Origin of the sequence: Bradyrhizobium sp. 45, assembly GCF_023073155.1 — a bacterium.
Classification (GTDB): domain Bacteria; phylum Pseudomonadota; class Alphaproteobacteria; order Rhizobiales; family Xanthobacteraceae; genus Bradyrhizobium; species Bradyrhizobium canariense_D.
Genome location: NZ_JADPIX010000103.1, coordinates 1 through 56,507, shown reverse-complemented (window position 1 = coordinate 56,507; position 56,507 = coordinate 1). Strand labels below are relative to the sequence as shown.

52 protein-coding genes (1 of these 52 running past the window's edge) are annotated in these 56,507 nt (G+C 64.5%); 33 read left to right on the top strand and 19 right to left on the bottom strand.

Annotated elements, in window-relative coordinates; translation table 11 throughout:
- The 6 genes from IVB42_RS16965 to IVB42_RS16940 form a co-directional block, all read left to right on the top strand.
- On the top strand, positions 1–430 hold the 3' portion of the coding sequence (locus IVB42_RS16965) for a flavin reductase family protein (RefSeq protein WP_247398106.1). Its footprint begins 194 nt before the window's first position; only the last 430 of its 624 coding nucleotides appear in the window; its start codon lies off the left edge, out of view; it ends in the stop codon at positions 428–430.
- 176 nt (positions 431–606) lie between these two features.
- The gene (locus IVB42_RS16960) at positions 607–2,874 is read left to right on the top strand and encodes an acyl-CoA dehydrogenase (RefSeq protein WP_247398109.1); all 2,268 of its coding nucleotides are present in this window, start codon (positions 607–609) and stop codon (positions 2,872–2,874) included.
- Complete coding sequence (locus IVB42_RS16955) at positions 2,874–4,157, top strand: acetyl-CoA C-acetyltransferase (RefSeq protein WP_247398112.1); 1,284 nt, start codon at positions 2,874–2,876, stop codon at positions 4,155–4,157. The genes IVB42_RS16960 and IVB42_RS16955 overlap by 1 nt, the downstream gene beginning before the upstream one ends.
- 2 nt (positions 4,158–4,159) lie before the next feature.
- The gene (locus tag IVB42_RS16950) at positions 4,160–6,256 is read left to right on the top strand and encodes a 3-hydroxyacyl-CoA dehydrogenase NAD-binding domain-containing protein (protein ID WP_247398115.1); all 2,097 of its coding nucleotides are present in this window, start codon (positions 4,160–4,162) and stop codon (positions 6,254–6,256) included.
- Positions 6,257–6,306: 50 nt separating this feature from the next.
- Positions 6,307–6,717, top strand: a complete 411-nt coding sequence (locus IVB42_RS16945) for an acyl-CoA thioesterase (protein ID WP_247372636.1) — start codon at positions 6,307–6,309, stop codon at positions 6,715–6,717.
- 222 nt (positions 6,718–6,939) lie between these two features.
- Positions 6,940–7,131, top strand: a complete 192-nt coding sequence (locus tag IVB42_RS16940; protein WP_018454989.1) for a hypothetical protein — start codon at positions 6,940–6,942, stop codon at positions 7,129–7,131.
- 230 nt (positions 7,132–7,361) lie between these two features.
- On the opposite strand, the gene IVB42_RS16935 is transcribed toward IVB42_RS16940, so the two are convergent.
- Positions 7,362–7,838, bottom strand: a complete 477-nt coding sequence (locus IVB42_RS16935) for a nuclear transport factor 2 family protein (RefSeq protein WP_026232853.1) — start codon at positions 7,836–7,838, stop codon at positions 7,362–7,364.
- 154 nt (positions 7,839–7,992) lie between these two features.
- Between IVB42_RS16935 and IVB42_RS16930 the strand changes: the two genes are divergently transcribed.
- Both IVB42_RS16930 and IVB42_RS16925 read left to right on the top strand, forming a co-directional pair.
- Positions 7,993–8,667, top strand: a complete 675-nt coding sequence (locus tag IVB42_RS16930) for an HAD-IA family hydrolase (RefSeq protein ID WP_018454987.1) — start codon at positions 7,993–7,995, stop codon at positions 8,665–8,667.
- 91 nt (positions 8,668–8,758) lie between these two features.
- Positions 8,759–9,601 carry a DeoR/GlpR family DNA-binding transcription regulator gene (locus IVB42_RS16925; protein ID WP_018454986.1) on the top strand — a complete coding sequence of 281 codons (843 nt, stop codon included), beginning with the start codon at positions 8,759–8,761 and terminating at the stop codon, positions 9,599–9,601.
- 2 nt (positions 9,602–9,603) lie between these two features.
- Here the strand turns inward: IVB42_RS16925 and IVB42_RS16920 are convergent, their stop codons facing one another.
- Positions 9,604–10,029, bottom strand: a complete 426-nt coding sequence (locus IVB42_RS16920; protein ID WP_247372640.1) for a type II toxin-antitoxin system VapC family toxin — start codon at positions 10,027–10,029, stop codon at positions 9,604–9,606.
- Positions 10,026–10,304 (bottom strand): type II toxin-antitoxin system Phd/YefM family antitoxin, encoded by a 279-nt coding sequence (locus tag IVB42_RS16915; protein WP_085361304.1) that lies wholly within the window; start codon positions 10,302–10,304, stop codon positions 10,026–10,028. Before IVB42_RS16915 ends, IVB42_RS16920 begins: the two co-directional genes overlap by 4 nt.
- 230 nt (positions 10,305–10,534) lie before the next feature.
- Here IVB42_RS16915 and glpD point away from each other — a divergent pair, with 230 nt between their 5' ends.
- The 7 genes from glpD (at position 10,535) to IVB42_RS16880 (ending at position 18,238) form a co-directional block, all read left to right on the top strand.
- Positions 10,535–12,085: a glycerol-3-phosphate dehydrogenase gene (gene glpD, locus IVB42_RS16910; protein WP_247398117.1), complete on the top strand. Its 1,551-nt coding sequence runs from the start codon at positions 10,535–10,537 to the stop codon at positions 12,083–12,085.
- Complete coding sequence (locus IVB42_RS16905; RefSeq protein WP_018454982.1) at positions 12,082–13,221, top strand: ABC transporter ATP-binding protein; 1,140 nt, start codon at positions 12,082–12,084, stop codon at positions 13,219–13,221. Before glpD ends, IVB42_RS16905 begins: the two co-directional genes overlap by 4 nt.
- Before the next feature lie 12 nt (positions 13,222–13,233).
- Positions 13,234–14,319, top strand: a complete 1,086-nt coding sequence (locus IVB42_RS16900; RefSeq protein WP_018454981.1) for an ABC transporter ATP-binding protein — start codon at positions 13,234–13,236, stop codon at positions 14,317–14,319.
- On the top strand, positions 14,319–15,221 hold the full coding sequence (locus tag IVB42_RS16895; RefSeq protein ID WP_018454980.1) for a sugar ABC transporter permease: 903 nt from the start codon (positions 14,319–14,321) through the stop codon (positions 15,219–15,221). The genes IVB42_RS16900 and IVB42_RS16895 overlap by 1 nt, the downstream gene beginning before the upstream one ends.
- Complete coding sequence (locus IVB42_RS16890; RefSeq protein WP_018454979.1) at positions 15,221–16,027, top strand: carbohydrate ABC transporter permease; 807 nt, start codon at positions 15,221–15,223, stop codon at positions 16,025–16,027. Before IVB42_RS16895 ends, IVB42_RS16890 begins: the two co-directional genes overlap by 1 nt.
- An 11-nt stretch (positions 16,028–16,038) precedes the next feature.
- The gene (locus IVB42_RS16885; protein ID WP_018454978.1) at positions 16,039–16,368 is read left to right on the top strand and encodes a DUF2160 domain-containing protein; all 330 of its coding nucleotides are present in this window, start codon (positions 16,039–16,041) and stop codon (positions 16,366–16,368) included.
- A gap of 127 nt (positions 16,369–16,495) precedes the next feature.
- On the top strand, positions 16,496–18,238 hold the full coding sequence (locus IVB42_RS16880; RefSeq protein WP_039799251.1) for an ABC transporter substrate-binding protein: 1,743 nt from the start codon (positions 16,496–16,498) through the stop codon (positions 18,236–18,238).
- Positions 18,239–18,426: 188 nt separating this feature from the next.
- Here IVB42_RS16880 and IVB42_RS16875 read toward each other — a convergent pair whose 3' ends face one another.
- From IVB42_RS16875 to IVB42_RS16865, 3 genes are all read right to left on the bottom strand, one after another.
- Entirely contained in the window at positions 18,427–19,527 is a 1,101-nt protein-coding gene (locus IVB42_RS16875) for an alkene reductase (RefSeq protein WP_018454976.1), read from the bottom strand.
- A gap of 183 nt (positions 19,528–19,710) precedes the next feature.
- Positions 19,711–20,214 carry a DUF1993 domain-containing protein gene (locus IVB42_RS16870; RefSeq protein WP_018454975.1) on the bottom strand — a complete coding sequence of 168 codons (504 nt, stop codon included), beginning with the start codon at positions 20,212–20,214 and terminating at the stop codon, positions 19,711–19,713.
- 256 nt (positions 20,215–20,470) lie between these two features.
- Positions 20,471–21,772 carry a lytic murein transglycosylase gene (locus tag IVB42_RS16865; protein WP_247398120.1) on the bottom strand — a complete coding sequence of 434 codons (1,302 nt, stop codon included), beginning with the start codon at positions 21,770–21,772 and terminating at the stop codon, positions 20,471–20,473.
- 186 nt (positions 21,773–21,958) lie between these two features.
- Between IVB42_RS16865 and htpX the strand changes: the two genes are divergently transcribed.
- Together htpX and IVB42_RS16855 are read left to right on the top strand one after the other, a co-directional pair.
- Entirely contained in the window at positions 21,959–22,891 is a 933-nt protein-coding gene (htpX, locus tag IVB42_RS16860; RefSeq protein ID WP_026232852.1) for a zinc metalloprotease HtpX, read from the top strand.
- Between the two features lie 134 nt (positions 22,892–23,025).
- Complete coding sequence (locus IVB42_RS16855) at positions 23,026–23,667, top strand: tetratricopeptide repeat protein (RefSeq protein WP_026232851.1); 642 nt, start codon at positions 23,026–23,028, stop codon at positions 23,665–23,667.
- Between the two features lie 194 nt (positions 23,668–23,861).
- Here IVB42_RS16855 and IVB42_RS16850 read toward each other — a convergent pair whose 3' ends face one another.
- A complete protein-coding gene (locus IVB42_RS16850; protein ID WP_018454971.1) occupies positions 23,862–24,203 on the bottom strand; it encodes a hypothetical protein in 342 nt (113 codons plus the stop codon).
- A gap of 164 nt (positions 24,204–24,367) precedes the next feature.
- On the bottom strand, positions 24,368–25,174 hold the full coding sequence (locus IVB42_RS16845; protein ID WP_018454970.1) for a hypothetical protein: 807 nt from the start codon (positions 25,172–25,174) through the stop codon (positions 24,368–24,370).
- Between the two features lie 229 nt (positions 25,175–25,403).
- Between IVB42_RS16845 and IVB42_RS16840 the strand changes: the two genes are divergently transcribed.
- Complete coding sequence (locus IVB42_RS16840) at positions 25,404–25,697, top strand: antibiotic biosynthesis monooxygenase (RefSeq protein WP_007607017.1); 294 nt, start codon at positions 25,404–25,406, stop codon at positions 25,695–25,697.
- 138 nt (positions 25,698–25,835) lie between these two features.
- On the opposite strand, the gene IVB42_RS16835 is transcribed toward IVB42_RS16840, so the two are convergent.
- Positions 25,836–27,281: a short-chain fatty acyl-CoA regulator family protein gene (locus tag IVB42_RS16835; RefSeq protein WP_018454969.1), complete on the bottom strand. Its 1,446-nt coding sequence runs from the start codon at positions 27,279–27,281 to the stop codon at positions 25,836–25,838.
- A 221-nt stretch (positions 27,282–27,502) separates the two neighbouring features.
- Here IVB42_RS16835 and IVB42_RS16830 point away from each other — a divergent pair, with 221 nt between their 5' ends.
- From IVB42_RS16830 to IVB42_RS16820, 3 genes are all read left to right on the top strand, one after another.
- A complete protein-coding gene (locus IVB42_RS16830; protein WP_247372646.1) occupies positions 27,503–29,134 on the top strand; it encodes an isocitrate lyase in 1,632 nt (543 codons plus the stop codon).
- Positions 29,135–29,164: 30 nt separating this feature from the next.
- The gene (locus tag IVB42_RS16825; protein ID WP_007595122.1) at positions 29,165–29,371 is read left to right on the top strand and encodes a hypothetical protein; all 207 of its coding nucleotides are present in this window, start codon (positions 29,165–29,167) and stop codon (positions 29,369–29,371) included.
- A 199-nt stretch (positions 29,372–29,570) separates the two neighbouring features.
- A complete protein-coding gene (locus tag IVB42_RS16820) occupies positions 29,571–30,125 on the top strand; it encodes a hypothetical protein (RefSeq protein ID WP_018454967.1) in 555 nt (184 codons plus the stop codon).
- A 39-nt stretch (positions 30,126–30,164) separates the two neighbouring features.
- Here IVB42_RS16820 and IVB42_RS16815 read toward each other — a convergent pair whose 3' ends face one another.
- On the bottom strand, positions 30,165–31,046 hold the full coding sequence (locus tag IVB42_RS16815) for a metallophosphoesterase (protein WP_247372648.1): 882 nt from the start codon (positions 31,044–31,046) through the stop codon (positions 30,165–30,167).
- 80 nt (positions 31,047–31,126) lie between these two features.
- Here IVB42_RS16815 and IVB42_RS16810 point away from each other — a divergent pair, with 80 nt between their 5' ends.
- The 5 genes from IVB42_RS16810 (at position 31,127) to IVB42_RS16790 (ending at position 35,138) form a co-directional block, all read left to right on the top strand.
- On the top strand, positions 31,127–31,618 hold the full coding sequence (locus IVB42_RS16810; RefSeq protein WP_085352656.1) for an NUDIX domain-containing protein: 492 nt from the start codon (positions 31,127–31,129) through the stop codon (positions 31,616–31,618).
- 62 nt (positions 31,619–31,680) lie between these two features.
- Positions 31,681–32,628 (top strand): glycosyltransferase family 2 protein, encoded by a 948-nt coding sequence (locus IVB42_RS16805; RefSeq protein ID WP_247372650.1) that lies wholly within the window; start codon positions 31,681–31,683, stop codon positions 32,626–32,628.
- A gap of 66 nt (positions 32,629–32,694) precedes the next feature.
- Positions 32,695–33,210, top strand: coding sequence for an N-acetyltransferase (locus IVB42_RS16800; protein ID WP_018454963.1), 516 nt, complete (start codon positions 32,695–32,697; stop codon positions 33,208–33,210).
- A gap of 37 nt (positions 33,211–33,247) precedes the next feature.
- Positions 33,248–33,949, top strand: coding sequence for a methyltransferase domain-containing protein (locus tag IVB42_RS16795; protein WP_247398123.1), 702 nt, complete (start codon positions 33,248–33,250; stop codon positions 33,947–33,949).
- Between the two features lie 31 nt (positions 33,950–33,980).
- Entirely contained in the window at positions 33,981–35,138 is a 1,158-nt protein-coding gene (locus IVB42_RS16790) for a hypothetical protein (protein ID WP_247391660.1), read from the top strand.
- A gap of 22 nt (positions 35,139–35,160) precedes the next feature.
- Here IVB42_RS16790 and IVB42_RS16785 read toward each other — a convergent pair whose 3' ends face one another.
- The 7 genes from IVB42_RS16785 to IVB42_RS16755 all read right to left on the bottom strand — a co-directional run bounded on the left by IVB42_RS16785 (position 35,161) and on the right by IVB42_RS16755 (position 46,424).
- Positions 35,161–37,518: a TonB-dependent receptor gene (locus IVB42_RS16785; RefSeq protein WP_247372659.1), complete on the bottom strand. Its 2,358-nt coding sequence runs from the start codon at positions 37,516–37,518 to the stop codon at positions 35,161–35,163.
- A 147-nt stretch (positions 37,519–37,665) separates the two neighbouring features.
- Positions 37,666–38,070, bottom strand: coding sequence for a DUF2946 family protein (locus IVB42_RS16780; RefSeq protein WP_018454959.1), 405 nt, complete (start codon positions 38,068–38,070; stop codon positions 37,666–37,668).
- Between the two features lie 221 nt (positions 38,071–38,291).
- Positions 38,292–39,338, bottom strand: coding sequence for an alpha/beta hydrolase (locus IVB42_RS16775; protein WP_085352652.1), 1,047 nt, complete (start codon positions 39,336–39,338; stop codon positions 38,292–38,294).
- Between the two features lie 262 nt (positions 39,339–39,600).
- Positions 39,601–41,664: a hypothetical protein gene (locus IVB42_RS16770; protein ID WP_085361318.1), complete on the bottom strand. Its 2,064-nt coding sequence runs from the start codon at positions 41,662–41,664 to the stop codon at positions 39,601–39,603.
- A gap of 7 nt (positions 41,665–41,671) precedes the next feature.
- Positions 41,672–44,485, bottom strand: a complete 2,814-nt coding sequence (locus tag IVB42_RS16765) for a DUF4159 domain-containing protein (RefSeq protein ID WP_085352650.1) — start codon at positions 44,483–44,485, stop codon at positions 41,672–41,674.
- Complete coding sequence (locus IVB42_RS16760) at positions 44,482–45,426, bottom strand: DUF58 domain-containing protein (protein ID WP_018454955.1); 945 nt, start codon at positions 45,424–45,426, stop codon at positions 44,482–44,484. Before IVB42_RS16760 ends, IVB42_RS16765 begins: the two co-directional genes overlap by 4 nt.
- Positions 45,426–46,424: a MoxR family ATPase gene (locus tag IVB42_RS16755; protein WP_018454954.1), complete on the bottom strand. Its 999-nt coding sequence runs from the start codon at positions 46,422–46,424 to the stop codon at positions 45,426–45,428. The genes IVB42_RS16760 and IVB42_RS16755 overlap by 1 nt, the downstream gene beginning before the upstream one ends.
- A gap of 280 nt (positions 46,425–46,704) precedes the next feature.
- Between IVB42_RS16755 and IVB42_RS16750 the strand changes: the two genes are divergently transcribed.
- From IVB42_RS16750 to IVB42_RS16730, 5 genes are read left to right on the top strand one after another with little or no spacing between them, the layout of a single operon-like run.
- Positions 46,705–47,316, top strand: a complete 612-nt coding sequence (locus IVB42_RS16750) for a DUF1285 domain-containing protein (RefSeq protein ID WP_247372662.1) — start codon at positions 46,705–46,707, stop codon at positions 47,314–47,316.
- A complete protein-coding gene (locus tag IVB42_RS16745; RefSeq protein ID WP_027568565.1) occupies positions 47,313–47,984 on the top strand; it encodes a CoA pyrophosphatase in 672 nt (223 codons plus the stop codon). The genes IVB42_RS16750 and IVB42_RS16745 overlap by 4 nt, the downstream gene beginning before the upstream one ends.
- Positions 47,981–48,244, top strand: a complete 264-nt coding sequence (locus IVB42_RS16740) for a DUF6111 family protein (RefSeq protein WP_018454951.1) — start codon at positions 47,981–47,983, stop codon at positions 48,242–48,244. Before IVB42_RS16745 ends, IVB42_RS16740 begins: the two co-directional genes overlap by 4 nt.
- Positions 48,245–48,253: 9 nt before the next feature.
- Positions 48,254–49,510: a CCA tRNA nucleotidyltransferase gene (locus IVB42_RS16735; RefSeq protein WP_247372665.1), complete on the top strand. Its 1,257-nt coding sequence runs from the start codon at positions 48,254–48,256 to the stop codon at positions 49,508–49,510.
- A complete protein-coding gene (locus IVB42_RS16730; protein ID WP_247372668.1) occupies positions 49,507–50,274 on the top strand; it encodes a sulfite exporter TauE/SafE family protein in 768 nt (255 codons plus the stop codon). Before IVB42_RS16735 ends, IVB42_RS16730 begins: the two co-directional genes overlap by 4 nt.
- A 50-nt stretch (positions 50,275–50,324) precedes the next feature.
- Here the strand turns inward: IVB42_RS16730 and IVB42_RS16725 are convergent, their stop codons facing one another.
- A complete protein-coding gene (locus tag IVB42_RS16725; RefSeq protein WP_231188813.1) occupies positions 50,325–50,744 on the bottom strand; it encodes a nuclear transport factor 2 family protein in 420 nt (139 codons plus the stop codon).
- A gap of 41 nt (positions 50,745–50,785) precedes the next feature.
- Between IVB42_RS16725 and IVB42_RS16720 the strand changes: the two genes are divergently transcribed.
- Positions 50,786–54,535: a LuxR C-terminal-related transcriptional regulator gene (locus tag IVB42_RS16720; RefSeq protein ID WP_247372671.1), complete on the top strand. Its 3,750-nt coding sequence runs from the start codon at positions 50,786–50,788 to the stop codon at positions 54,533–54,535.
- Between the two features lie 99 nt (positions 54,536–54,634).
- Here IVB42_RS16720 and IVB42_RS16715 read toward each other — a convergent pair whose 3' ends face one another.
- Positions 54,635–54,850, bottom strand: a complete 216-nt coding sequence (locus tag IVB42_RS16715) for a hypothetical protein (RefSeq protein ID WP_018454947.1) — start codon at positions 54,848–54,850, stop codon at positions 54,635–54,637.
- Between the two features lie 392 nt (positions 54,851–55,242).
- On the opposite strand from IVB42_RS16715, the gene IVB42_RS16710 reads away from it, so the two are divergent.
- Entirely contained in the window at positions 55,243–56,316 is a 1,074-nt protein-coding gene (locus IVB42_RS16710; RefSeq protein ID WP_247372674.1) for a TauD/TfdA family dioxygenase, read from the top strand.
- Positions 56,317–56,507: the final 191 nt, after the last annotated feature.

Below are 56,507 nucleotides of genomic sequence, written 5' to 3'. Positions count from 1 at the left end.
CACCAACTGGAAGGACACCGTCGAAAACATCCAGCAGACCGGCGAGTTCGTCTGGAACCTCGCCACCATGGACCTGGCCAGGCACATGAACGCGACTGCGGCGCATGTTGGCCCTGAGGTCGACGAGTTCAAAGTTGCGGGCCTCACCGCCGCGCCCGGCAGGCTCGTCAACGTGCCGCGCGTCGGCGAGAGTCCCGTCGCCTTCGAATGCAAGGTGTCCGATATCGTCCGCCTCAAGGGCGCCGACGGCAAGGAAGCCAATGCCTGGCTGACGCTCGGCGAGGTCGTTGCCGTCCACATCGACAAGGCCATGATCAAGGACGGCGTCTATCAGACCGCCGCCGCCCGCCCGATCGTACGCGCCGGCCGCAGCGGGGATTATTTCGAAATCAAGCCGGAAAACATGTTCGAGATGGCGCGGCCGGATTAGACCGGCCGACCGCGAAGCCATCCCCTCCCGGAACTGCCACCACGCCTCGGCCGTTATGGCCCCTGGGCGGCTGCCCGGCCGCGTCAATTCGCGTCTTTCCGCAGGCGAAGTCTTCACCGCCGCCGGCCACTTTCCGCTAAAATGCCCGATCACCGCGCCGATGCATGAGGTCCGCCATGAGCTTCCGCCGCGACACCCTGACCAAGCCGATTTTCTCCTGGGCGCGCGGCGTGCTGCCGGCGATGTCGGACACCGAGCGCGAGGCGCTGGAGGCCGGCGACGTCTGGTGGGACGCCGATCTCTTCACCGGCAACCCCGATTGGTCGAAGCTGCTGAAGGTCCCGCAGGCAACGCTGACCGAAGAGGAGCGGGCCTTCCTCAACGGCCCCGTCGACGAGCTTTGCGCCATGCTCGACGAGTGGAAGATCTTTTGGGAATGGCGCGACCTGCCGCCCGATGTCTGGCACTTCGTCAAGCGCGAAAAATTCTTCGGCATGATCATTCCGAAGGAGTTCGGCGGCCTCGGCTTCTCGCCCTATGCGCATTCGGAAGTGGTGCGCAAGATATCGACCCGCTCGATCGCCGCCGCGGTGACGGTGATGGTGCCGAACTCGTTGGGCCCCGGCGAGCTCCTGATGCACTTCGGCAAGAAGGAGCAGCAGCAGCGCTGGCTGCCGCGTCTTGCCGATGGCCGCGACATTCCCTGCTTCGGCCTCACCAGCCCCGAGGCCGGCTCTGATGCCGCCTCGATGGTCGACACCGGCATCATCTGCAAAGACACCTTCGAGGGCCAGGAGGTGCTGGGCCTGAAGCTCAACTGGCACAAGCGCTACATCACGCTCGGCCCCGTCGCGACGCTGCTTGGCCTCGCCTTCAAGGCCTATGATCCCGATCATCTCGTCGGCGACCAGGAAGAGCTCGGCATCAGCGTGGCGCTGATCCCGACCAATCTTCCCGGCGTCGAAATCGGCAAACGCCATTTGCCCTCGATGCAGGTCTTCCAGAACGGTCCGAACTGGGGCCGCGACGTTTTCATTCCGCTCGACTACGTCATCGGCGGCCAGGCGCGGCTGGGGCAGGGCTGGAAGATGCTGATGACGGCGCTCGCCGCCGGCCGCGGCATCTCGTTGCCGTCGCTCTCCGCCGCCGGCGCCGCCTATGCCGCCCGCACCACCGGCGCCTATGCCCGCATCCGCGAGCAGTTCGGCATCTCCATCTCCAAATTCGAGGGCGTCGAGGAGCCGCTCGCCCGCATTGTCGCCACTGCCTATCAGCTCGACGCGGCGCGACGGCTGACCTGCGCGGCACTGAATACCGGGATCCATCCCGCCGTCATCTCGGGCATCATGAAGCTGCACGCGACCGAGCGGATGCGCACCGCGGTCGACGACGCTATGGACATCCATGGCGGCAAGGCCGTGATCGACGGTCCGCAAAACTATCTCGGCAATCTCCACCGCGCCGTTCCGGTCGGCATCACCGTCGAGGGCGCCAATATCCTCACCCGCAATCTCATCGTGTTCGGACAGGGCGCCATCCGCGCCCATCCTTATCTGCTCGACGAGATGAATGCGCTTGCCGATGCCGATCGCGAGCGCGGGCTCACCGCCTTCGACAAGGTGTTCTGGAAACATGTCGGCCACAGCTTCGAGACACTCTTGCGCGCGTTCGGCCGGAGCTGGAGCTTTGGTGTCTTCGCGCTTGCACCCGATGCGGGTGACGCCAGACCATTCTATCGTCAGCTCTCGCGCTACTCGGCGGCTTTTGCCCTCTGCGCCGATATGGCGCTGTTGACGCTCGGCGGCGCGCTCAAGCGCAAAGAGATGCTGTCGGCGCGCTTCGGCGACATCCTGTCCGAGCTGTATCTGCTCTCTGCCGCGCTGAAGCGCTGGCAGGACGAGGGCCGGCAGAAGGAGGATTTTGCCGCGCTCGAATGGTGCATGGCGACGGGCTTTCGGACCATCGAGAACCGGCTTGCCGAGATTCTCGCCAATCTGCCGAACCGCTTCGTCGCAGGCATCCTCAAATTCGTGGTCCAGCCCTTCGGCGCCCGCGTGCTGGGTCCCTCCGACCGGGTCGTGCATCAATGCGCGAGCCTCGTGCTGGAGCCGTCGGCCGCGCGCGACCGCCTCACGCCCGATCTCGCTTATGTCGACGACGATGGCGGCTTCGCCCGGCTGGAGCGCGCGTTCAACCTGATCGCAGGTACGGACGCCATCGCCAGGCGCATGCGCGCGGCTCATCTGAGCGACTGGAAGGATGCGGTGGCCAACGGTGTGATCACGCAGGCGGAGGGCGAGCAGCTGGCCGCGGCCCGCGAAGCCGTTACAAAGGTGATCGAGGTCGACGATTTTGCGCCGGAGGCGCTGTCGCCGATTTACAAGAAAACCGGCGACGTGCATCAGTTCTTCCAGGAACTCGGTGAACAGAGGGCGGCGAGCTGATGGCACGACCGGTTTTCATCGTCGACGGCAGTCGGACGCCGTTTTTGAAGGCGCGTTCGGGGCCGGGGCCGTTCACGCCGGTCGATCTCGCCGTGCAATGCGGCCGGCCACTGCTGGCGCGTCAGCCGTTTTCGCCTGATGCCTTCGACCAGGTCATCCTCGGCTGCGTCAACGTGATCGCGGACGAAATGAACCCGGCTCGCGTCGCCGCGCTCCGGCTCGGCATGGGCGAGGACATGGTCGCCTTCACCGTTCAGATCAATTGCGGATCCGGCATGCAGTCGATCGACACCGCGTACCGCTACATCCGCGAGGGCCATGCCGACATGATCCTGGCCGGCGGTACCGAGGCCTTGAGCCACGCGCCGCTGGTCTGGCCCAATTCCGGCGTGCGCTGGTTCGCCGGCCTCGCCACCGCCAAGGGCGTCGCCGCGAAGCTTGCCGCGGCCTTCAAGCTGCGGCCGCGCTATCTCAAACCGATCATCGGCCTCGAGCGCGGGCTGACCGATCCTATTACCGATCTCAACATGGGCCAGACGGCCGAAGTCGTCGGCCATCTCTTCGGCATCACCCGTGCGCAGTCCGATGCCTATGCCGCCGAGAGCCATCGCCGGCTCGCGCATGCGCAGGCGGAAGGTTTTCTCAAGGGCGAAGTCGAAACCGCGTTCTCCCGCGACGGAAAATTCTTCGACCATGATGATGGCGTGCGTCCGGACTCGACGGCCGAGAGGCTCGCAAAACTCCGGCCCGTGTTCGAGCGTCCCTGGGGCCAGGTCACCGCCGGCAATTCCTCGCAGATCACCGATGGCGCGTCCTGGGTGATCCTGGCGTCCGACGAAGCGGTCGCCAGGCACAAGCTGACGCCGAAGGCCGTCATCGTCGACAGCAACTGGGCCGCACTCGATCCAAGCATCATGGGTCTCGGTCCTGTGATGTCGGCGACGCCGTTACTGAAGCGCAATGATCTCACCATCCAGGACGTCGAGACCTGGGAGCTCAACGAGGCGTTCGCCACCCAAGTGCTCGGCTGCCTCGCCGCCTGGAATGACGACAAGTTCTGCCGCGAGATTTTGGGACTGGACGGCGCTGCCGGCGAGGTCGATCGCGACAAACTCAACGTCGATGGCGGCGCTATCTCGCTCGGGCATCCTGTCGGCACGTCCGGCAATCGCATCGTGCTGCATCTCGTCAACACCATGAAGCGGCTCGGCACGCGGCGCGGCGTTGCCACCGAATGCATTGGCGGCGGGCTCGGCGGCGCCATGCTGATCGAGGCGGTATGACCATGGATTCCAGGATCATGACCGCGCTCGGCGACCGCGTGCTGGAGCTCGGGCCCAAGCCCGCCGCCGATCGTCCCTACAAGCACTTCAAGCTGACGCGCGACGCCGACGGTGCCGCCTGGCTGCTGTTTGACCGCAGTGACGCCAGCGCCAACACGCTGTCCTCGGAGGTGATGGAGGAGTTCGACGCCGTGCTGGCGGCGATCGAGACCGAGCGCCCTGCCGGCCTCGTGATCCGCTCCGCAAAGCCGTCCGGCTTCATCGCGGGCGCCGACGTCAACGAATTTCGCGGCGCCAGTGATGCCGGGATGGTGGAGACGCGGATCCGCGCCGCCCATGCGGTGGTCGATCATCTTGAAGCGCTGAAGCTGCCGACGGTCGCGGTGATCCACGGCTTCTGCCTCGGCGGCGGGCTCGAAGTCGCGCTCGCCTGCCAATCGCGCATCGCGATCGACGGCGCGCGCTTCGGCTTCCCCGAGGTGATGCTGGGGCTACATCCCGGTCTCGGCGGCACCGCGCGTTTCACTGCGCTGGTCAATCCGACACAATCGATGGCCCTGATGCTGACCGGCCGCACCATCGATGCCCGCCGCGCCAGATCGCTTGGCCTCGTCGACACCGTGACGCAGGAGCGCCACGTTCGCAATGCCGTCAGAGACGCGCTGTTCGGCCGGCTCAAGCGGGCGCGGCCGGGTTTTCTGACGCGTGCGGCGAATTTCGGCCCGGTGCGCGGGCTGCTGGCCAAACGGATGCGATCGGAGGCGGCGAAGGCCGCGTCCCGCGAGCATTATCCGGCGCCCTATGCCTTGATCGATCTCTGGGAGACCCATGGCGGCAGCAAGGCCGCGATGCTCGGGGCCGAGCAGGCCTCGTTCGCCAAGCTGATGGTGACGCCGACCGCGCAGAACTTGATCCGCGTGTTCTTCCTACGCGAGCAGATGAAGAAAGCGGCAGGCTCCGGCAACACGATCAGGCATGTCCACGTCATCGGCGCCGGCGCCATGGGCGGCGACATCGCGGCCTGGTGCGCGGGGCAGGGGCTGCGCGTCTCGCTCGCCGACATGAAGGCGGAGCCGATCGCGGGCGCAGTCAAGCGCGCCGCCGAGCTCTACGGCAAGATCATCCGCAAGCCGACCGAGGTGCGCGACGCGCTCGATCGCCTGATCCCCGACATGGACGGGGAGGGCGTCCGCAACGCCGATCTCATCATCGAGGCGGTCCCGGAGAAGCTCGAGCTGAAGCAGAAGGTCTATGCCGGCCTCGAGCCGCGGATGAAGCCGGGCGCGATTCTCGCGACCAACACGTCCAGCATTCCGCTGCAGGATTTGCGCACCACGCTGGCGCGGCCGGAGCGGCTGGTCGGCCTTCACTTCTTCAACCCGGTGTCGCGGTTGCAGCTGGTCGAAGTCGTCAGCCATGACGGTAACGATACGCAGGTGCTGAAGGAGGCACTCGCCTTCGTCGGCGCGATCGATCGGCTGCCGTTGCCGGTGAAGAGCTCGCCGGGCTTCCTCGTCAACCGCGCGCTGACGCCTTACATGCTGGAAGCGATGGTGATGCTGGACGAGAAGATCGACCAGCGCCTGATCGACGCCGCCGCGGAGCAGTTCGGCATGCCGATGGGGCCGATCGAACTGGCCGACCAGGTCGGGCTCGACATTTGTCTCGATGTCGGGGACATGCTGCGCACCAAGTTCGGCGATCTGCTGCCGCCGACGCCGGCCTGGCTCCGCGAGAAGGTCGCCAAGGGCGAACTCGGCCGCAAGACCGGCAAGGGCTTTTACGTCTGGCGCGACGGCAAGGCCGAGAAGGCGCCGTTGCCCGAGACCGGTCCGCGCGTCACCGACCAGATGATCGACCGCCTGGTGCTGCCGATGTCCAACGTCTGCGTCGCGGCGCTTCGCGAGGGTATCGTGGATGATGCCGACATGGTCGACGGCGCCATGATCTTCGGCACCGGTTATGCACCGTTTCGTGGCGGCCCGTTGAATTATGCGCGCACGCGTGGCGTGGATCATGTCGTATCCACCTTGCGCGCGCTGGCCGGAAGATTCGGCGAGCGCTTTGCGCCGGATCCGGGCTGGGATAATTTCAAGTGAGCAGTTTCAGGTGAGCAATTTCAAGTGAGCAATCCTCAAGTGAGAGCGGCATGAACGAGCAAGCCAATGCCGGGCCGGGCGGCGATCTCTGCATTCGCACGCTGGCGATGCCGGCCGACACCAACGCCAACGGCGACATCTTCGGCGGTTGGCTGCTCAGCCAGATGGATGTCGGCGGCGGCGTGTTTGCGTCAAAGGTCGCGAAGTCGCGCACCGTGACTGTCGCCATCGAGGCGATGAATTTCCGCAAGGCCGTCTATGTCGGCGATCTCGTTTCGGTCCACGCCCACCTCGTTCGCGTCGGGCGCACCTCCATCACCGTGCATTTGGAAGCATGGGCGCTGCGCCGCGGCGAGCAGCAACCGTTCCTCGTCACCGACGGCAACTTCACCTACGTCTCGATCGACGAGCACGGCCGCCCGCAGCCGGTTCGCCCGACCGACACCGCGATCGCGACGTAATCGCACGCGGCGTTGCGCCTCATCTGTCTGATGCGTGCGGCAACACCAAACGCGGCGCGACTGAGTCCCGCCGCCGCGGCTTTGCCAAGAACCAGTCATAAAACGGATGAGGTCCCGGCGTACTCCGTCGCGTGTCGATCCGGGGTGGAAACGGCGTCAAAATGCCCAGGAACCTTTGGGCAGAACTGCCGTTGTTTGCCCGCACTGAGGAATCCACGGACCATGCCGGACAGCTACATCATCGAAGTCGATTCGCAGACCGCAGGTATCGTCGTTCGTTCCCAGGGAGGCTACTGCTTTTTCGCCTCGTCCAGCCGCTTCAACCGTCTCGAAGGCCAGCTCTTCCGCAACGCCCGCGAAGCCGAGCGCGCCGCGCGCAAGCTGGTTAACGGTGATGTGAAGGAAGCGGCTTAGTCCTCCCGCGGGTCATTCCGGGCCGCGTGTGGCCCGAGAGGTGGGAGTCTTTTGCCGCGAACTCTGCCTTCCCTTCTCGCCTTGTTGGAGAAGGTGGCGCGTAGCGCCGGATGAGGGGTCGTCTCCGCGAATTCCAATGCGAGAGGATTCGTTGTCGGAGAGAAACCCCTCACCCGACTTCGCTTCGCGAAGCCACCCTCTCCCGCAACGGAGAGGGGAAGAGCCGTTGTTCACAACTTCGTCGCCGCCCGTGAGAGCAGCTTCCAGTCGTCGCCCTGCTTCTGCCAGTTCATCAGGATGTGAAGGTTGGTCGGCACTTTTTTCCCATCAGCCGCCATCTCTTGTTCCGCCACCCAGTGGAAGCGCACGATCGCGGCGGGGCCGACGACCTTGATGGTCGGGTCCTTGTACTCGATCGATAGGAATTTGGATTTGCCGTCGGTGGCGTTGGCGATGAAGGTCGCCTTGTCCTCGACCTTGCCGCTGGAATGGCTGTAGCTCACCTCTTCGGCGCAGAGTGCGCCGAGCGCCTTGGGATCGGCCGCGATCTGGGCGAGACGGAACGCCTCGACCTTCTTCGCCACGGCTTCCTCGTCGGCCGAGGCCGCCAGCACCGGTGTCGTGAGCGCTGAAACTGCAAGAGTGGAGACGGCAAGAGCTGGGACGGCAAGAGTCGAGAGAGCGAGATCGCGTCGGTTGATCGTCATCGTTTCCTCCTTTTTGGTCTTGCATGGAGTGTTGCAGTCGCACGCGACTTTGTCGAGGGTCGCGTATTGGTCATGCACGTGCGTCATTGCGCGATTGACGCTGTATTGATACGGCTTTCGTATTGATGCGTCATATATTCGGGAAAGTACGGACATGATCGAGGCTATCGGCAGGGCGTTGCTGTTCGACATCGACGGTACGCTCGCCAACACCGATCCGCTGCACTTGAAGGCGTTCAATCTGGTGCTCGGCCCTCGCGGCCACGTCTTCGATCACGCGCGCTTCTCCAGAGAGCTGCAAGGCTTCGCGAATGTATCGATCGGCGAGCGTTTTCTGCCCGACGAGGCGCCCGAACGGCGTGCCTTGATCCTCGATGAGAAGGAGGAAGTCTTCCGCACGCTTGTTGCCGGGCAGATCGAGCCGCTGCCGGGCCTGATGGCGCTGCTCGACAGGGCGGATGCGGCCGGTATTCCCATGGTTGCCGTGACCAATGCCCCGCGGCTCAATGCGGAGCTGCTGCTGTCCGGCCTCGGCATCACGCACCGCTTCAAGGCGCTCGTGATCGGTGCCGAGCTGTTGCACGGCAAGCCGCATCCGCTGCCTTATCAGGAAGGGTTGCGCTTTGCCGGCGCCAGCGCCATGGCCTCGATCGCGTTCGAGGACTCCCGCACCGGCGTGCAATCGGCCGCAGCGGCCGGCATTCCGACCATCGGTATCCGGACCAGCCTCAGCCATGCTGATCTCGTCGCCGCCGGGGCCATCGCCTCCGCCAGCGCCTTCGACGATCCGGAGCTGCTGGCGCGTCTCGCCGCCGCGATGGCATGGTGAGGACCTTCGTCCGTTAACCGTGATCGGCGCGCGCATTGACCGAGCGCGCGAACCGCCGCACCATGCAGCTTCCTGATTTGAGGCCATCGCCGTGACCGGACTGACCCATCGCCAAGCCGAAATCCTCAACATCGCGCGAGCCTCGGGCCGCGTCATGGTCGAGGAGCTGGCGCGCCGGTTCGAGGTCTCGGCGCAGACCATCCGCAAGGATCTCAACGACCTCTGTGAGCGGCGCTCGCTGACCCGCATTCATGGCGGCGCCATCATCGCATCCGGCGTCGAAAACCTCGCCTACGAGGCGCGGCGCTTCGTCGCCGCCGACGAGAAGAAGGCGATTGGAGCCGCGGCCGCCTCGCTGATCCCGAACGGCTGCTCGCTCTTCATCAACATCGGCACCACGACCGAGGAGGTCGCGAGCGCGCTGACCTCGCACGAGGACCTCCTCGTTATCACCAACAATCTGAACGTCGCCATGCTGCTCTATCGTCATCCCCGCATCGAGGTGGTGGTCGCCGGCGGCACGGTGCGGCGCGCCGACGGCGCGGTGGTCGGCTCGACCGCGACGCAGCTGATCGGCCAGTTCAAGGTCGACTATGCCATCATCGGAGCGTCCGCGATCGACGAGGAGGGCGCGCTGCTCGACTTCGACTATCGCGAGGTGCAGGTGGCGCAGGCCATCATCGCCAACGCCCGCAGCGTCATGCTGGTCGCTGATTCCACCAAGCTCCGGCGCAGCGCGCCGGTCCGCATCGCGCATATCAGCCAGATCCAGACCTTCGTCACCGACCAGGAATTGCCAGAGCGCCTCGCCACCATCTGCCACGGCAAGGGCATCGAGGTGATGGCCGCGATGCCGAAGGGGGCGGACGTCGATGAGGCTCAGGCCGAGGCACAAGAAGCGCCCGAGGCCGCGCCGGTGGTGCGGCTGAGGTAGGACTATGGGTTGTCCCACGGGTTCAGCAGCGGCACGCCGAATACCGCAAAATCCTTCACATTGCGCGTGACGAGCATGAGGTTGTTTGCCAGCGCGGTCGCGGCAAAGAAGCCGTCCATGACAGACAATGCGAGGCCGCTTCTGCGACTCTGACCCATCAGGTCACCCCAGCGTTCCGCGACCGCGTGGTCGATCGGCAGTGTGCGCCCGGCAAAACGCTCCGGCAGATCGCGGGCAAGCCAGGCGGCCAGTGCTGCACGGCGACGGCCGTCCTCCAGCAACGCGATGCCGCGACGAAGCTCGGCGATCGATGCCGCGCTGATGAACGCACGATCCTCGTCGATCGTATCAAGCCATGACAAGACTTTCGGCGAAGGGGCGGGCCTCTGGACCTCCGATAACACGTTGGTGTCGAGCAGTAGATTCACGGCAGCTCGTCGTGCGGCGCGTCGTGAACGCGTTCAAGCTTGAGGTCGGCGCTGCGCAGCGGCGAAGCCAGCAGGAATTCGGCCAAGGTACCTTTGCGCGCCGTCTTGCGCGCCCATTCCTCGACGGAAACGATCACCGCGTTGGGCTTGCCGTGTCGGGTGATGATTTGCGGGCCGGCTTGGGCACGATCGATCACCTCGGAGAGCCGGGCCTTGGCGTTGGCAAGCGTCCACGAGTCCGTCGCTGGTGAATCTGGTGCAGTGTGTTCTGTCATGCAAATAACGACCAATATGACTATTCTTACTAATAAGGGTCATCAACGACTTTTCAAGAGCAATAATGCCGCTCAAATCCCTCCTGAACTGCCTATTTCGCCCCCCGTTTGCCCACTTAAAAGTTCCGCTTTCACTTCGTTTCTCTCCTCTTTCATCTTGCTTTCGTTTTCTGGTGTGATCTAATCAAAAGCGAAAGTAACCGCTCGATTGAACGGGCGGTCGCCGGGGGATGCGTCTGTTGGATCGTATTTTCGACCTCGCCATTATTGGAGGCGGTGTTAACGGCTGCGGCATCGCGCGCGACGCGGTGGGCCGCGGCAACACGGTTTTCCTGTGCGAAATGAACGATCTGGCGAGCGGGACGTCGTCCTGGTCGACCAAGCTGGTGCATGGCGGCCTGCGCTATCTCGAATATTACGAGTTCCGGCTGGTTCGCGAGGCGCTGATCGAGCGCGAGATTCTCTGGGGCATCGCGCCGCACATCATTCGCCCCCTGCGTTTCGTTTTGCCGCACCATGCGGGCCTGCGGCCAGCCTGGCTGCTGCGCCTCGGCCTCTTTCTCTATGACCACATCGGTGGCCGTCATCTGTTGCCGGCGACGCGCTCGGTTGACCTCCGACGCGACGAGGTCGGCCGCCCGCTGATCCCGAACCGCTACGGCCGCGCGTTCGAATATTCCGACTGCTTCGTCGACGACGCCCGTCTCGTCGTGCTCAACGCACGCGATGCCGCTGACAAGGGCGCCGAAATCCGCACCCGCACTCGCGCGACGGATATCAAACAGTCAGACGGCATCTGGACCGTCAGCATGATCGACACGCTGACAGGCGCGCGTTCGTCGATCCAGGCCCGTGCGGTTGTCAATGCCGGCGGGCCCTGGGTCGAGGATGTGCTCGGCCGCGGCGCCGGCGTCAACGCGAAAGCCAAGGTGCGCCTGGTGCAGGGCTCGCACATCGTCGTGAAAAAACTCTACGACCACGACCGCGCCTACATGTTCCAGAATGCAGATGGCCGCATCATCTTCGTCATTCCCTATCAGGACGATTTTACGCTGATCGGCACCACCGACCGCGACTATGACGGCGATCCCGCCAAGGTGAAGGCGACGGCCGAAGAGATCCAGTATCTCTGCGCGGCGGCGAGCGAATATCTGGCCAAGCCTGTCACGCCCGATGACGTGGTTTGGACCTACTCCGGCGTACGTCCGCTCTATGACGACGGGGCCAGCGAAGCCAAGGCCGCGACGCGCGACTACGTGTTCGAGCTCGACACGCCCGGCGGCGTGCCGCTGCTGTCGATCTATGGCGGCAAGATCACGACCTATCGCCGTCTCGCCGAGGAGGCGCTGGAGCGGCTCGCGCCCTATCTTCGCAGTGCGAAAGCACGCGAAGGCTGGACCGGCAAATGGCCGCTGCCCGGCGGCGACATGGGCGTGTCCGATGTCGACGGCCTGATCGCCGAGCTTCAGCGCGGCTATCCTTTCCTCAGCCACGAGCATGCGCGGCGCCTGGCGCGCGCCTATGGCACGAGGGCGATCAAGCTGCTTGGGGATGCGAAATCGGCGGTCGATCTCGGCCAGGCCTTCGGTGCGACGCTGACCGAGCGCGAAGTCCGCTATCTCATCGCCAACGAATGGGCCGTTACTGCCGAAGATATCGTCTGGCGCCGTTCCAAGCTCGGCCTGCGACTAAGTGCCGACGAGATCGCGGCGCTGGACGACTGGATCAGGACCCACGCCGTGCAGCAAAGTCCCCTGCTGGAAGCCGGAGGACGCTCATGACGGTGACACTCGATCACGTGACCCGGACTGTCGACGGGGTCCCACACATCCGCGACGTCTCGCTGACGCTCGAGAGCGGCACGCTCAACGTGCTGCTCGGGCCGACGCTGTCGGGCAAGACCTCGATCATGCGGCTGCTCGCTGGCCTGGACAAACCGACATCGGGCAAGCTGCTGGTCAACGGCAAGGACGTCACCGGGGTCGACGTGCGCCAGCGCTCGGTCGCCATGGTCTATCAGCAGTTCATCAACTACCCCTCGCTGTCGGTCTACGAGAACATCGCTTCGCCTTTGCGCGTGCAGGGCAAGCCGCGCGCCGAAATCGAGGCGCGCGTTGCGGAAGCCGCCCGGCTGCTCCGGCTCGAGCCGTTCCTGAAGCGCACGCCGCTCCAGCTTTCCGGCGGCCAGCAGCAGCGAACTGCGATGGCGCGCGCGCTGGTGAAGGGCGCCGACCTCGTGCTGCTCGACGAGCCGCTCGCCAATCTCGACTACAAGCTGCGCGAGGAACTGCGCACCGAGCTGCCGCGCATCTTCGAGGCCTCCGGCGCGATCTTCGTCTATGCCACCACCGAGCCGACCGAGGCGCTGCTGCTCGGCGGCAACACGGTGTGCATGTGGCAGGGAGAGGCGCTCCAGATCGGCGAGACTCCAAAGGTCTACCGTCATCCGCAGACCTTGCGGGTCGCGCAGGTGTTCTCCGATCCGCCGCTGAATCTCGTCGGCATCGAGAAGAAGAACGGTTCCGTGCAATATGCGGGCGGCATTGCCGCGCCGGCGTCCGGTCTCTATTCCTCGCTCGCGGACGGCGCCTATCGCGTCGGATTTCGCGCCCATCAGCTCGCACTTGCCAATGGCGAGACTGACCGCCACGCCTTCCATGCCACGGTAACGGTGACCGAGATCACCGGTTCGGAGAGTTTCGTGCATCTGACCCGCGACGGATCGAACTGGGTGGCGGTGCTGCACGGCGTGCACGAATTCGAGCCCGGCCAGACGCTCGATGCCGTGCTCGATCCCAACGACGTGTTCGTTTTCGATGCTGCCGACCGGCTGGTCGCGGCACCCGGTCCCATAGCGTTTTCAAGCGAAGTGCCGAGCGGTTCGCGTGAAGAAAACGCGTCAAAGAAAAAAGCCTGAGGGGGATGCGACATGGCCCGCATTGACCTCGTCGATCTCGCCCACTCCTACGGCGGCAATGATGCCCCGCAGGACAGCTTTGCTCTCAAGCCTGTCACCATGACCTGGCGGCAGGGCGGCGCCTATGCGCTGCTCGGGCCGTCCGGCTGCGGCAAGACCACGCTGCTCAACGTCATCTCCGGCATCATCACGCCGTCGCGGGGGAAAATCCTGTTCGACGGCGAGGACATCACACCGCTGTCAACCCAGAAGCGCAACATCGCCCAGGTGTTCCAGTTTCCGGTGATCTACGACACCATGACGGTGGGGCAAAATTTGGCGTTCCCTCTGAAGAACCGCGGCGTGCCGAAGGCTGAGATCGACAAGCGGGTCGCCGAGATCGGCCGCTTGCTCGACCTCGAGCCCTATCTGAACCGCAAGGCGACGCGGCTCACGGCCGATGCCAAGCAGAAGATCTCGCTCGGCCGCGGCCTGGTACGCTCCGACGTTGCCGCCGTGCTGTTCGACGAGCCGCTCACCGTGATCGACCCCGAGCTGAAATGGCAGCTCCGCTCCAAGTTGAAGGCGCTGCATCGCGAGCTCGACCTGACGATGATCTACGTCACTCACGACCAGACCGAGGCGCTGACCTTCGCCGACACCGTGGTGGTCATGCATGACGGCCGCGTGGTGCAGAGCGGCACGCCGGCCGAGTTGTTCGACAAGCCGGCGCACACGTTCGTCGGCTATTTCATCGGCTCGCCCGGCATGAACATCCTGCCGGCCGAGGTGAGGGGCCGTGAGGCCAAGATCGGCGGTCACGTCATTGCGCTCAACCGCAGCTACGACAAGCTGCCTGCTGGCGCGAAGATCGAGATCGGCGTCCGTCCGGAATTCGTTGAGGCCGTGGCGCCGGCGCCCGGCCTGCTCAGTGCGAAGATCGAACGCGTCGACGACCTCGGCCGGATCCGCTTCGCGCGCGCGCGGCTCGGTGACGCCAAGCTAGCGGCGCGCGCGCCGGCCGGCTTCACCAGCCCGGACGGCACGGCCGGCCTGAAATTCGATCCGTCGCACGTCCACGTCTATGCCGACAGCCTTCTGGTGGAGGGAGCCGCCTGATGGACAAGACTATCAACCAAAAAGCCTGGTTCCTGGTGCTGCCGGTGTTCCTGGTCGTCGCCTTCTCGGCAGTGCTGCCGTTGATGACGGTGGTGAACTATTCGATGCAGGACACCTTCGGCAACAACCAGTTCTTCTGGAACGGTGTCGGCTGGTTCAAGGAATTGCTCGATCCTTCGACCGATCTCGGCGGCCGCTTCCTGGCTTCGCTCGGCCGCAATCTGTTCTTCTCGCTGGTGATCCTCGCGATCGAGGTGCCGCTCGGCATCGTCGTCGCGCTGTCGATGCCGCGCCAGGGCTGGACGGTTGCGGCCTGCCTCGTCATCCTCGCGTTGCCGCTGCTGATCCCGTGGAACGTGGTCGGCACGATCTGGCAGATCTTTGGCCGTCCCGACATCGGCCTGCTCGGCTATGTCCTCAATGCGACCGGCATCGATTATAATTACGTCTCCAACGACATCGACGCCTGGGTCACGGTCATCGTGATGGACGTCTGGCACTGGACCAGCCTGGTCGCGCTGCTGTGCTATGCCGGACTTAAGTCGATCCCGGAGGCTTATTACCAGGCGGCGCAGATCGATGGCGCCTCGCGTTGGGCCGTGTTCAAGGCGATCCAGCTGCCGAAGATGAACCGCGTGCTGCTGATCGCGGTGCTGCTGCGCTTCATGGACAGTTTCATGATCTACACCGAACCGTTCGTGGTGACTGGTGGGGGGCCCGGCAATTCGACGACTTTCGTCTCGATCGAGCTGGTCAAGATCGCGCTCGGCCAGTTCGACCTCGGCAAGGCCGCCGCGCTGTCGCTGGTCTACAACCTCATCATCCTGATCGTCTGCTGGATCTTCTACACCGTCATGACCAACGCCGGCAGCGATCGGAAGCCGCAGGAAGGAGCCGTGTGATGCACTCGATCCCCGGCCGTCGCCTCATCATGGCGCTGTTCTTGATCTTCCTGCTGTTGCCGATCTACTGGCTCGTCAACATGAGCTTCAAGACCAACGCCGAGATCGTCTCGACGATGACGCTGTGGCCGCACGCGCCGACGCTCCAGCACTACAAGCGCATCTTCACCGATGAGAGCTGGTATTCCGGCTATATCAACTCGTTGGAATATGTCGTCCTCAACACCATCATCTCGATCTCGGTGGCGCTGCCGGCGGCCTACGCGTTCTCGCGCTACCGTTTCCTCGGCGACAAGCATCTGTTCTTCTGGCTGCTCTCGAACCGCATGGCGCCGGCCGCGGTCTATGCCCTGCCGTTCTTCAATCTCTATTCGGCGATCGGGCTGTTCGATACGCCCTGGGCGGTCGCGCTCGCGCACTGCATCTTCAACGTCCCGCTGGCGGTGTGGATCCTGGAAGGCTTCGTCTCCGGCGTGCCGCGCGAGATCGACGAGACCGCCTTCCTCGACGGCTATTCCTTCCCGCGCTTCTTCATCAAGATCCTGGTGCCGCTGATTGCGAGCGGCATCGGCGTCGCCGCCTTCTTCTGCTTCATGTTCTCCTGGGTCGAGCTGCTGCTCGCGCGCACGCTGACCTCGGTCTCGGCCAAGCCGATCGCGGCGATCATGACGCGCACGGTGTCGGCTGCGGGCATGGACTGGGGCCTGCTGGCGGCAGCCGGCGTGCTGACGATCATCCCGGGCGCACTCGTGATCTGGTTCGTCCGCAATTATATCGCGAGCGGTTTCGCGCTCGGTCGGGTCTAGGGAGGCATCAAATGGAATGGATTGCATGGATGGCCTGGACGCCGCCGACGGCGATCTTTTTTGTCGCGCTCGCCTGCACGCTGGCTGTGATGACCTGGCTCGGGGTGGCTTATCCCGAAGCCGAGCGCGTCGGCGTGCTGCGCATCCCGACCACGCGCGGCGACCGCCTGTTCATCTCCCTGATCACGGCGGCGGTCATCCACTTGCTGTGGATCGCCTTCGCCGGCACCGACCCCCTCGCCACGCTGCCGATCGGCGAGGACGGAGTTGAAATTTCGCGCCTTTGGATCGCATCAGGAATTTCGCTGGCCACGGCCGTACTCATTTTCCGCACGGTCTAGCCCGCGAAGGAACGGCCAGATCCGGGACCAACCCGGGCCTGTAAAAAGTTTGTCGCTGCAACGGAGGAATAACATGCGGCAGTTTAGGAGAAGGGAACGTCCATTGACCAAGAATAGCTTTCTGACGATGTCCAGCGTCGCCGCCATCGTCGCGGTGTCGCTGGCCGTCTCGGCGCCGGTGCGCGCCGCCGACGACGCCGCGATCCAGAAGTGGATCGCGGAATTCCAGCCCTCGACGCTGTCGAAGGAAGACCAGAAGAAGGAGCTGGAGTGGTTCGCCAAGGCCGCCGAGCCCTTCAAGGGAATGGAGATCAACGTGGTCTCCGAAACCATCACGACCCACGAATATGAGTCGCAGACGCTGGCCAAGGCGTTCTCCGAGCTCACCGGCATCAAGCTCAAGCACGACATCATCCAGGAAGGTGACGTCGTCGAGAAGCTGCAGACCCAGATGCAGTCCGGCAAGAACGTGTACGACGGCTGGATCAACGATTCCGATCTGATCGGCACCCACTTCCGCTACGGCCAGACCATCGCGCTGTCGGACTATATGACCGGCGAGGGCAAGGACGTCACCGACCCCATGCTCGACGTCAACGACTTCATCGGCAAGTCGTTCGGCACGGCGCCGGACGGCAAGCTCTATCAGCTGCCCGACCAGCAGTTCGCGAACCTTTACTGGTTCCGCTACGACTGGTTCACCAACGCCGACTACAAGGCCAAGTTCAAGGCCAAGTATGGCTACGAGCTCGGCGTGCCCGTGAACTGGTCAGCCTACGAAGACATCGCCGAGTTCTTCACCAACGACATCAAGGAGATCAACGGCGTCAAGGTCTATGGCCATATGGACTATGGCAAGAAGGACCCGTCGCTCGGCTGGCGTTTCACCGACGCCTGGCTGTCGATGGCCGGTAACGGCGACAAGGGCATCCCGAACGGTCTGCCGGTCGACGAATGGGGCATCCGCATGGAAGGCTGCCGTCCGGTCGGCTCCTCGGTCGAGCGTGGCGGCGACACCAACGGTCCGGCCGCGGTCTACTCGATCACCAAGTACCTCGAGTGGATGAAGAAGTATGCTCCGCCGCAGGCCCAGGGCATGACCTTCTCCGAGTCGGGTCCGGTGCCGGCGCAGGGCAACATCGCCCAGCAGATGTTCTGGTACACCGCCTTCACCGCCGACATGGTGAAGCCGGGCATCGCCGTGATGAACGCGGACGGTACGCCGAAGTGGCGTATGGCTCCGTCGCCGCACGGTTCGTACTGGAAGGAAGGCATGAAGCTCGGCTACCAGGATGCGGGTTCGGCGACGCTGCTGAAATCGACTCCCCCGGATCGCCGCAAGGCGGCCTGGCTCTATCTCCAGTTCATCGTCTCCAAGACGGTGTCGCTGAAGAAGAGCCATGTCGGTCTCACGTTCATCCGTGAATCCGACATCTGGGACAAGTCGTTCACCGAGCGTGCGCCGAAGCTCGGCGGCCTGATCGAGTTCTACCGCTCGCCCGCGCGCGTGCAGTGGACCCCGACCGGCAACAACGTGCCCGACTATCCGAAGCTGGCGCAGCTGTGGTGGCAGAACATCGGCGATGCGTCGTCCGGTGCCAAGACGCCGCAGGCCGCGATGGACTCGCTTGCCGCGGCCCAGGACTCCGTCATGGAGCGTCTGGAGAAGTCGGGCGTGCAGGGCGCCTGCGGTCCGAAGCTGCACAAGAAGGAGTCGGCCGAGTTCTGGTTCGCCAAGGCCCAGAAGGACGGCACGATTGCCCCGCAGCGCAAGCTCGCCAACGAGAAGCCGAAGGGTGAGACGGTCGACTACGACACTCTGATCAAGTCGTGGCCGGCACAGCCCCCGAAGCGCGCTTCGCTGCAGTAAGGCACATCAGCATAACGACGAAAGGCCGGGAGCAATCCCGGCCTTTTTTCTTTTTATTGTCGTGGATTTTGCTTCCACACGTCATTGCGAGCGAAGCGAAGCAATCCAGAGTCTTTCCACGGAGGTAGTCTGGATTGCTTCGTCGCTTCGCTCCTCGCAATGACGGAGGATGGAGCGACAACGACGCCTTATTCCGCCGGCTCAGCCGCCAGCGTCGGATAGTCCGTGTATCCCTTCGCGCCGCCGCCGTAGAACGTGTTCTTGTCCCAGTCGTTCAGCGCCGCGCCCTGCTTCAGCCGCTCGACCAGATCGGGATTGGAGATGAACGGCTTGCCGAAGGCGATGAGATCGGCCGCGTTCGCCTCGAGCACCTTGGCAGCGAGGTCGAAATCATAGCCGTTGTTGGCGATGTAGGCGCCGGGGAAGCGCTTACGCAGGCCCGCATAGTCGAACGGCGCGATGTCGCGCGAACCGCCGGTGGCGCCTTCGACGACATGGAGATAGACGAGCTTGAGCGCGGCGAGGCCGTCGACGATATGGTCGTACAAGGCTTGCGGGTTCGAATCCGAGATGTCGTTGGCCGGCGTCACCGGCGAGATGCGGATGCCGGTGCGATCAGCGCCGGCCTCGGCGACGACGGCCCTGGAGACCTCGAGCATCAGCCGCGCGCGGTTCTCGATCGAGCCGCCATAGGCGTCGGTACGCTTGTTGGTGCCGTCCTTGGCGAATTGCTCGAGCAGATAGCCGTTGGCGCCGTGGATCTCGACGCCATCGAAGCCGGCTTCGAGCGCATTCTTCGTGGCGCGCCTGAAATCGTCGATGATGCCTGGAATTTCGGAGAGCTCGAGCGCACGGGGCTCGGAGACGTCGGCGAAAGTGCCGTTGACGAAAGTCTTGCCCTTGGCGCGGATCGCGCTCGGCGCCACCGGGGCTGCGCCATTGGCCTGAAGGTCGACATGCGAGATGCGGCCGACATGCCAGAGCTGGATGAAGACCTTGCCGCCGCGCTGATGCACCTGATCGGTGACCGTGCGCCAGCCGGCGACCTGGTCCTTTGAGTAGATGCCGGGGGTGTCCTGGTAGCCTTGGCCCTGCTGTGAGACCTGGCTCGCTTCGGTAATCAGAAGCCCCGCCGAGGCACGCTGGGCGTAATAGTCAGCGGCGAGCGCGCCCGGTACGAAGGTGCCGGGAACGGCGCGGTTGCGCGTCAGCGGCGCCATCACGAAACGGTTCGCCAGCGTGATCGGGCCGAGCTTGTAGGTCTCAAACAATTTGGTCGAACGGCTCATGAGAATGCTTCCAGGCGGTGAGAGATCCGGAACACTTGTGCATTGCGGCAATCAGCGCAAGGGAGGAGCCATACAGAAACTGCAGGCGAGATGCGCAGCCGAGCCGCGCAGCATAAAGCATGTGCAATTTCAGCCGCAGCAGCAGATTGGATCTCCCGCCGCGGCCGTCTGAATAATCGCCTTTCAGTTCGCGCCGAGGAAATCGCGCTTGCCGATCTCGACGCCGGCGTGGCGCAGAAGGCCGTGGGCGGTTGCGGCGTGGAAATAGAAGTTCGGCAGCGAGAACGCGCTCAGGAATTGCTGGCCCTTCATGGTGATGGACTTGTCGGGGCCGGCCGGGAAGGTGACGTCCTTGGTGTCGGCGCCCTCGAACTGCTCGGGCTTGAACGATTTCACGTAGTCGATGGTCTTCGCCAGGCGCTGCTTCAACTCCGCAAAGCTGGTCTCGGTGTCCGGTGTGGAGGGCACGTCGCTATGGGTCAGCCGGGCGCAACCTTTGGCTGCGAAATCGCTGACCAGCTGGATCTGCTTCGAGAGCGGCAGCATGTCCGGAAACAGGCGGGAGCCCAGCAGGACGCTGGGGTCGACCTTCTTGGCCGCACAATGCGCTTCGGCTTTCGTGAGCAGGCCGATCAGGCTGTTCAACATTTGCAAATAGGCGGGAACGACGGCGTCGTGGAAGGACATGTGATGCTCGCTTCAAAAGTGGGAAATCTCAGGAGAAACCTGAGCTACTCACATGGGAACGTCATGGAAAAATACAATCGCCGGAGGGGCTTGTGCAGTGCGAAAATTCTACCGAGCGGGCTGTGGTGCTATCGGCGTCATACCCTCGTGTCATCGCCCGGTTGACCGGGCGATCCAGTACTCCGAGCAGCTGTGATTGAAGGCCGCAGCGTACTGGATGCCCCGCTTTCGCGGGGCATGACAGCGATCCTGGTGCTTACCGGATCGTCCCCACTGGCTGCGCCTGTGCCGTGCCCCCACGCATGCGAGCGAGCAGTTCGGCCGAAGGCCAGGAATCGGCCGGCAGACCGTATTTGATCTGCATCGCCTTCACCGCGGCGCGGCTTTGCTGGCCCAGCACGCCGTCGACCTTGCCGACATTGAAGCCAGCCTGGACCAGAAGCTGCTGCAATTGCTTGAGCTCGTTGAATGGCAGCTGCGCGACCGGTGTGGACGGCTTTCGCATCGGAGCCGCGCCCGCGATGCGGGTGGCGAGATAGCCCGCGGTGGTCGAATAGATCAGCGAGTTATTCCACTCGGTGTAGGCCGCGAAATTCGGGTATGCCATGAAGGCCGGACCGAAGCGTCCCATCGGCAGCAGCACGGAGGCCGCGAGATTGTCGTTCGGCAGCGGCCGGCCGTCGGGATAGGTAACCCCGAGCTGCGCCCATTTTGAGCGCGGCAGCTGCACCGTGAGGTCGGTCTGATCCCACGGCAGGTTCTGCGGCACCTTGATCTCCTCCAGCCACGGCTCGCCGCGCCGCCACTTCAAGCCGTTGGCGATGTAGTTCGCGGTCGAGCCGATCACGTCGTCCTCGCTGCGGAGGAGATCGCGTCGGCCGTCGCCGTCATAGTCGACGGCATAGTTGACGTAATGCACGGGCAGGAACTGGGTCTGACCGAGCTCGCCGGCCCAGGAGCCGACCATCTCGTCCGGTTGCAGGTCGCCCCGGTCGATGATCTTCAGCGCGGCGATGGCCTCGTTCACGAACATCTCCGAGCGGCGGCAATCATAGGCCAGCGACACCAGCGATTTCAGTGTCGGCAGATTACCCATGTTGACGCCGAAATCGCTCTCCAGTCCCCAGAACGCGGCGATCACTGCCGGCGGCACACCGTATTCCTTTTCCGCGCGCGCGAACGCGGCCGCATGTTGCTTGATATGTTGCTGGCCGTTCTGCATGCGATAGGGCGCGGCCATGCGGCCGGCAAATTCGGTGAAGAGCTGGCCGAACACGCGCTGGCCGCGGTCGCGATTGACGATGCCCTGGTCGTAGACGAGGTAAGGCGAGGCCGCCGCGATCGTCCGCTGCGACACGCCGGCGGCAACGGCCTGCTGTTTCACGTCGACCAGGAAGCGATCGAAGTTCGCCCCGTTATGGCACGACGCCGCGCGCGGCGAGGGCCCAGTGGCCCTGGGAGCCGCGGGCTTTGCCGGCGGCGGCGCCAACTGGGCAGAGGCGGGAAGGGCGAGCGTGAGCAGGGCGGCGGCCGCGATCGCAAATCGGGTCTGGAGCATGAGGTTTCCGCAAGGGGAGGAGACGCTTGGATTCTCGGCCAAGCTTAATGGAACGATTGACCTCAAACCAGTGCCGCGGCTCCGCGACGCACCTTGAAACCTTGCGGGCGGGCCGGGGTCATCCCTACCTCATGCTCGCCGGCCCGCAACGCCTCCAGCGGCTACGGCCGGCCTCGGGAGACGGCCATGAATTATCTTCGTACCGCAATGCTGCTCGCAGGCCTCACCGCCCTGTTCATGGGCGTCGGCTATCTGATCGGCGGTGCCGGCGGCGCCATGATTGCGCTCGTCATTGCCGCGGCGACCAATCTCTTCACCTACTGGAACTCCGACCGGATGGTGCTGTCCATGTATGGCGCCCATGAGGTCGACCGCAGCAGCGCACCGGAGCTGGTCGGGCTCGTGGCCGAGCTAGCGGCCCGCGCCGGCTTGCCGATGCCGCGCGTGTTCCTGATGGACGAGCCGCAGCCCAACGCGTTTGCCACCGGGCGCAATCCCGAGAATGCCGCGGTTGCGGTCACCACCGGGTTGATGCACCAGCTCAGCCGCGAGGAGCTTGCGGGCGTGATCGCGCACGAGCTCGCTCATATCAAGCACCACGACACGCTGCTGATGACTGTGACCGCGACCATTGCCGGTGCGATCTCGATGCTGGCGCAGTTCGGCATGTTCTTCGGCGGCAACCGCGACAACAACGGCCCGGGCATCGTCGGCTCGATCCTGATGATGATCCTCGCCCCGATCGGCGCCATGCTGGTGCAGATGGCGATCAGCCGCACCCGCGAATACGCCGCGGACAATCTCGGCGCACGCATCGCCGGTCAGCCGATGTGGCTGGCATCGGCGCTGGTGAAGATCGAAAGCGCGGCGCATCAGGTCCCGAATTTCGAGGCGGAACGAAATCCAGCCACCGCGCACATGTTCATCATCAATCCGCTGTCGGGCCACGGCGTGGACAATCTGTTTGCCACCCATCCCTCGACGCAAAATCGCATCGCGGCGCTTCAGCAGCTCGCAGCCGAGCTTGGTGCGCAGGCGTCGCCGTCGGTCGGCGCCAATGAGAACTATCCGCCGCGGAGCCCGTGGGGCCGCTCCTCCTCGCGCGGGCCTTGGGGCTGACGCAGCAGCGGCTCTAATTTGCACGCTTTGTGACCTGTCGCACACAGGACGGTCCCGGCCGGTGTTAACACCCTGCCGTGACAGTTCCTGCGAAAGGGGATGCGTGGCCGGCCCTCTGCCTGCCACCGTCGAAGATGACCAAAGCTGCAGTACCATTGTTGATCGTCGTGGGCGTGCTGATTGGCCTGTCCACGCACACCGTCGTCAATTGCGGAGACGAGGACGAGCCCGACATCTGTTCGGCGGTGATCGGCTTCTCGCCGCTGCGCGGCTCGCTGATCGCGTTCGCCTATGAGGGGCGCGGACGGATCGCGTTGCGCCACGGCGACTGGCGGCGGGCGATCGCGGATTTCGACGAGGCCATCCATCTCAATCCCAACCGTGCCTCGCTCTATCGCGATCGGGCGCTGGCGCGCCGGCAGAACGGCGACCTCGAACTTGCCATCGAGGATTACGACGAGGCGATCGCGCATGATCCCAGGCACGCCGCGCCCTATCACCAGCGCGGTCTCGCGCTCGCGGCCGCCGGCGATCTCGATCGCGCGATCCTGAGCTACAACACCGCGGTCCGCCTCGACCCCTCCGATGCGCAGCCTCGGCTCGATCGCGGCCTCGCCTTCCTGGCGCGTGGCCAGGCGAATGAAGCGCGCGCCGATTTCGAAGCCGCGCTGGCGCTGCCCGCCGGCAAGGATGCCCGCACCCGCGACGCGGCACGCGCAAAACTCGCTGAACTCGCGAGCGCCGAGCCGACCCGGCTCGCCGCGCCAGGGCGGTAGAGATATCTAGAGCTGCGTGCGCCGCTGCAACCCTCTCCCCTTGTGGGAGAGGGTGGCTCGCCGCGAAGCGGCGAGACGGGTGAGGGGTATCTCTCCGCGCGTGAGTCTGCTGCAGTTGAATTCGCGGAAACCACCCCTCGTCCGGCGCTTCACGCCACCTTCTCCCACAAGGGGAGAAGGAAGAAAGTGCGCTCCTACTTCTTGGTTTTGGCCTTCTTCGCCTTCTTCACCGGCTTTTCCTTGGGCGCCTTCTTCTCCACCTTCACCGCGACCGGTGTGCTGGCGGCGATCCGCATCGACCGCGCGTAGCTGTCGGCGACGTTGTCGGCGGACATCTGCAGGCGCTTGGCGGCGGCAACGGCCTGCTCCATGGTGGCCTTGGCCATCATCTTGAAGCGGTCGCCGGTCTCCTTGCCCTTGGCCTTGGCCGCAAGGCCGTTGAATCGATCCCGGCGCTCCTTGGCGCGGGTCATCAGGCCCGTATGCAGCTGTCTGGCCAGTTGCCGGATCACGACATCCAGGTCGGCGTCCGCCATGTTGTTCTATCCTCTTCGAAAACGGTATCGATGCGGGCGGGACTATGCAGATCGGGCCCCACCTTGGCAATTCCCGGCCGCGCGTCATCCGCAGCTTCCGGTGACCAAAACAAAAAAGCCGCGCTGTGCGCGCGGCTCTCTGCCTTGGTTTTGCGCTGTCTGTCTTACTTCAGCGAGGCGACCGGGCCGCTCGCAGCTGCCGGATCGGGGTCGAAGCCGAACACCCCCACCAGATACTTGTAATAGTCCGGCAACTTCTCCTTGAGCGCCTCGCGCGACTTCGGGTCGTGGAATTCGCTCTTCCCGGCCAGGAAGATGCTGGCGGTCACCGCAAAGAATTCCATGTGATTCTTCAGCGCATAGGATTCCTTGGGCAGGAGATCCTTGGACTTGGCGTAGGCGTAATAGCCGATCACGCCTTTGTTGGCGTAGCCGTCCGGCAACAGCCGCGCATGGTAGGCGTGCAGGAGCTCGTGCAGCAGCACCGCTTCCTTTTCGTAACGCATCATATCCGGCCGCAGCATGATCACGCCGAGGCCGGAATCGACCGCGAGGTCGACGGCGTTCGGATTGCTCCAGCGCTGCTTGTTGGGGTCCCAGACCGTCAGCGTGCGGGGAGCGGTGCGCTGGATGTCAGGCGTGACCCGGCCGTAGCACGCGGTCGCGGCGCCTTCGTCGAGGCAGGCCAGCTCGCTGGCGATGATCGGGACGGTGCGGAAGAAGCGCAGCACGCGCGGCGAGAGGCCGGCAGCCTCGACCACGTCGATCTGGCTCTTCACATTGTCGGTGAGCTTGTCGACATCCTTGCGGTCGGAATTCTCCGACAGGTCGAACATGTAGCCGCGGTAGCTCTGGAAGCCCGGCGGTAACGCCTGCGCTGCGCCGGAGGACGGATCCAGCGGTCCGGCATGGGATGGATTGGCAAAGAGCGCGCCGACAATGGTCGCGGTCAGCAGCAACGCAATGCGCATGATGAACCCCCTGATGTCACTTCACGCGGCAGAATAAGCCGCCGTTGTTTGCGAAAAGTGAGTGGGGCGAGACTAAGGCAGCGATGTTGAGGCGTGCTTAATCGATCGTTGCGGATCGCGGAACTGAATTAGCGCCGAGTTAACCAAGCGTGGATTGCCCGCGCGCTTCGGCGTAGCATGCGGTCCGGGCACCAAGCCCTCAAACCAGATAGCCGGAAGCGAGGATGCCATGTATGCCGCCATCCGTCAGGCCAAGGCAAAAAGCGGGAGCGCCGAAGAGCTGGCGCGCCGTATCAAGGAAGGCGCCGTTCCGATCATCAGCGACGTCGACGGCTTCCGCGCCTATTACGTCGTCTATGCCGGTGACGACACGGTCACGGCGATTTCGATCTTCGACAAATTCGAGCAGGCGGAGGAGGCGAACAGGCGTGCGATCGCCTGGATCGAGAAGGATCTGGGCGCGCTGCTTGCAGGCGACGCCCGCGCCGCCGCCGGGCCGGTGATCGTGCATACGCTGGCGTAGGGATTGGGTGCAGCCGCACATTCAACTGTCATCGCCCGGCTTGACCGGGCGTCCAGTACTCCGAGACGGCAGGGATTGAACCGATAGGCCGCGGCGTACTGGATGCCCCGCCTTCGCGGGGCATGACAGCGGTGTGCTTTACAGCTCCCTCGCATTCGAGAATGCAAAGCTCGACACCCGCCGCGTCGTCTCGTCCAGGATCAGGGTGCGCGTGATCGGCGGCTCGGCGCGCTGGGCGCAGTTTTCGCGCTCGCAGAGACGGCAGTTGACGCCGATCGGCGTGCCCTCCGTTTTCTCCAGATCGATGCCGGCAGCGTAGACGAGGCGCGCGGCGTGACGGATCTCGCAGCCGAGGCCAATGGCGAAGCGCGGCTGTGGCAGCGGGTGCGGCGCGACGGGGCGGCGCACCATCTGCGCGATCGAGAAATAGCGCGTACCGTCCGGCAGCTCGATCACCTGCTTCAGCAGGCGGTCAGGCGTGTCGAAGGTCGAGTGCACGTTCCACAACGGACACGTGCCGCCGAATTTCGAGAACGGGAACGTGCCCGACGAAAATCGCTTCGAGACATTGCCTGCATTGTCGACGCGCAAGAGGAAGAACGGGATGCCGCGCGCGTTCGGCCGCTGCAGGGTGGTGAGCCGATGGCAGACCTGCTCGAAGCCGGAATTGAAGCGCTGCGCCAGCAGATGGATGTCGTAGTTCAACGCTTCTGCCGCGGCCAGGAAGGCCGGGTAGGGCATCATCACCGCGGCCGCAAAGTAGTTGCCGAGCGTGATCCGGAATAGGCGGCGCGGTGTGTCGTCGAGCGCGCCGGCGCGGCCGATGATGGTCTCCAGATGCTGCGCGCATTCAACGAGGCCGAGCTGAAAGGCGAGCTGGAACGCGCGGCCGGGCGGGTCGACCAGTTCGGAGATCAGGAGCTGGCGCCGATGGCGGTCGAAGCGCCTCAGCGTCTCGCGCATCACGTCCACCGGCATGATGCGGGTCTGGATCGAATGCTTTTCGCGCAGCCGTGCCGCCAGTGCCGCATAAAGCTCTTCGGCCGGCACGTTCAGTCCGTCGCGCAGAGTCTCCGCGGCCTGCTCGAGTTCCGGAAAGTAGTTGCGGTTGGCCTCGATCAGCTCGCGGACGCGCTCGACCGGATTGGCCTCATAGCGGGTGCCGACGTCGCGGTCGGCCATTTGCGCCGCGGCCAGCGTCTCGCCCTGGCGGGCCTCGGTATAGGCGGCATAGAGCCGTTGCAGCGCATGGGTGACGCCGGGGCAAAGCTCGGCCAGATCGCGCAGTTCCTGCTTGGGAACGTCGATCTGGCGGAACAGCGGGTCGGAGAAGATCTCGTTGAGTTCGGCGAAGAAGCGGTCCTCGTCGGCGGTCGCGAGGTCGCGCAGGTCGAGGTCGTAGGTTTCGGCCAGCCGTAGCAGGATCTGCGCAGTCACCGGACGCTGGTTGCGCTCGATCAAGTTGACATAGCTCGGCGAGATCCCGAGCCCCTCGGCGATCTGAGTCTGCGACAGCCCCAATTGCTGCCGGATCCGCCGGAAGCGCGGGCCGACGAAGAGCTTCTTACCGGATCCGGCGGGCATTCTAGGTCTCCAAAGTCGTAAGGCAGTCTTGCTGACCTATATTATTTACAAGTTTTACAAAGTGACATTTATTACAATCACCTATGTTACATGACATCACCATTCAAATACAAGACTACTATACGAGCTAGGCTTTCTCGCGTTTAGCTTCTGACACGCATCTCGCAATGCATTGTCAATAATGTCGATGGCGGTGCCATCGTCGTGAAAGGATCAGGCACATGAAGTACCAGCCCCGCGGCATCAGCACCTTCCAGGCCCCTGCCTCGTATCAGAGTGAGGTCGAGGCGGCCCGGTCGCTCCTGGAGACCCAGCCGACCTGGAACGGGGTGTCGGCCGAGGCCGTCGCCCGCATGCGCCTGCAGAATCGCTTCAAGACCGGCCTCGACGTCGCTCGCTACACCGCGGCGCTGATGCGGGCCGACATGGCCGCCTACGACGGCGACCCCACCAAGTACACGCAGTCGTTGGGCTGCTGGCACGGCTTCATCGCCCAGCAGAAGCTGATCTCGGTCAAGAAGCACTTTGGCAAGACCGATCGCACCTATCTGTACCTGTCCGGCTGGATGATCGCGGCGCTGCGCTCCGAGTTCGGCCCGCTGCCGGACCAGTCGATGCACGAGAAGACCTCGGTGCCGGCGCTGATCGAAGAGCTCTACACCTTCCTGCGTCAGGCCGATTCGCGCGAGCTGAACGATATCTTCCGCAACCTCGATAAGGCCCGCAAGGAAGGGGACAAGACCAGAGAGAAGGAGCTGATCGAGAAGATCGATAACTTCCAGACCCATGTCGTGCCCGTCATCGCCGACATCGACGCCGGCTTCGGCAATGCGGAGGCCACCTATCTGCTCGCCAAGAAGATGATCGAGGCGGGTGCCTGCGCGCTCCAGATCGAGAACCAGGTCTCGGACGAAAAGCAGTGCGGCCACCAGGACGGCAAGGTCACCGTGCCGCATGAGGTGTTCCTGGCCAAGATCCGGGCCTGCCGCCACGCCTTCCTCGAACTCGGCGTCGAAGACGGCATCGTCGTGACCCGCACCGACTCGCTCGGTGCCGGCCTGACCCAGCAGATCGCGGTCAGCCACAAGCCCGGCGACCTCGGCGACCAGTACAACAGCTTCCTGGATTGCGAGGAAGTGACCGCGGAGAACGCCCGCAACGGCGACGTCATCATCAACCGCAACGGCAAGATGATGCGTCCGAAGCGCCTGCCCTCCAATCTCTATCAGTTCCGCCCGGGCACCGGCGAAGACCGATGTGTGCTGGATTGCATCACCTCGCTGCAGAACGGCGCCGACCTGCTCTGGATCGAAACCGAGAAGCCGCATATCGAGCAGATCGCCAAGATGGTCGACCGGATCCGCAAGGTGGTTCCGAACGCGAAGCTGGCCTACAACAACTCGCCCTCGTTCAACTGGACCCTCAACTTCCGTTGGCAGGTCTACGACGCCATGAAGGAAGCCGGGAAGGACGTCAGCAAGTACAATCGTGCCGAGCTGATGAAGCCGGAATACGACGATACGCCGCTGGGGAAGGAAGCCGACGAGCGCATCCGTACCTTCCAGGCGGATTCGGCCAAGCGTGCCGGCATCTTCCACCACCTGATCACGTTGCCGACCTATCACACGGCGGCGCTATCGACGGACAATCTGGCGAAGGAATATTTCGGCGACCAGGGAATGCTCGGCTATGTCAAGAACGTCCAGCGCGCCGAGATCCGTCAGGGTATCGCCTGCGCCAAGCATCAGAACATGGCCGGCTCCGACATCGGCGACGACCACAAGGAATACTTCGCCGGCGAGGCTGCCCTGAAGGCGGGCGGTGCCCACAACACGATGAACCAGTTCGGCTAACGCATCACGCTAATCGACAGGAGACTGACAATGACCAACAGCAATTTCTGGGTGATCGGCGGCGAGTTCGGTTCGATGAACTTCCACAAGCTCGTGGAAGGTTCGGCCCAGGTGCAGGGTCCGTTCAAGACCCGCAAGGAGGCCGAGGACGCCTGGCGCTCGGTCTCGGAAGAGAACCGCCACAAGGCGGGCGTCCGCTTCTCGATCGTGGAAGAGCCGTCGCGGGTCTCGGCGTGACAATCTGAACTTGCATGCCAATCTGAATAAGAAGACGTCCAAGGACGGAGGGTCCCATCCGGCGCAAGCCGGGTGGGACCGTCTGTTTTTGGCACAGGTGAAAGATTTGTGGGCGTCGTAAGTCACTGGAATTGTAGGCCCTTTGCGGACACTTTGGTTGCTGATAGGTTAATCCCGCCAAGTGAGGACGAGGCCGCCAATGTCAGAGCCCGAGACCAGCGGGATCCATCCCAGCCAGCCGCGCCCGGTGCGGCTGCGCGATGCGCTGTTGCGCGCGCGGATCGAGGCCGCCGACCGGACCGGCGTCGTCGTCGATTTGCGCGATGCCGAGGTGGCGCGGCTCGAGATCCTCAACGATTCGCTCGATCCCCTGTTCGCGCAGGTGCCCGATCAGATCGACCTGTTCGACCGTGGCATCAGCCAGGGCGACACGCCCAGGCTCTGGATCGACGTCGTCGCGCATATCTTGATGGGGCGTGACAAGCGAATGTACCGCTTCGTGCAGGACACCCGCTTCGGCCGCATCGTGCTCGCCGAATCGCACGACACCGCTGTCATCGTCGAGGCCGTGACTGATTATGTCGCCCGCCGCATGATCGAACGCGAGCATGCGATGGTGGTCCCGCCCGAGCCGAAGCCCGAGCTAGCGCCGCCGCGGCGCCGCTCGCGCGTGTGGCCGTTCGTGTTCGGATTTGTGCTCGGCGCCGCCGCGCTGTTCGGTGTTGCCGTGCTCGCGGCGCTGCGGAGCTGGTGAGACGTTCGCCGTCGTCATTGCGAGCAATGACGGGCGGCCTCAAATCAATCTCACATGCTTGATCTGTCCGATCTGAAGTCCAACCCCCAGGCTCCGCACCGTCTGCTCGCAACGCCAGCCGGCGTTGTCCTTCTCGATCGTGAACAGATTGTAGGCCGCAGCCGGGGTGCGGCCGTGCGCGAGCGCGGAGGCCGACGGCACGCCGAGGGCCGGAATATTGCCGTTGGGTCCCTCGAACCACATCGTCGAATGAATGTGGTCGTGTCCATGCAGGATCAACTCGACGCCGTGGCGTTTCAAAAGCGTCAGCAGCCCGGCGGAGTCAGTCATGCGCTTGTGGCGCGCGCCGGACTTCAGGGGATGATGCACCAGCAGCACGCGAAAGACGTCCTCGGTTGCGAGCCGCTCGAGCACCTCTTCGAGCGCCGCGAGCTGTTCGCGTCCGAGCGCGCCTGTCGCCATCAACGGCAAGGTGGGCACCGCCGTGGACAGGCTGATCAGTGCGAGCGGCCCGCGCCGGCGCAGGCTCGGAAAGCCGATACAGCCATCGTCGCCCGCAAGATAGGGCGCGAAGGTTTCGCCGAAGCGATGAAAGGTAGCGCGGACATAAGCGTCGTGATTGCCGGGAATCGTGGTGACGCGGTCGGGCGGACCGACGCCGTCGAGCCAGGCGCGCGCCGGCGCGAACTCCGCCTCCAGCGCCAGATTGACGAGATCGCCTGTGACCGCGATGTGGTCGGGACCTTGCGCCTTCACGTCGGCGACAAGGGCGTCGAGCACCTCGCGGCGCTGGTATTTGTGACGGTTGCGCGTCCAGTTGACATAGCCGAACGCGCGCTTGCCGGCGAGCTCGATCAGCCGGGGCTTCGGCAGCGGCGGCAGATGCGGGTCGGACAGATGGGCGAGCGTGAAGGGAGCCATGGGGGGCGATTGCCTCGCTATTCGTCCGCTGTAATGGCAAGGTCGCAGGCTAGGTGCAAGCGGGGCATCAAGGGAGCCCGATGGGGGAACGTCTGAACAGCGTCCGACGGAAATTCGAGCCGCTGCTGCGGCGAATCTTCCACGCCTATTTCCTGCTGGTCCGCGGGATGACGCTCGGCGTCCGCGCCGTGGTGGTGGATGCCGACACCAGGGTGTTCCTGGTCAGGCACAGCTACGTCACGGGCTGGTATCTGCCCGGCGGCGGCGTCGATCTCGGCGAGACCATGGAGCACGCGATGCGCCGCGAGCTCAAGGAGGAGGGGGATATCGATCTCACCGGCGACGCCGTGCTGCACGGCATCTTCCTCAACAGCCACGTCTCCCGCCGCGACCATGTCGCGGTCTACGTCGTCAGGCAGTTCAAGCAGGATCGCCTGCCCGCGCCCAACCGCGAGATCGCGGAGTGCGGATTCTTCGCGGTCACTGCGCTGCCCGAGGGGACCACGCCGGGCACGCGGTTGCGGATCGCCGAAGTCCTGCACGACAGGCCGCGGATTGCGACGTGGCGATGATGGCTGCCCGTGCTAGTAGATCGCCGCGCCTGCGGTGTCGGCGCATGGACGAGGGATGAAGATTGTCTGAATCGACGACGTCATGGCCATTTCGGGTCGCCGTGCTGGTGCCCTGCTACAATGAGGAAGCCGCCGTCGCGACGGTCGTCGCCGATTTCCGCAAGGCCCTGCCTGCGGCCGAGGTCTACGTGTACGACAACAATTCGACCGACCGTACCGCGGCGGTCGCGCGCGAGGCGGGAGCGATCGTGCGCAGCGAACGGCGCCAGGGCAAAGGCCACGTCGTTCGCCGCATGTTCGCAGACATCGAAGCCGACATCTACGTGCTCGTCGATGGCGATGCGACCTACGACGCGCCGAGCGCGTCGCGCATGATCGACCAGCTCCTCGACGAGCATCTGGATATGGTTGTCGGCCTGCGTGTCGATCAATCGCAAGCGGCCTACCGGCGCGGTCATCGCATCGGCAACCAGCTCTTCACTGGCTTCCTGGCATCGACCTTCGGTCACGCCTTCAAGGACATCTTGTCCGGTTACCGCGTGTTCTCCCGCCGCTTCGTCAAATCCTTTCCCGTCCTGTCCGGCGGTTTCGAGATCGAGACCGAGTTCGCGGTCTATGCGCTGGAATTGTCGCTGCCGGTCGCCGAGGTGGAGACGCCCTATTATGCGCGCCCGGAAGGCTCCTTCTCCAAGCTCAATACCTGGCAGGATGGGTTGCGCATCTTCAACACGATGCTGAAGCTCAACCGGTTGGAGCGGCCGCTGCGCTTCTTTTCGGCGATCGGCATCGTCTTCGCGCTGCTGTCGATCGCTTTCGGATTGCCCGTGGTGATCACCTTCCTCGAAACCGGCCTGGTACCGCGCCTGCCGACCGCCGTCCTCTCCATGGGCCTGATGATCATGGCGCTGCTTTCGGCTTCGTCAGGGCTCGTGCTCGACACCGTGACGCGCGGGCGGCGGGAAATGAAGATGCTCGCCTACCTGTCCCAACCACCGCTCGGGAGGAGCTGAAATGCCTCGGGGGCCGGGCGCAATCGTATAGACCGCTGCCCTCCAAGGTGATATCCCGCCGACGCGATGAACGATCTTTCCCTCACCATCCGGTCGGAAGCTGTCGGCGATGCTCAGGCGATCGAGCGGCTGCACGAACGCACCTTCGGACCGGGCCGCTTCGTGCTCAGCGCGTACCGCATCCGCGAGCACGTGGACCATGTGCTCGATCTATCCTTCACCGCCCGCGTCGGTACGTTGCTGGTCGGATCCGTCCGGCAATTGCCGATTTGCGTCGGCGACACGCCGGCGTTGCTGCTCGGGCCCCTGACGGTCGAGCCTCCGTTCCGCAGCCGCGGCGTCGGCCGGCTGCTGCTCGAGCGCGCGCTGAAGGATGCCAAGGCGCAGGGCCATCGCCTGGTGCTGCTGGTCGGCGACGAACCCTATTACAGCCGCGTCGGCTTCAAGCAAGTCCCCAAGGGACGCGTCACCATGCCGGGCCCGGTCGATTACAGCCGGCTCCTCGTCATCGAGTTGGTCGAGGGCGCGTTCGAAGGCGTATCGGGGCCGGTCGGTCCCGACTGGAGCAAGACGCGAACCTGACGCGCCCTCGCTTCGAAGCTCACATGAAGGTAGGGCAGTGCCGGTCGATCAGCAATATTACCGGGAAGTGGCGTCCGGGAGCACGGCGGAAAAGCTGCTGATCGCGGCGCGCGACCGCATCTACCAGGATTTCATCGCCCAGATGCAGCCGTCCTCGGCGGACGAGATCCTGGATGTCGGCGTGTCCGACGTGATCAACGACGGCGCCAACGTGCTCGAGCGAAGCTACCCGCATCAGCACAAGATCACGGCTTGCGGGCTCGGCGAAGGTATCGGGTTCAAGGCGGCTTTTCCGCTTTGCCGTTACGTGCAGATCGAACCGAATACACGGCTGCCGTTTGACGACAATGCGTTCGACGTCGCGACGTCCAATGCCGTGCTCGAGCATGCCGGCAGCCATGAAAACCAGGTGCTCCTGGTCGAGGAGCTTGGCCGCGTCGCGCGGCGGGTCTTCATCACGGTGCCCAACAGGTTCTTTCCGGTTGAGCACCACACGGCCATCCCGCTGGCGCACTATCTGGACGGCACCTTCAGGATCGCCTGCATGATCGCCGGCAAGTCGGAATGGACCGACGAGCAGAATCTGATCCTGATGACGCGAAAACGGCTGCTGGGGCTCGCCGCGCTGGTTGCCAAGTCTGCGAGTGCTAAGTCCTCCAACCCCAAGTCCGCGGCCGTGGGCTACACCGGTTTGTCGCTCGGCCTGCTATCGTCCAATCTCTATCTCGCATTCCGCTGAAGCAGCCGCCTCCCGCCCCAGCATGATCCCGATGAAGAAGATCCACACCAGCAAAGCCTTCTTCGTCGTGTTGTTTCTCGCGGTGCTGGTCGGCCATTTCTGGACCATGATGCGATGGAACGAGGCGCGCGGCGTCTATGACGACATCTGCTACCTGCGGCAGGCGCATCTGTTCCAGAGATTCGGGCTGGTGGAGGGATTCGACACCAGCCTCACCCGCGACGACGATGGCTATCAGAAAGCAAAGCTGAAGGAGATCGGCTACCCCGACTGGAACGATACGACCGCGGCGCCATGTCACAATCTGATGCCGGCCACGGGGAAGGTCGTCATTCAATACCCGCCGGGCGTCGGCCTCGTGTTGGCGTTGTTTCCGCCAGGGCACCAGGTCGCGCCCATGTACATGCTGGCGACCATTGTCGTCCTGGGCTTTGCGCTGTTTGCGCTTTCTCTCGCGCGCAGCATGAGGTTGGTCCTGATGGCCGGGACGTTCGGCTGTCTTGCGATCTACCTGATGGTCAATCCGGTCAAGGCGAGCTATTCGATGGCCCCGACGGTCGTCGTGTGCGCGCTCGCAGGATGTCTCACGGCGCGATGGCTGGCGGGCCCGCGATCTCAACCGAATATCTGGCTGCTGGCGCCAATCGGTTTCCTGCTCGGATTGACCGTCGATTTTCGATTGGCCAACCTTTTCCTGGCGTCGGGCTATGGTCTCTTTCTCCTCGTCGCGTTTCTTACGAAGCGGACGATGTCCCGGTTCTTGCAGGGGCTTGTGTTCGGCGTCGCGTTGCTGGCCGGCGTGATCCCGACCATCGTCTCTTACGCCGTCAACGCCGGCAGTCCGTTCGCATCGACCTACGGCAACAATCCCGATGTCAGGCCACTGGATTTTTCGTTCGCGGTGGTCCGGGACTATCTGGCCGATCCGCTCCAGACCTTGCTGATCGTCATCGGAATCGCAGGCTCGATCTGGCTGTTGCGGCAGGCGAACGGCATTCGCCGCGTCGCGCTGCTCACGATCGCCAATCTGGCGCTCAACCTCGCCTTCTTCTTCACCTATCCGATCGCGACGCCGTACTACACGATCCCTATTTCTCTCCTGACATTGTGGACCCTGCTGTTTGCCGTGCTGTTTCAGGAGGCATCAGAGGGGGCCCCCGAAGCGGCCGCCTCAGCCACAGCACGATGAAGTCCGGCTAGCTATCGCGCTTTCAGAACTTGAAGTTCGCGAACGCCCGTACCCCGATGCCGGGCATCAACACCTCGTCCTTGGTGTAGGACACCGAGTTGCGGATGTTTTCGTTCAACAGATTGTTGCCGACGAGGCCGAGCAGCATCTCGCGCGCGCCGAATGCATTCGGGTTGAGCTTGGTCTTGTAGCTGACCTCGGCCTTCAGCAAATTGTAGCCCGCCGTCGGCGTCTCCGCGATCACCGCGACGTCGTTGTGAGCGAAGGCGTGCAACAGATTGACGCGCATCAGCCAATTGTCGTCGCGCCAGAACACGCCGCCGCCCAGTCTCACCGGCGGAATGCGCGGCACGTTGGTGCCGTCGGTGAAGGTGGCCCGGACCACGTCGAACTGGTTTTCGATGCCCCAGATGCCGCCCTGCAATGCACCGACGTCGAGCTGCGATTGGAATTCGCCGCCGCGGAAGTTCGCGTCCCGCTGCGAATAGACCGCCTGGTTCACCTCGGCGCCGGGCGTGCCGCACGAGGCAAAGTCGTCGTCGCACATCACGCCGGTGAGACGGCGATAGATGAAGTTGTTGAAATGCGTGTAGTAGACCGTCGCCTCGAAGCGGAACGGCCCCGTTGCCTTGCGCAGGCCGACCTCCACGGATTTCGCGGTCTCGATGGTGAGGTTGGGGTTGCCGATGTCGAAGGTCGCGGTCGCATCATGTGCGCCGCGCGAGAACAGCTCGGCGGCCTTCGGCGCGCGCTCGACATATTGCGCGGTGATGCTGCCGACCATGCCGCCTGGCAGGTCCTGCAACAGGCCGATGCTGCCGCTCTTCGGCGTGAAGGACGGATTACGGCCGATGCCCGCCTGCGGCGTGCCGTCGGGCAGGAAGTCCGCGGGAAAATCCGGCGTCGTCCCGTGCAGCTCGACATGCTCGATGCGGCCGGCGATCTGCGCCCGCGTCGCGTCCGTGAACTTGAACTCGTTGAACGCGTAACCGGCAACGCGCGTGCTGTTGTTCGGGTCCCACAGGCCGTTGAACAGCGTGCCCGGATTGTCCGGGCTCGGCGCGCTCAATTCCTGATGGCCGACCTGGAAGCCCAGCGCCGTCGTCACCTCGGCGAAGCGCGCGTTGAACGGCATCAGCTGCACCTCGGTGCGGATCTCCTGCTCCTTGTTGGTGAAGGTCTGCCGCACGCCGTCCGTGTTGGAATCGGCGGGATCGGCAAGCCCGATCTCGTTGTGCCGGTAATCGGTCGCGCCGGCCCAGAAGCGAACGACGTCGATCGCCGTAGCGTCGGGATGGTACTCGCCCTTGACGTTGATCTTGGTCTGATGGGCGTCGATCCGCGTGTTGTGGTCGGCGCCGTCGATGCCGGGGATGTGGTACAGGGAGTCGTTCTGCGTGATCGCCGCGCCGATATAGCCGCCCTGGAAAAAGTAGGAGCCGCCGATCGAGGCGCCGTCTGAGCGCGTCGCCGAGTTGGGCTGGCGTCCGTTGGCGACGGGCCGGGTCTGGTCGGCGAGGTACGGGTAGCTCGGGATGCTGTAGTCGGTGGTGTTGCGCCCGTAGACGTCGGCATGGAAGGCAAAATTGCCGCCGCCCGTGTCGAGCAGCACGCCGCTTTCGACGCCGCGGTCAACCGAACTGAACGCGCTGCGCGTCTCGGCGGTGACGCAAGGCGAAGTCGCGGCCGCTGCGAGCGGTGCCTTCGTCGGCATGCCGTAGGTCTGGAACGACGGAGCGCAGGTCGGCAGCGCGTCGGGAATCCGGTTGTTGGTGGCGCTGACGACGCCGCCGATCGAGGTCGAGCCATAGCGCAGCGCAGCCGGCCCGCGTACCACCTCGACCTGGTTGGTCGCGAGCGGATCAATTGGAACGAAGTGATCCTCGCCGAGATCGGAGGCGCCGCCGGCATTGGTGCCGTTCTCGACGATGCCGACGCGGTTGACGTCAAGTCCCCGGATGATCGGCCGGCTGGAGGCGCCGGGCGCGAAGCTCGATCCGGTGATGCCGGGTTTCGAGAACAGGAGGTCGCCGAGCTGGCCGCCGCCCTCGCGGCGGATCTCTTCGTTCGGCACCACCGTGACCGTCGCGAACTGGTTGGTCACGATGGGCAGCACGCCCTGCTGAGGTGCGGCCGGCGTGGAGGTTGCCGGCGTGGCGTCCGCAGCGCGTTGGTGGCTGCGTGCCCGCGCGGTTCGGGTGGGACGACCGGGGTTGCGGGTCGGCACCACCGCCCTGCGCACGATGGGGCTCGGAGCCGTCACGGTGACGGCGGGGATCTCGGTCGATGACTTATCCTCGGCCAGCGCCGAGGTGGCGGCGCCGAGCAGGAGCAGGCTTGCTCCGCCAAGGCGCTGCGCGCGCCGCAATTTGAATGACATGGTCCTGATTCCAGTCAGGCGCCGTCCGCATGTTCGTCTGCTGATCGGAGGCGGCCTGCCGTCGCTGCGCGACGGAATTCGACTTCAGCTGCTCCCGGGAATGCGCCTGAAAGCGGCGAGCCCGGGCGTGATCAAGCGTTGTGGAAGTCAGGACGCGGGAGGGGCGCGGGGCTGGAATGCCGTACCGGCCGATTTCAGGTGGACGAATTCGGCGTCGGTGGTGCGGTAGAGCAGGTCGATCGCCTGCGGCAGCAGCAACACAGGCGGCGCCGCGAACAAGACGGTGCCCGCCATCGCGACCAATGCGCAGATCGCGCAATTGTCCTCGCCCGGTTGCTCCCTGTCAGGAGCCAATGGCGATTGCCTCTCGACCGCGGAACGGTCGATCGAAGCGGGAGCTTGGGCGCCGTCGGTCTGCTGCAGCGAGGACTGGGCGAGGGGAGCCGCCTGGGCGAACCAATGGCTGTGGCCGAACGTCAGCGCGAACTGCACCAGCATCGCGAAGATCGCGAGCCGGGCGCCGTGCCTGATATTCGACCGGAACCACTTCATCTGGAAACGCCACCCCACATCGCGAGGTATCATCCCCTGATCCCGCGATGTTATAATGTAACATCGCGCAATCCGTCAGCGGATGTCAACCGCTGTCGAGCCGACCCGAGCGGGCCGGCTCCTTGCCGTGTCGTGCAGGCAACTGAAAGCCTAGGCTGAGGACCTGTCAAACGGCTTACGCGGACGGCGATTGGACTCAGTGTCAGCGCGAGCAGGTGGCATCAGAGCTTTTTGCTCCGGAGCCAGGTGCGGATGGCCTCGATGTGTTCTGCCTTGCGCTCCAGCGGCAGCCAATGCCCTGCGGGCATGCTCGTTACGGTCAGGTCCGGGCAGGTGGCGCGCATCGGGTCACCTTGGCGATTTCCGGTGATGCTGCAGATCTGATCAAAGTCGCCGTTAACGAACAGCACCGGCTGCGACAGGCGGCCGCCATTGAGTGCCTTGCGCGCATAGGCGATGTTGGCGTCGTCGTTCATGTACCACGCGCAGGATGGGCGGAAGCCATGAGCCTTGAACGTCTGCACCAGCACGTCGAAGTCCGCCGGCGGCCAGAGAGCCGAATCGGGCTCAGTCGGCGGAGCGCGGTGCGCGGCGCCAAAGCGCCCTCCATTGCGCGTGACCATCGCATTCGGCGAAACCTTGCCGATGCCGGCGGGGTCGCCTGGCCGAAAGATCGACGCCAGCGATGCTGCCAAGTCTGCATCGAGGTCGGCGACTGCCGCCTCGAAGTGCGTGTTGTAGTAACGGTAGTAATCCCATTGGCCATCCGGATATTGGTCGACCGGATAAATCGTCCGGTCGACCAGCGGGACGACTGTGCGCAGGGCGTGCCCGTCGGGTTGATACGCCAGCGAGGTCAGCACGACTCCGCGGCTGCGCTTTGGCTGATGCGCGACCAACTCACCGACCACAACACAGCCCCAGTCGTGGCCAACCCAGATCGCAGGCTTGCCGCCCAAGTCATCATGGAGTTCGGCCATGTCCGTCACGATTTCCTCGATGGTATAGGCGTCGTTGGCTGCGGGCGTGGAAGAGCCGCCGTAGCCGCGCAGATCGGGAGCGACGCAGTGCCAACCGTCGGCGGCAAACGCTTCCATCTGCGCGCGCCACATCAAACTGATGCTCGGCCAGCCATGGACGAAGATCATCAACGGTCCGTCGGCCGGCCCGCACTCGATATAGCGCGTTGTCTGACGAGGCGAGCTGAACGTGCGCTGGTCGAGCGATAGTTCGGCTTCAGAACTGATCGGTTGAAGTCGGTCTGTCATGGTCGAGTAACTCCGCTTCTCACTGAGCGCTCGCGCGGTTTGGGTGCTGCGAAGGCTCCGTCGAGAACTGCTCTTGTCCGCGGGGAGCGATGCCTGGACAGGGACGCGCCTGCCCAGCGCCGAGGAAGAACCGGCCCCAGATTTCACAACGCGCTACATTCGACCGAGTTCGGGGGCGAAGGTGCTATGGAGCTTCCGGCGAAGAAGGGAGGATGGGGATTTTATCTGACTAAGGGGAAGCGAACGGAGGCGAGTAAGCCGCCTACCGCCCTTCGCGCAGCCAGGTCGCGGCGAATGCTCCGAGCAGCAGCAGCAACCCGATCACGCCAGCGAAGATCGGCAGCACGCCGACGCCCTTCACCACGCTGGCGTCGCGCATCCGCACGCCCATCCAGCCGTCGCCATGGAAGACGCTCGCCGAGCGGACCGGCAGGATGCGCGGCAGCTCGACGCTGGCGCCGTCGACCACGCGCACGGCGTCACCGCCGGTCGCCTGGGTCAGCGGCTTCAACGTCTCGGTGGTGGAGGTGACTTCCGAAAACTCCTTCGGATTGGTCGGGCCGACATTGATCAGCGCCTTCAGCGTGCCGTCGGTGGCCTGCCACAGGCCGAGCTCGCTCGCCGGCAGGCTGGCGCGCCATTCGCCGGGATCGCCCGCTGCAAGCGTCAGGTCGCGCGACACGCCCGACGGCGAGGTCACACTCACCGGCTGAACGCTGTCCGCCATGGTCTGGCGCACCACCACGAGATTCTTGCCCTGCACCTGCAGGCGCAACGCTTCCTCGTCCAGATCAGGTTGCTTCATCAGCCAGTGCGACATCCGCCGCAACAGATCGAGATGCGGGCCGCCACCTTCATAGCCGCGCGCCCACAGCCAGATGTGGTCGGAGAGCAGAAGTGCGACGCGGCCCTCGCCGAAACGCGACAGGAACAGCAGCGGCTTGCCGTCGACGCCCGTCATGACCGGCGGGTTGACCGCATTGCGGGTATCGACGGTGCGGAAGAACCGGCTCCAGCGCGGCGGCTCGGAGGCGGAGCCCTCGAGGCCACGCGTGACGGGATGGCGTTTGCCGACGTCGGACAGATGGGCGTAGAACGGTTTTTCCGTCACCCCGACCGGTTCGGCCGGCAGCACCGAATCCAGCGGCGTGCGCCAGATGCTGGTGTTGGACGCGTAGTCGGGGCCGGCCGAGACCAGCACCGCGCCGCCGGAACGCACGTAGCGTGCGATGTTGTCGAAATAGGCGATCGGCAGCACGCCTTGGCGGGCATAGCGGTCAAAGATGATCAGCTGGAATTCGTTGATCTTCTGCTGGAACAGCTCGCGGGTCGGAAACGCGATCAGCGACAATTCATTGATCGGTGTGCCGTCCTGCTTCTCCGGCGGCCGCAGAATGGTGAAGTGGACGAGATCGACGCTGGCATCGGACTTGAGCAGATTGCGCCAGGTGCGCTCGCCGGAATGCGGCTCGCCTGAGACCAGCAGCACGCGCAGCTTGTCGCGCACACCGTCGATGGCGACAACGGCGCGGTTGTTCACCGGCGTCAATTCCCGCTCGAGCGGCGAGGCCTCGATCTCGACGATGTTCGGCCCGGAATGCTTAATGTCGACGTCGACGCTTGCGGCCTGGCCGCTCGAAAGCGTGCGCTCGTTGATGACCTCGCCGTCCCTGCGGACGGTGACCTTGGCGCGCTCGCCGCTGACGCCCTGGTCGTCGAGGCGGTAGGTGATAGTCTGGGGCTGCCCGACGATGCCGAAGCGCGGCGCGGCGATGACCGCAATACGGCGGTCGCGCTCGTCCTTCTGCCCCGTGATCAGCGCGTGCACCGGCGCCTGGAAGCCGAGCCCGGCGGCGTTGGCCGGAATGTCGTGGACGCGGCCGTCGGTGATCAGGAACGCACCGGCGACGCGGTCGACCGGCACGTCCGACAAGGCCGAGGCCAGCGCCCCGAACAGCTTGGTGCCGTCGGTCTCGCCGTCAGCCTGTCCGGCATCGACGACGCGGACCTCGAGCCCCTTGATCTTCTTCAGGCTGTCGACCAGCGCTTCCTGCGCCGTCGCAGCCTCGCGATTGCGGTTGCCGAAATTCTGGCTCGGGCTCTTGTCGACGACGATTGCGGCGACCGAGGTGAGGGGATCGCGGTCCTCGCGGGTAAAGGAGGGATTGGCGAGCGCCAGCAGGAACAGCGCCAGCGCGGCCACGCGCACGGCAGCGCCGCGCGCCCGCGCCAGCAGCAGCACCAGCGCGATGACGACGATCGCGGCCAGCGCGAGCCACAGCACGATCGTGGGAACAAGCGGCGTGAATGCGATGCCGTAATTCATATCGATCCTACTGCCCCAGCCGTTCGATCAGGGCCGGTGCGTGCACCTGGTCGGCCTTGTAGTTGCCCGTCAGCGTGTACATCACGATGTTGGCGCCGGCGCGGTAGGCGAATTCGCGCTGGCGGGGGTCGCCGCCGATCACCGGCAGCATGGACTGGCCGTCGGGCCGCACGGCCCAGGCGCCGGCCAGGTCGTTCGAGGTGATGATGATCGGCGAGACGCCGTCGCCGCCGCGTGCCGGCCGCTGCGCGCTGTCCTCGTCGTCTTCGCGCGGCAAGGTCTCGACCCAGGTCTGGCCGGTGCTGAAGCGGCCGGGGAAGTCGCGCAACAGATAGAAGGTCTTGGTCAGCACGTGCTCCCGCGGCACCGGCTCCAGCTCGGGCACGTCGAGCGAGGACAGGATCTCGCGGAGCGTCTGCATGGCCGGGGTCTGCGCGGCGCCGTTCGCGCCGGGTGGCGCTTCGACCGCGTCGCGGGTGTCGAACAGCACGGTGCCGCCCTGCTTCATATAGGCGTCGATCTTGTTGATGGCGTCCCGCGACGGCTTGGGCGCGCCCGGCACGATCGGCCAGTAGATCAGCGGGAAGAAAGCGAGTTCGTCGCGCGCCGGGTCGATGCCGACGGGATCGCCGGCCTCAAGCGCGGTGCGCTGCGCCAGGAACAGCGTCAGTCCGGATAGCCCGGCCCTGACGATGGAATCGACGTCGGCATTGCCGGTCACGACATAAGCGAGGCGGGTCTGCGACACCGCCTTCATCGCGAACTCGTCGGACGCGCTGTCCGCATGCGACGGCGTCGGCACGAACGAGGCGAGACCTGCGAGCACCAGCCCAAAGACGATCATCGCGGGCGCGGCGCGGCGGCGCACCAGCGCGGCAAGGCCGCCGCCGAGTACCGCGACGATGATGGCGTCGATCAGGAACAGCGCGAGCGCCGTCGATAGCAGCCAACCGCGCAAGTCCTGCGGCTCGGCGTTGGTGTAGGTGGCATGCCGGGCGCGCAGGCTCGTGGTGTTCAGGGCTGCGATACGGTCGGCGCTGGCAAGCGTGTTCACGGCGAGCGGTCCTTCTGCCGGACCATAGAAGCCCGGCGGATGATCGGGTGTGGCGCGGTCGCGATAATCCGCGGGCAGCGGCTTTGCGGCAGCCGGCGGCGGACCGAACGCGCCAAAGCCATCGAGGATGTGCAACGGCGCCACCGTTTCGGCGGTCGCCTCGGTGGCAACGCCTGGACCCGGCTTCGCGGTATAGCCGGACATGTCGACGACACGCCGCAGGATTTCGACGAAGGTGCCCGACATCGGCAGATCCGACCAGCGCATGTCGGCGCTGACGTGGAACAGGCTGACGACGCCCTTGCCGCGATGCTCGCCTGTTACCAGCGGCGTGCCGTCTTCCAGCGACGCCCAGCTTTTGGTGGCGAGCACGGCGTCGGGCTCGGCCAGCACCTGGCGGCTTATGGTGACGTCCTTGGGGACCACGACGCCGGCAAACGGACCATCGGCGGCAAAGGAGGCAAGATGTTGCGGCTTTTCCCAGGTCAGGCTGCCGCCGAGCGTCCGGCCGCCCTTGCGCAGCTTGACCGGGACGAGATCGTCCTCGGCCTGCGCCAGCCGCGGACCGGCGAACCGCACCAGCACGCCGCCCTGGTCGATCCAGGCATTGAGACGCTCGCGGATTTCAGGGGCGATGGTGCCGACATCGGCAAGGATGATCATCGGCAGCTTCTGATCGAGGAACTGCGTGATGCCCTGCTGCGGCGAGCCCTTGTCGGCAAGCCGCACGTCGGCGAACGGCGCCAGCGCACGGGTGAGATAGAAGGTCGGCGCCAGCAGCGGCTGCGCGGTCTCGCTGGTCGAGCCCGAGACGATGCCGATGGCGCGGCGGCGCCAGCGCTTGTCGAGCAGCTGCACTGCGCCGGCGGAGCGCTCACCGGCAATTTCCAGCCGCGTGATGTCGTTGCGCAGCTCGACCGGCAGATCGAACGACGCTTCGGTTTCCTTGTCCTGCGGGCCGAACGAATAACGCGCCTCGCCGATCGGCGAGGCCTTCTGGTCCAGCGCGCGCACGGTGCCGATGGCGATGCCGCTGTCGGTGCGCAGCACCTTCACCGTCATCCTGGCTGCGGCATTCTCTGCCGCGACCAGCGCCAGAGCCGCGGAGGTGCCGCCTTCGAACACGGTCAGGCTGCGATCGCCGATGGTCTTGCCGAGGCCAGTCACGAATTCCTCGCCGCGACCGGTGTCGACGCTGTCGGAGAGCCAGGCGATCTCGCAGTCGCCGGTTGCTTTCAGGAAGCGATCGATTGCGGTCAGGGTCTCGACGCGTTCGATCGAATACGGCTTTGGCGTCAGCTGCCGCAGCGCGACGCGCGCGGCGCCCGCCGGCATCAATGTGATATCGCGGTTCGGCTCGGACAGCGGCACCAGCGCGATCGCACGGCGGTCGTTCTCGGCACTGGCGATCAATTCGTCGGCGGCCCTGATCCGGATGTCCCAGTTCGAGGCCGCGCTCCAGCCGTCGTCGAACATGATCATCAGCGGCGCCTTGCTGGCGGCCGCGCCTGTTTGCGGATTCCAGATCGGACCGGCGGCGGCGAAAATGACCAGTGCCGCAGCCAGCAGCCGCAATGCGGTCAACCACCACGGCGTTCGCGACGGGGTCTCTTCGCGCGGTGCGATGTCGAACAGCAGGCGCGTCGGCGGAAACTCGATCCGGCGCGGCCGCGGCGGCATCACGCGCAACAGCCACCACAGCACCGGCAGGCTGACGAGGCCGATCAGGAGCAGCGGTTCGGTGAAGGCGAGCGGCAGTCCCATCATGCTGCCGGCCCCGCCTTGATCGTTGTGGTGCGCGCGCCCGATTTGCTCACCTGCATGCCGGCATGCAGGAACAGCAAGAGCTCGGCGGCCGAGCGGTCGGTCGCATGCGTCGTGAACAGCCAGTCGAGCTTGTTGGTCTCGGCGCGGATCTGATCGCGGTGCAGCGCGAGCCGGGCGGTGTAATCCTGCGCCCAGCTCTCGGCGCGGCCGGCGGTGATCACGCCGAACCCCTCGGGCTCGACGAACTCGACGCGGCCGGAATAGGGGAATGATTCCTCGGCGGGATCGACGACCTGCACCAGCGTGCCATGCGCGCCGGAGCCGGACAGGCCGGCGAGCGTGGTCCTGATCTCGGAGAGCGGCGACCAGAAGTCCGACAGCACGATCGTCTCGGCCAGCGCCGCGGGCACAAAGGAGGGCGGCAGGCTCAAGCGGTCGGCATCGTCATGCAGCATCGCCTGCGCCATCTTGTCGATGACGCTGCGGCTGGCGGTCGGTGCCATCAAACCGGGGATGCCGACGCGCTCGCCGCCGGAGACCAGCAGCTCGGCCAGCGCGAAGGCGACGATCAGCGTCCGCTCGAGCTTGGATTCACGCGCCTGCTTTGACGCGAACGCCATCGAGGGCGAACGATCGGGCCAGATCCAGACCGTATGCGAGGCTTCCCATTCGAGCTCGCGGACATAGAGGAGATCGTCGCGCGCCGAGCGCCGCCAGTCGACATTCTGCGACGGTTCGCCGGAGACGAAACGGCGGTATTGCCAGAAATTTTCGCCGGAGCCGGCGCGACGGCGACCGTGCAGGCCGTGGATGACGTTGGCGGCGATACGGCGGGCCTCGAGCACCAGGCGCGGCAGCGAAGCGGCGAGCGTGCGGCTTTCGCCATCGGCACGTCGGATCGCGATGACCTCCTTTGCTGTGTGCCCGTTCTCCGCCGCCATCAACCGATCCGTGTCTTCAATTGCCGGATCACGTCCGGAATCGTGCGGCCTTCGGCGCGCGCCTGGAACGTCAGCGCCATGCGGTGCTTCAGCACGGGCTCGGCGAGGTCGAGCACGTCGTCGATTGAGGGCGCGAGGCGGCCGTCGATCAGCGCGCGAGCGCGCACCGCGAGCATCAGCGATTGGCTGGCGCGCGGGCCCGGTCCCCAGGCGATGAACTTGCTGGTGTCGCCGCCGTCCGGACCCGGACGGGCCGAGCGCACCAGCGACAGGATCGCCTCGACCACGGAATCGCCGACCGGCAGGCGCCGGATCAGTCGCTGCGCGGTGATGAGTGCATCAGGTGTCATCGAGCCCTTCGCCAGCGTCTCGTCGGCGCCGGTGGTCTCGAACAGGATGCGGCGCTCGGCGTCGCGGTCGGGATAGTCGACGTCGATCTCCATCAGGAAACGGTCGAGCTGGGCTTCAGGCAGCGGATAGGTGCCTTCCTGCTCCAGCGGGTTTTGCGTGGCGAGCACGTGGAACGGCTTCGGCAGATCGTGACGCGCGCCGGCAACGGTGATGTGCTGCTCCTGCATCGCCTGCAGCAGCGCCGACTGCGTGCGCGGGCTGGCGCGGTTGATCTCGTCGGCCATCAGCAGTTGCGCGAACACGGGGCCGGAGATGAAGCGGAAGGCACGCTTGCCGGAGGTGCTCTCGTCCAGCACTTCGGCGCCGAGAATGTCCGACGGCATCAGATCGGGCGTGAACTGGATGCGCTTGGCATCGAGGCCGAGGGTGATGCCGAGCGTCTCGACCAGCTTGGTCTTGGCCAGACCGGGGACACCGATCAACAGCGCATGGCCGCCGGAGAGGATGGTGACCAGCGTGTTCTCGATCACGCGATCCTGGCCGAAGATGACGGACGCGATCGCATCCTTTGCCGCGCGAATCTGGCTCGACACCTGCTCGGCCGAACGGACTATCCCGTCTTCGAGCTTCTCGACACTCTCCGCCATCCGTTAGCTCCTTCAGCCTGCCATGCAGCTCGCTTGCGTCGTCATGTCATCACGTCCTCAACTCAAGACGTGGGCCCTATGCTAGACTTGCAGGAAGGCCATGTATTCGTTGAACTAACCTATCCCCACCTTATCGGCTTAAGGATATGTAGGGCATCACGAAGTGGCGACCTCCACACCGGACGAATGCGGGGTGGAACCGAGTACCCGGATACAACGTAAACCTGCACCAATCGTGCCAAATGACCGATCGTGCCAAATGACAAAGTCAGGGCAAACCATGGCGAACCAAGGGCAGAGCGCCGATCGCGGTCTTGAGGGGCTGACTGCCGCTGCCAAAACTGCTGCCGATGCCGAAGGCGCCAAAAAGGGCCTGCCTCCGGTGCATTTGTGGAATCCGCCGTTTTGCGGCGATCTCGACATTCGAATCGCGTCAGATGGTACTTGGTTCTATTTGGGGACGCCAATCGGCCGTCATGCCTTGGTTCGCCTGTTCTCGACCATCCTCAAGCGCGAAGGCGACAAGCATTTCCTCGTCACGCCGGTGGAGAAGGTCGGCATTCGCGTCGACGACGCGCCGTTCATGGCGGTCGAGATGCAGAAGGACGGCGATGCCAACCATCGCGTGCTCCGCTTCCGCACCAATGTCGACGACTGGGTCACCTGCGATGCGTCGCACCGGCTGCGCTTCGAGCAGGCCAAGGACGGCGGGCTGACGCCCTATCTGCATATCCGCGCCGAGCTCTGGGCCAAGGTCACCCGCGCGCTCTATTACGATCTGGTTGACATGGGTGAGGAGCGGATGGTCGATGGCCAGCCGATGTTCGGTGTCGAGTCGGCCGGCGAGTTCTTCGCCATGGCCGATGCGGAGCAGGTGAGGGCCGCGCTTTGAACAAGCCTATCTCCAGGAACGATCCCGCCGTGATCGGTGCGGCGGATTTCTTCGCCCGCTCCGCCGCGCGGCTCGGCTTCGACGTTCCGCCCGGCCTCTACGATCCCAACATCATTCCGGCCTCGGGCGATCCCGGCACCGACAAGATGCTCGAGATCATCGCGCGCGAGCAGCCGGTGCGGCCGGCGGCGGTCTTGATCGCGGTGGTCGATCATCCCGAGCCGACCATTCTGCTGACGCAGCGTTCGGCGCATCTGAACGACCATGCCGGCCAGATCGCATTCCCCGGCGGCAAGATCGACGCAACCGACCGCTCGCCGCTCGATGCGGCGCTGCGCGAGGCCGAGGAGGAGGTCGGGCTGTCGCGCGACTTCGTCGAGCCGATCGGCTATCTCGATCTCTACGGCACCGGCTTCGGCTTCCGCATCCTGCCGACGGTGGCCAGGGTGCGCCCGGGCTTTGAGCTGACGATCAACCATTCCGAGGTTGATGATGCGTTCGAAGTGCCGCTATCCTTCCTGATGAACCCGGCCAACCACCAGGTGCACAGCAAGGAATTCCGCGGCATGGAGCGGTCCTACTACGCGATGCCGTTTGCCGAACGCTACATCTGGGGCGCGACGGCCGGCATGCTCCGTGTGCTCTATGAGCGGATCTATTCGTCATGATTCGGCCGATCCTGACCGAGATCGGAATCTTCCTCGTTCCCTTTGCCGTCTATGCGCTGTTCCTGGCCGCCACGCGTTCCGGCCTGTTCGTGCAATCGTCCTGGCCGATCACCATCGTCGCGCGTCTCATGCTGGCGGCGCTCGTGCTGGTGATCGCCGGGCTGATCGGCTTTGCGCATTTCTCCGGCGCCGCACCGGATTCGACCTATGTCCCCGCCCATGTCGAGAACGGCAAGCTCGTGCCGGGCGTGGAAAGATAGGGCCGGCCGATGAGCGCGGTGCCCATGCTCGCCGATGCGCCCTGGCTGATTTCGGGCGGCACCGCGCGCGTCCTGCAATTGCTCAATGCGGATGGCGAGGAGGCGCGGGTTGTCGGCGGCGCCGTGCGCAACGCGCTGCTCGGCCTCGTGCCCGGTGACATCGACATCGCGACCACGGCGCTCCCGCACGAGGTGATACGGCGCGCCAAGAGCGCCGGCATCAAGGCCGTTCCGACCGGCATCGACCACGGCACCGTCACGCTCGTCATCGACAGCCAGCCGTATGAAGTCACGACGCTGCGCGAGGATACCGAGACCTTCGGCCGCAAGGCCAAGGTCGCGTTCGGCCGCGACTGGGTGAAGGACGCCGAGCGCCGCGACTTCACGATGAACGGGCTCTCGGTCGATGCCGACGGCGTCGTCCACGATTACGTCGGAGGCATCGCGGATGCGGCCGCGCGGCACGTGCGCTTCATCGGTGATCCCGACCAGCGCATCGCCGAGGATTTCCTGCGCATCCTGCGCTTCTTCCGCATCCACGCCGCCTTCGGCGCCGGCGATCCCGACCGCGACGGCTATCTCGCCTGCATCCGGGGACGCGCCGGCCTCGCGAGCCTCTCGGCCGAGCGGCTGCGCATCGAGACGCTGAAGCTTCTGGTCGCTCCCGGCGCGTCCGCCGCCGCGCTTGCGATGGCCGATGGCGGATTGCTGCAGGCGCTGACCGGCGGCGTCGCCTATACCGGGCCGCTCTCGGCGATGATCGCGATCGAGCGCGAGCTCGGCCTCACCGCAAGCAGCACGCGGCGCCTCGCCGCGCTGACGGTCGCGGTGACTGAAGACGCCAAGCGCGTCGCCACGCGCCTGAGGCTCTCCAATGCGGAAACCAAGGCGCTGGATTCGATGGGGCACCGCTGGTGGCGCTTGGCCACCAAGGGCGAAGCCGATGCGCGGCGGCTGCTCTACCGGCTCGGTGCGGATCGCTATCACGATCGCGTGTTGCTGGGCTGGGCGAGAGCCGGCGGTGACGTCGGCTCGTCGCGATGGCGTGCGCTCGCCGAGCTGCCGCAGCGCTGGACTGCGCCGAAATTTCCGCTTCGCGCCGCCGACTTCATCGCGCGCGGCATGGCGGAAGGACCCTCGCTCGGACATGTGTTGACGCTCGCGGAGGACGCTTGGCTTGCGGCGGATTTTCCCCTAGAGGAAGCCGCGCTCGCTTCCATCGCCGATCAAGCTGCGGCACGCGTCAGCCGCGATGAGAGAACGTGACCATCGTCTCAGGCTTCGCCGACATCTCGACCTTTCAGCTCCTGCTGGTCGCGTTGATGGCGTTGTTTGCTTCGATTATCGGTGGTCTCGCCGGCTACGGCACCGGCGCCTTGATGCCGCTGGTGCTGGTGCCTCTCGTCGGCGCCGAACCGGTGGTGCCGATCATCGCGATCTCCGCGATCTTCACCAATTCCAGCCGCGCGCTCGCCTATCTCCGCTATGCCGATCGCCGCCGCGCGCTGATCGTGCTGGCCTGTGCGGCACTGACGACAGCGCTTGGTGCCTACGGCTACACACGGCTGACCAATGCGGGCGCGGCGCTGGTGATCGGCTCCATGCTGATCCTGAGCGTGCCGCTGCGCCGTGTGCTCCGCCGCCGCCAGGTCAAGATCGGCGACACTGGGCTTGCGGCCGGCTCGGTCGGCTATGGCGTGCTGGTCGGCGGCACCTCCGGCTCCGGCGTGATCCTGCTGTCGCTGCTGATGGCCGCGGGCCTGGAAGGCGCGGCCGTGATCGCGACCGATGCCATGATCTCGCTCGGCACCGGCCTCATCAAGATCTCGGTGTTCGGCCTCGCCGGCGCCGTGACCGCACAGGTGCTCGCCTTTGCGCTGCTGATCGGAGCAATCGCAATCCCCGGCGCGTTCCTGGCAAAAGCCTTCGTCGAGCGGATGCCGGTGCACATCCACACCGCGATCCTCGACGTCGCGGTGATCACCGGCGGCGTAGTGATGATCTCGGCTGCGGCGAGGCAGCTCATCTAATCAATCGGATGTGGCGCTGTCCCGCTGCCAGTTTGGTTCACGCCGCGGGTCTAGTGTGAGGGACTGCAGTCCAGTTCCTTGATCCTGCCGGCGGCGTCAAATGCCAAAAGTGCACTCATGACGCCAGCACTGGTGAGGTACGAGATAATGGTGCCGTCGTTGCGCCAGGGATTGAGATCATCCAACGTGCCTGCCGGATATTTCCGGAGGTGATCGACCCAATAGGCACGAAGTGCTTCGCGGCCGGTGATGGTTTGGCCGCCGGCGCAGCCGCAGTGGACCACGGCATCCTCGGCATGAAGTTCCAAAATCGCTTCGATATCGCCCGCGCGATAGGCATCAAGCCAGTCGACCGCAACGGCCATCGGGTCAAAGGACATATTTTTCACTCGCATCGCGTCCAAATCTGGGTCAGGCTCTGGAACCGCCAGGCCTTTTTTGATTTTAATATCCCACCCGGGCACGGCCATATGGCGGACGACATAGGGGACCGGGCCGAGGGCCAAAGTCGATGTTGGACACGTCCGCCAGGCAGGGGATACTCAAGCCCATCCGGCTCGTGATCGTCGATCCACAGCCGATCGTTCTGCAGGGACTGAGGTCGGTCCTCGGGACGCAGCCGGACTTCGACGTTGTCGCATCGTCCAGCGATCGGACAAGCTGCCTCGAAGCAATTCGGAAGCTGACACCTGACGTCGCGCTTCTTGCCGACAAGGTGCCGGATCTGACGGTCTCCGAGATCCTCGCGATTGTGAAGGCGGAGAAGCTCTCCACGCGCCTGGTGTTCTTCACCGAGTCCGATACCGACCACGATCTGACTTCAGCCATCACAGCCGGCGCCTGCAGCGCAATTTCGAAGTATGCCTCTCCCGCCACGATGCTGCGATCGCTGCGGCTGATGACGAAGAGCGGCGTGGCACTGGAGAAGTCCGATCTCTCCGCACCCGGCAAGGAGGCGGACGGCGATAGCAAAGTCGAAGGGATGCTGGAGCTGTTGACGCAACGGGAACGTCAAATCGCACGACTCGTGGCGGAAGGAATGTCGAACAAGGAGATCGCGCGTCAGCTCAACGTTTCCGACGGGACGGTCAAGGTCCACCTGTACAATATTTTCCAGAAGCTTGAGATCACCAACAGAACTGTGCTCGCGACCATCGCATTGCTGCAACGGCCCTCCGGCCTGGCCGCGCTCTCCCTGGCATTTCTGGCGCTCGCAATTGCGGACGAACTCAAGGCGTCGGAAGCGAACGACATCTTCCCGGATGAGAACGGCGTCGGCCACGTGGACGAGCACGCGGGGTACGAGCCCTGGAAAAAAGGGATTCTCCGGCACCTCGTCGTCTGGGAATCCGGCGAGCCGCCCACGCAGGCCCAGAGAGACTTGTTCGCCAAGGCCGCCCAAATCACCAACCCGGCGGCGGCAATGGAAGCGCTACGCGCGGCCGAGCAATCCGGGGGCGCGAAAGCGTGGACGCACCACGCTCCTGCTGGATCGGGCGCGCCCGATCTTCCCGTGCCCTTACTGCGAGGAGCAAACGACATACAGGTCGGAGTTGACCCGGCCCCGGAACATCAATTCCCGCGGCTTCTTTCCAATGCGATGTCGATGCATGGAGGGTATGGCAACTTTGCTATTCTCACCGGTGCGTTGATCTACGCACTGGAGGATCCCCATCTCGCCGCCCACGCGCATGACCTTCGTCAAGCGTCGATCGACAGCATCCTGGCCGTCACTGAAGAGAGTGCGACCACAAAACTGGCCGCGATCACCCATGCTGCCGCCAATCATGCCGACAATTCAGCCCCGGGTTTCCTTTCGCACGATGTCCGCCTGTCTTTCGCCGCTGTGACCACTGGAAACGGCAACCTCGCTGAAGGCGCTCTGGGCGAAAAGGGCCCGGGCGATGCGGGTGACAATCTCCATAAATTTGTTGGCGCGGACCCTGGTCACGATGCCGGTGTCGGCGGGGGCGGCGACGTTGAAAAAATTGTTTATCGCTCCCCGATTGACTCCGAGTCTAACCAGTTCAAGTCGACCTCTTCCGACGCCGTGTTCGATTTCGCATCTGGGCCGGGCAGGATCAATCTTGCGGCTTTCGGAGCGCTTGCCTGGCTGCACATGACGGCGGCAACCAAGTCTATACCGCCACATACACTCGCCTGGGTCTACGACTCCGCAAGCAACGAGACGATCGTCTATGTGAATGCGACCGATCATATCCTTGATATCGGCGATCGCGGCCTGCTGGAAATCCATCTCGAGGGGATCGTGGCCGTTGCGGAGGCGGATGTCGGCTCCGAGCCAGATGGCGCGGCTGTTGCGACCACCTTGGAGCAGCTCGAAGCCGCGCTGATACCGGCGATCGCAACCGATGAGGCCGCTCTGACGAAGGATCATGTCCAAACCAGTATCGAGGGGAGCGAGAGCACGCTCGGGACGGCTGGAGCCTGGGCCCTTCTGGCCAACAACGGCTCGGGTTTCCATTTCGGGCAGGCCCGGACCGGCTTGGGAACGTCGACGAGGCTCAGAAGCTCCAGCGACGCGTCGGCGGATGCAACGGAAGAGAGCGATGGTGCGTCTGCCGCGTCGGCTCACGCATCATCCATCGAGCTTGCTCATAGCGCGACGGCCCCGGCAGCGGCAAATGTCGCATCGAACAATGGTCCGATCAATGCGGGCAACGGCGTTTCGTCGACGGGGCCCAACGAGATCGGCCAACCCAGCGTCCTAACCGCCGACAGCGCGGGGCACGGCAACTCGCAGCACGCTTCGGAGCCATCGACTGAAGCTGGCTCCAAACCGGGCAACGGCGTCGGCCATGACGCCGAGCATCACGATAAGGCCTCGGACGCTCCAGGAGGGTCAGCGAAGAACGCAGAACCAGACGGCGCGGAACACGGCAAAGCCGGGCACTCAAATGCTGCAAAAGCACCGGACGCAGCCGAGACCGATCCGGACGTCGCAACGGCCGCCGACGCGGGTCACGGCAACTCGAAGCACGCTTCGGAGCCGGGGTCTGCAAAGGCGGCAGCCGACGAATCGACTGAAGCTGGCTCCAAAGCGGGCCACGGCGTCGGCAATGGCGCCGAGCATCACGCTTCGGCTTCGGAAGCTCCGGGAGGGCCAGCGAAGAAGGCCGACCCAGGCGGCGCGGAACACGGCAAATCCGGACACTCCGCCGCCTCAAACGCACCGGACGCAGCCGAGATCGATCCGGGCGCCGCGATAGCCGCCGGTGCAGGCCACGGCAACCCGCAGCACGCATCGGAGCCAGGATCTGCAAAGGCGGCAAGCACGGGGTCGACGGAAGATGGGGGCAAACCCGGCAACGGCGTCGGCAATGGCGCCGAGCATCACGATAAGGACCCGGAGGCTCAGGGAGGGGCAGCGCAGAAGGCAGAACCAGACGGCGCGGAACACGGCAAATCCGGGCACTCAACCGCTGCAAACGCACCAGACGCAACCGAGATCGATCCGGGCGCCGCAACGGCCGCCAGCACGGGTCACGGCAATGCGCAGCACGCTTCAGAACCAGAATCTTCGAAGGCGGCAGCCAGCGAATCGACTGGAGCTGGCTCCAAAGCGGGCAACGCCGCCGACCGTGGTGGCGAGCATCACGCTTCGGCTTCCGAAGGCGCGCAAACACCAGCGACAACGGCAGAACCAGACGGCGCGGAACACGGAAAATCCGGGCACTCAGCCGCTGCAAGCCCGCTGGACGGAGCAGCGATCGATCCGGCCGCCGCAACGCCCGCCAGCGCGGGCCACGGCAACTCGCAACGCGCTTCGGAGCCAGGATCTGCAAAGGCGGCAAGCACGGAATCGACGGAACACGGAGGCAAACCGGGCAACGGCGCCGGCGATGGCGCCGAGCATCCCTCTTCGGCTTCGCAGGCTGCGGGGACCGTGAAGACAGCAGAACCAGCCACCGTGGACCACGGTAACTCGCAGCACGCTGCGCAATCTGCAGCAATCGCAGACGACGCACACGCGGCCAAGGCTGCGTTCGAAACCGGCGGCGCAGACCAGGGACCGGTATTCCGGTTCGATAGCGGCGTAGCTCCTTCTGCTTTCGTCGAGATAGTCGGACTGAAAGAGTTCAATCATCCGCTGGATGCGCACGTTCCGCCCGGTCAGGAAGAAGGCCTCGGGTTCAACGTCAAGCTCGTCCCTCATGCACTGAACGGACACGCGGACGATCACGGCACCAACAGCCCGCACCAAGCGATTCTACCTGCGCATCATGATTTGCTGATCTGAACCGCTGCATCGTCATTGACCGAAAATGGCAACTGTCACCGTAGCCACGGCTCAGGAACGCGACGCCTTTGGCGGATCAGCCTGATGGGGAGCAGTTGTTCAGGGTTGCAGCCGTGAGAGCAGACGTTGCCGATCCTGATCGCGACCTCGCTGCTCCATGCGCATCCGTTCAAGTTCGCCTTCAGCTTTGGTTGTGTCCTCGTTCTGGCGCTTCATTTCGATGATCAGCGCCTCCTGCTCGGCGAGCCGGCGTTCTCCTTCGACGACGTCGCGCTCGATCTGCCTCAGCTCATCGTATATCGCCGTCGTGTACATCGCGATCCTCGCGCGGCCGTGCTGCGAAGCACGCCGCAGAGTAGGTTTCGCTTCGTGCAGGGCCTTTATCGGGCGCGCGGTGCGGCTATGACCACAGCGCGACGCGTATGGCTTTTAACTCAGCCAGCTTCGCGAACGTTCCGGCTGATGCCATTTTTTCCCGGGGCTTTGATCGATCGCACGAGAGGCCATGTTTGTTAACCGATCCCCTTGGCGGAAGCGGATCGCCAACTGCCCGGAACGGATCTCGTCAAGCGAGCGCACCCGTTGTCGGCGGCGATGCACTCGGCTCAGGGCTGCGCCTCAGCCAAGTTGCAAACAAGCGGTCGGCACAATATCGTCGATCGTCCGCGCCGATGTCTGACGTTCAATCTCCCTCAGGAACCAACACCATGAATGTGGTCTCAGTGCCCAGCGGGATCCATCGCCCTTCAGGGAAGGTCGATATCCCGTCCGCCTGGGAGGGCGCTGAGATGAAAGCCAATCCCGATCGATGGTTGATATCACTTGCTGCCGGCGAGATCGCCGAACTCGAGGGCGCGGCTGAAACATATCTTGGCAGCAACAAAAAAATCGCCGAGATCACGAAGGAAAGCTTTCCGCTTCCGTACTTCGGCGCGCATCTGGAAGAGCTCAAGAAAAGGCTTTTGGTCGGCTTGGGCTTCGAAGTGATCCGCGGCCTCCCAGTGGCAAAATACAGTCAGGAGTTTGCCGCTACGATCTTTTGCGGAGTGGGCGCCCATCTTGGATCGGCGCGGTCTCAGAATGCAGCGGGCCACATTCTCGGTCACGTCCGTGACACAGGCGCTGATGCGAAGGATCCGAACACCCGAATTTATCAAACCTCGGAACGGCAAACATTCCACACGGATTCGTCCGACGTGGTTGGATTGTTATGCATTCGCGAGGCGAGGGAGGGAGGGGATTCTCTCCTTGTCAGTACGACGACAATCTACAACGAGATGTTTGACAGACGTCCCGACCTTGCCGCTCTCTTGTTTGATCCGATCGCGACGGACCGACGAGGCGAGGTGCCGGAGAACGAAAAGCCATATCTTGAAATCCCGGTGCTGAATTGGCATGCGGGGTTCCTGACCGGGTTTTATCAGCGCCAATATATCGATAGTGCGCAGCGCTTTCCCGATGCGCCGAGACTGACGCCGGCTCACGTCGAGGCGCTCGATCTTTTTGACGCGCTCGCAAATGATCCCGCGCTGCATTTCGGCATGCGGCTTCAGCCGGGCGACATGCAGTTCGTTTACAATCATGCCTTGCTGCATGACCGGACCGGATTCCGCGATTGGCCCGATGCAGGCCAGAAGCGTCATTTATTGCGCCTTTGGCTCAGCATGGAAGGCGACCGGCCGTTGCCCGATTGCTTCAAGCAGCGCTATGGCTCGATCGAGATCGGTAACCGTGGCGGCATCATCACCAAAGGGACCAGTTTGAACGTTCCGTTGGATTGACGTTCGAGCATCCAGCGATGTCCGCTCTCGTGCCGATATGGACAGAGGAGCGGACACCAAGTTGGGCGGAGCCGAGCACCCCGACCTAATGAGTCGTCCGTTAAGAAGCCGAATTGAGCGGGAGCGGACAGGCAAGCGTATGCGATAGCTGGATCAGGAAGAGGCACAAGAGTTCTCTGAGCCAGGCGAGG

Excerpts from the sequence above, each read along its gene's own strand:
- IVB42_RS16960 (WP_247398109.1), top strand. The coding sequence starts at position 607 with ATGAGCTTCCGCCGCGACACCCTGACCAAGCCGATTTTCTCCTGGGCG.
- IVB42_RS16955 (WP_247398112.1), top strand. The coding sequence starts at position 2,874 with ATGGCACGACCGGTTTTCATCGTCGACGGCAGTCGGACGCCGTTTTTG.
- IVB42_RS16950 (WP_247398115.1), top strand. The coding sequence starts at position 4,160 with ATGGATTCCAGGATCATGACCGCGCTCGGCGACCGCGTGCTGGAGCTC.
- IVB42_RS16945 (WP_247372636.1), top strand. The coding sequence starts at position 6,307 with ATGAACGAGCAAGCCAATGCCGGGCCGGGCGGCGATCTCTGCATTCGC.
- IVB42_RS16940 (WP_018454989.1), top strand. The coding sequence starts at position 6,940 with ATGCCGGACAGCTACATCATCGAAGTCGATTCGCAGACCGCAGGTATC.
- IVB42_RS16935 (WP_026232853.1), bottom strand. The coding sequence starts at position 7,838 with ATGACGATCAACCGACGCGATCTCGCTCTCTCGACTCTTGCCGTCCCA.
- IVB42_RS16930 (WP_018454987.1), top strand. The coding sequence starts at position 7,993 with ATGATCGAGGCTATCGGCAGGGCGTTGCTGTTCGACATCGACGGTACG.
- IVB42_RS16915 (WP_085361304.1), bottom strand. The coding sequence starts at position 10,304 with ATGACAGAACACACTGCACCAGATTCACCAGCGACGGACTCGTGGACG.
- glpD (WP_247398117.1), top strand. The coding sequence starts at position 10,535 with ATGCGTCTGTTGGATCGTATTTTCGACCTCGCCATTATTGGAGGCGGT.
- IVB42_RS16905 (WP_018454982.1), top strand. The coding sequence starts at position 12,082 with ATGACGGTGACACTCGATCACGTGACCCGGACTGTCGACGGGGTCCCA.
- IVB42_RS16900 (WP_018454981.1), top strand. The coding sequence starts at position 13,234 with ATGGCCCGCATTGACCTCGTCGATCTCGCCCACTCCTACGGCGGCAAT.
- IVB42_RS16895 (WP_018454980.1), top strand. The coding sequence starts at position 14,319 with ATGGACAAGACTATCAACCAAAAAGCCTGGTTCCTGGTGCTGCCGGTG.
- IVB42_RS16890 (WP_018454979.1), top strand. The coding sequence starts at position 15,221 with ATGCACTCGATCCCCGGCCGTCGCCTCATCATGGCGCTGTTCTTGATC.
- IVB42_RS16885 (WP_018454978.1), top strand. The coding sequence starts at position 16,039 with ATGGAATGGATTGCATGGATGGCCTGGACGCCGCCGACGGCGATCTTT.
- IVB42_RS16880 (WP_039799251.1), top strand. The coding sequence starts at position 16,496 with ATGTCCAGCGTCGCCGCCATCGTCGCGGTGTCGCTGGCCGTCTCGGCG.
- IVB42_RS16875 (WP_018454976.1), bottom strand. The coding sequence starts at position 19,527 with ATGAGCCGTTCGACCAAATTGTTTGAGACCTACAAGCTCGGCCCGATC.
- IVB42_RS16870 (WP_018454975.1), bottom strand. The coding sequence starts at position 20,214 with ATGTCCTTCCACGACGCCGTCGTTCCCGCCTATTTGCAAATGTTGAAC.
- IVB42_RS16865 (WP_247398120.1), bottom strand. The coding sequence starts at position 21,772 with ATGCTCCAGACCCGATTTGCGATCGCGGCCGCCGCCCTGCTCACGCTC.
- htpX (WP_026232852.1), top strand. The coding sequence starts at position 21,959 with ATGAATTATCTTCGTACCGCAATGCTGCTCGCAGGCCTCACCGCCCTG.
- IVB42_RS16855 (WP_026232851.1), top strand. The coding sequence starts at position 23,026 with ATGACCAAAGCTGCAGTACCATTGTTGATCGTCGTGGGCGTGCTGATT.
- IVB42_RS16850 (WP_018454971.1), bottom strand. The coding sequence starts at position 24,203 with ATGGCGGACGCCGACCTGGATGTCGTGATCCGGCAACTGGCCAGACAG.
- IVB42_RS16845 (WP_018454970.1), bottom strand. The coding sequence starts at position 25,174 with ATGCGCATTGCGTTGCTGCTGACCGCGACCATTGTCGGCGCGCTCTTT.
- IVB42_RS16840 (WP_007607017.1), top strand. The coding sequence starts at position 25,404 with ATGTATGCCGCCATCCGTCAGGCCAAGGCAAAAAGCGGGAGCGCCGAA.
- IVB42_RS16835 (WP_018454969.1), bottom strand. The coding sequence starts at position 27,281 with ATGCCCGCCGGATCCGGTAAGAAGCTCTTCGTCGGCCCGCGCTTCCGG.
- IVB42_RS16830 (WP_247372646.1), top strand. The coding sequence starts at position 27,503 with ATGAAGTACCAGCCCCGCGGCATCAGCACCTTCCAGGCCCCTGCCTCG.
- IVB42_RS16825 (WP_007595122.1), top strand. The coding sequence starts at position 29,165 with ATGACCAACAGCAATTTCTGGGTGATCGGCGGCGAGTTCGGTTCGATG.
- IVB42_RS16820 (WP_018454967.1), top strand. The coding sequence starts at position 29,571 with ATGTCAGAGCCCGAGACCAGCGGGATCCATCCCAGCCAGCCGCGCCCG.
- IVB42_RS16815 (WP_247372648.1), bottom strand. The coding sequence starts at position 31,046 with ATGGCTCCCTTCACGCTCGCCCATCTGTCCGACCCGCATCTGCCGCCG.
- IVB42_RS16810 (WP_085352656.1), top strand. The coding sequence starts at position 31,127 with ATGGGGGAACGTCTGAACAGCGTCCGACGGAAATTCGAGCCGCTGCTG.
- IVB42_RS16800 (WP_018454963.1), top strand. The coding sequence starts at position 32,695 with ATGAACGATCTTTCCCTCACCATCCGGTCGGAAGCTGTCGGCGATGCT.
- IVB42_RS16790 (WP_247391660.1), top strand. The coding sequence starts at position 33,981 with ATGAAGAAGATCCACACCAGCAAAGCCTTCTTCGTCGTGTTGTTTCTC.
- IVB42_RS16785 (WP_247372659.1), bottom strand. The coding sequence starts at position 37,518 with ATGTCATTCAAATTGCGGCGCGCGCAGCGCCTTGGCGGAGCAAGCCTG.
- IVB42_RS16780 (WP_018454959.1), bottom strand. The coding sequence starts at position 38,070 with ATGAAGTGGTTCCGGTCGAATATCAGGCACGGCGCCCGGCTCGCGATC.
- IVB42_RS16775 (WP_085352652.1), bottom strand. The coding sequence starts at position 39,338 with ATGACAGACCGACTTCAACCGATCAGTTCTGAAGCCGAACTATCGCTC.
- IVB42_RS16770 (WP_085361318.1), bottom strand. The coding sequence starts at position 41,664 with ATGAATTACGGCATCGCATTCACGCCGCTTGTTCCCACGATCGTGCTG.
- IVB42_RS16765 (WP_085352650.1), bottom strand. The coding sequence starts at position 44,485 with ATGATGGGACTGCCGCTCGCCTTCACCGAACCGCTGCTCCTGATCGGC.
- IVB42_RS16760 (WP_018454955.1), bottom strand. The coding sequence starts at position 45,426 with ATGGCGGCGGAGAACGGGCACACAGCAAAGGAGGTCATCGCGATCCGA.
- IVB42_RS16755 (WP_018454954.1), bottom strand. The coding sequence starts at position 46,424 with ATGGCGGAGAGTGTCGAGAAGCTCGAAGACGGGATAGTCCGTTCGGCC.
- IVB42_RS16750 (WP_247372662.1), top strand. The coding sequence starts at position 46,705 with ATGGCGAACCAAGGGCAGAGCGCCGATCGCGGTCTTGAGGGGCTGACT.
- IVB42_RS16740 (WP_018454951.1), top strand. The coding sequence starts at position 47,981 with ATGATTCGGCCGATCCTGACCGAGATCGGAATCTTCCTCGTTCCCTTT.
- IVB42_RS16735 (WP_247372665.1), top strand. The coding sequence starts at position 48,254 with ATGAGCGCGGTGCCCATGCTCGCCGATGCGCCCTGGCTGATTTCGGGC.
- IVB42_RS16725 (WP_231188813.1), bottom strand. The coding sequence starts at position 50,744 with ATGGCCGTGCCCGGGTGGGATATTAAAATCAAAAAAGGCCTGGCGGTT.
- IVB42_RS16720 (WP_247372671.1), top strand. The coding sequence starts at position 50,786 with ATGTTGGACACGTCCGCCAGGCAGGGGATACTCAAGCCCATCCGGCTC.
- IVB42_RS16715 (WP_018454947.1), bottom strand. The coding sequence starts at position 54,850 with ATGTACACGACGGCGATATACGATGAGCTGAGGCAGATCGAGCGCGAC.
- IVB42_RS16710 (WP_247372674.1), top strand. The coding sequence starts at position 55,243 with ATGAATGTGGTCTCAGTGCCCAGCGGGATCCATCGCCCTTCAGGGAAG.